Here is a 53,180-nt window from a genome sequence, read left to right as displayed (position 1 = left end):
TGTCGGCGATCGAGTAATCCCCGGCGATCCATTCCTGGCCATCAAGTTGATTGTTCACGACATTCAACAGCCGCTTTGCCTCGTTGAGATAACGCTCACGGGGGCGCGGATCTTCGATCTCTTTCCCGGCGAATTTGTGGAAAAAGCCAAGTTGCCCAAGCATGGGACCAATTCCACCCATCTGGAACATGAGCCATTGGGTAATGCGATGTCTGTCGCTTTGTGTCTGGCCCATGAATTTCCCTGACTTCTCGGCCAGATACAACAGGATCGCACCGCTTTCGAACAGGCCCAGGGGATGTCCATCAGGACCGTTCGGGTCAATGATTGCAGGGATTTTGTTGTTGGGGTTCAGCGACAGGAACTCGGAGCTTTTGACATCCGCATCCGCAAGCGTGACCAGATGCGCCTCGTAGGGCAGGCCGGTTTCCTCAAGCATGATCGAGGCTTTGACGCCATTAGGCGTCGGATAAGAATAGAGCTGAATGACCGAAGGGTCTTTGGCAGGCCATTTGTCTGTAATGGAATAAGACGCAAAATGTGTCATGGGGTCTCCTGAATAAGCCGATTGGGGAAAAATAGTCACGATTTCCCATAAAAACATACATTTTATAGTGCAATTAGCGCACAGTTGCCGTGCGTTTAGGCGCATGAAAATGACAACAGGGAAAGAGGGAAGTTATGTTCCAGGAGTTCAAGACATTCATTGCCAAAGGCAATGTCATGGATATGGCGGTGGGTATCATCATTGGAGCCGCATTTACCGCAATTGTTACGTCGCTTGTTGGCGATCTGATCAATCCATTGATTGGCCTGTTTACGGGTGGGGTTGATTTCACCAACAACTACTCCGTTCTGGCCGGTGATGTCGCCGAAGGGGCGAGCCTGGAAGCGGCGCGGGAAACCGGTGCTTCTGTTTTTGCATATGGTGCGTTCATCATGGCGATCATCAACTTTCTGATCATCGCCTGGGTGGTTTTCATGCTGGTCAAAATGGTGAACCGGGTCAAAGAGGCGGCAGAAGAGGAAGCACCGGCGGAAGAAGAAGCGCCAGCCGGACCAAGCGAGCTGGACATCCTGATGGAAATCCGCGACGCACTGAAAAAGTGACTCCTGCAGTTACGGCAGAAGAGGAGCCCACCAGATAGGTGGGATTCAATTAACGATCTGAAAGCAGAAGGAAACCCGAATTGGAGCAGACGATGGAAATGGCAAATCAAGCCATGGATATGGCAAACGGCTATGTGCCAATCTTGATGAGTGCGGGCAAGGCTCTGATTGTTCTGATATTGGGCTGGATTGCGGCAGGTATGATCGCTGGGGTTGTTCGCCGCCGTATCAACAAAACGCCCCATATTGATCCGACGCTGGGCAATTTTGCCGCCAGCATGATCAAATGGGCCATTCTGGCCATGGTAATTGTGGCTGTTCTGGGCATCTTCGGGATCGAAGCAACCAGTATCGTTGCCATTTTGGGCGCTGCTTCGCTGGCCATTGGCCTGGCGCTGCAGGGTACACTTAGTGATCTGGCAGCAGGCGTGATGTTGGTTGTCTTCCGGCCGTATAAGCTTGGCCAATATGTCGACATCGGCGGAACAGCCGGAACTGTCAAAGATCTGAATCTGTTCACGACCGAACTCGTGACCCCCGACAATGTGCAGATCATTGTACCCAATGGCCAGGCTTGGGGGTCAGTTATCACCAACTACTCGGCACACGAGACGCGTCGTGTAGATTTGGTGTTTGGTATCGACTATGGCGATAGCGCGGATGAGGCGATGAAAATCATTCTGGACCTCGCAATGGCTGATGGGCGCATCCACGGCGATCCCGAGCCCTGGGTGCGGGTCACAAATCTGGGGGACAGCTCGGTCGATCTGACGGCGCGCTTGTGGTGTGCCGCTGTCGATTATTGGGATGTCAAATTTGAAATGACCAAAGCAGTCAAAGAAGCGTTTGATGCAAAAGGCGTTTCGATTCCATACCCGCATTCGGTCGAGATCCAGAAACAGGGATGATGCTCCCGCCCGTCGCTCGGGCATTGAAATACCCTCCTCCGGTTAGGCCCGGCGCCGCGCTATTCGCGCGGCGTCGTTGTTTTTGGTGCCCCGTTCAACGCTGTGAACAGGTCACGCCGCTTCGAAAAGGCGGCGCTATGCCCAACGCTGCAAACGCCCTCGGGAGAGGGCGCTTCAGGGGCTGGAGGCTTTCGTCAGGATTTGATGACGACGTTGGGGGATACCACGTCAATCCCAAGCGCTTTGCCAACCGCATAATAGGTGAGTTGGCCGGCGTGAACGTTCAAGCCAGCCAGCAGGTGCGGATCATCCTGACAGGCCTGTTTCCATCCTTTATCCGCCAGTGCTAGCATGAACGGCATTGTGGCGTTGCCCAGTGCTATTGTTGATGTTCTTGCAACCGCGCCGGGCATGTTGGCCACGCAGTAATGCATGACGCCGTCAACTTCATAGATCGGGTCCGCATGGGTTGTGGCCTTTGAGGTTTCAAAACAGCCGCCCTGGTCGATGGCAACATCCACAAGAACCGCGCCGGGTTTCATGGTGGACAGCTGCGCGCGCGTCACCAGTTTCGGCGCTGCAGCACCCGGAATCAGCACAGCGCCAATCACCATGTCGGCTGTCTGGATCAACTCCGCGGTCGCACCTGCAGTTGAATACTGGTTCTTGAACTGACCGCCGAACACGTCGTCCAGATAACGCAGCCGGGGCAGAGACCGGTCCAGTACCGTCACATCCGCGCCCATACCTGCAGCGATCTTGGCGGCATGGGTACCGACGACGCCCCCACCGATAACCACAACTTTTGCTGGACCAACGCCGGGGACGCCACCCATCAGCACTCCGCGGCCGCCATTCGCCTTTTGCAGCGTCCAGGATCCGACCTGTGGTGCCAGACGGCCCGCAACCTCGGACATGGGTGCAAGCAGGGGCAGACCTCCATTTGCATCGGTCACTGTCTCATAGGCGATAGCCGTACAGCCCGATTCCAGCAGGTCATGGGTCTGATCCGGATCCGGGGCCAGATGCAGGTAGGTGAACAAAAGCTGCCCTTCACGCAGCATCTTGCGTTCGCCCGCCTGGGGTTCTTTGACTTTGACAATCATCTCTGCGGTGGCAAAAACTTCTTCTGCACTGTCCACGATGCGGGCACCTGCGGCGACGTAATCATCGTTGTCAAACCCGGCGCCAATGCCAGCTCCGTTTTCGATTATCACGTCATGGCCACGAGACACCGCCTCTTGTGCGGCGTTGGGCGTCATGCCGACACGGAATTCCTGCGGCTTGATTTCTTTGGGGCAACCGATTTTCATTAGGTCTCTCCGTTCCTAAACTGCCTAAATAATGGGCGGTTTCGGGTGCAATTTCTGTGAAACTCTGCCCGCATTCCGGCTTTTCTTCGGGAAAATCTTCGCTACAATGGGTAAAACCCGCAAAGGAATTGCGTGGATGAGCCTTGATACGACAGATAGAAAGATTTTGGCTGCCTTGCAGCGGAATGGTCGTATGTCGAATGCTGAATTGTCCGAGCAGGTGAATTTGTCGCCTTCGGCCTGCCATAGGCGGGTACAGAGGCTTGAGGCCGATGGCTATATCCGCAACTACGTTGCCTTGTTGGACGCGCGCAAGATGAATGTGCCAACAACGGTGTTTGTCGAGATCACCTTGCAGGGCCAGGCCGAGGAAGTACTGGAGGCCTTCGAAAAAGCTGTTGCGCGGATCCCGGATGTTTTGGAATGCCACCTGATGGCAGGAACTGCGGATTACATCCTGAAGGTCGTTGCCGAAAACACCGAGGATTTCGCCCGCATCCATCGCCAATATCTGTCTCGACTTCCAGGCGTGGCGCAGATGCAAAGTTCATTCGCGCTTCGGACTGTGTTCAAGACGACGGCGTTGCCGGTTTAACCTAGGCTGGGCCGGGATAGGTGAAAATCACCAGATGCGCCGCGTTAAAGGCGAAATGCATCAGAACCGGAACCCAAAGCCGTCCTGTCGCGTAATATCCCAGGCTACATGCCGCGCCAAGAAGGGCTGCAAAGACAACCAATGCAGGTCCACCTGCAAAATGTGCAAGCCCGAAAAGCAGGCTGGTCGCAGCAATCCCCGCAGCAGCCCCCAGGCGTTCGGAAAGTGCTGATTGCAGATAGCCACGGAAAAAGGCCTCTTCCGTGAGGCAGGTCAGAAACAGGTTGGAAAGTGCAAAGATCATCCACCAATGGGGAAGGGTGAACTCTGGCCGGATGGCACCGACTGAGAGGCCCAGTAGAAACAGGGCCGGCAATGCGACCAGCCCGACCGCCAGCGGCGATTTGCGTATATACGCTACTCCATCATTCATGCGTGGCCAGGCCAGAAGGACGGCGAACAGGATCAGAGGCTTGTCCAGGTTCAGGTACATCGTGAAATCGGTGCTGCCCGGACCGGCATGAACCCGGTCCAGTACCAGTAGGTTATGAAAGCCCGGAACCAGATGTGCGCCCATGGCCAGGCACCACAGGATCAAGGCGATATGTCCAACAAAGGAAAACGCACCGTTCAAACCGCGTAGCATCAACGCTCCGGTAAGACCTGCTGACGCAATAGCTGCGGCAAAGGGCGTGACCAGACCCAAGGTCAGAGCAATCAGGCCAAAACAGGTCAGCAGAACGAACCCCAAAGACCATTTCCCTGAAACAGCGCATATCTGCGCGGCGATCAGGATAAACCAGGGCCAAACAACCGGCAGAACAGATATGAAATGCGCCACGGCCCCTCTCTGAAATGACCTGTGCTTTGATGCCCTCAGAACACTCGGGCTGGCAAGTCATGTTAACAGGCTTCATACAAGCTGAAGTAGGGGTGGCTCTGGCGATTGAATGATCCAGCCGAGCGGAAATGCCAAGTTTCCGAATTCCTGGGGCAGTGATCTTGCTGACCCCGGCAGATAAGCTTAGAAAAAGGCTTTCATCTACCTCTGTGATGACATCAGGCGGTTACACGCGCCTGATAGGGTCCTGACCCGTTAATTGATAAGGAGCAGACCTTGACCGACGAATTTAACCATGCACCAAAAGACTGGCTCGAAGCCGAGTTGGAAGACGCGCTGGACGAAGATTTTGAGATCGAATTCAGCGAGCCCATGCTGTCGGTGGAAGTGCGGAAGATCTACAAGGATCAGCATCCCGACATGCTGGATCGCAAGGTCTATTTCCGTAACTTGCTGCGACTTCAGGCTGAACTGATCAAGGTGCAGGACTGGGTGCAACATACCGGTGCCAAGGTCTGTATCCTGTTTGAAGGCCGGGACAGTGCTGGCAAGGGTGGGGTGATTAAGCGGATTACGCAGCGCCTGAATCCGCGTGTTGCCCGGGTGGTTGCTCTGCCGGCGCCCAGTCGTCGTGAGCAGAGCCAGTGGTATTTCCAGCGTTACGTCCCGCATCTGCCCGCCGCCGGTGAAATCGTTCTGTTCGATCGGTCCTGGTATAACCGTGCCGGGGTCGAAAGGGTGATGGGGTTTGCCAGCAAAGATCAGGTTGATCAGTTCTTTCAGGACGTTCCCGAATTCGAACGGATGTTGGTTCGATCCGGGATCATCTTGCTGAAATACTGGTTCTCGATCACGGATGAGGAACAGCAGCTGCGATTCCTTATGCGGATTCACGATCCTATGAAACAGTGGAAACTGTCCCCCATGGATCTGGAATCCCGTATCCGCTGGGAGGCCTATACCAAAGCCAAAGAGGACATGCTGTTCCGTACCAACATCCGAGAGGCGCCCTGGTACATCGTCGAAGGCAACGACAAAAAGCGTGAGCGCCTGAACTGTATTGAGCATCTTCTGACCAAGATCCCCTATACGGATGTACCGCAGGAAAAAGTTGATCTCCCGGATCGCAAATATAATCCGGAATACGAACGGCGTGTTTTGCCGGACGAGCTGTACGTGCCCAAGATTTACTGATCACGAAAAACGCCCCCGGATTCCGGGGGCGTGGCTTTAGTTTTCGCTTGTCCGGCCTTCAGAACACAAAGTCGTCTCTGGCCAGGTCCGATAACAAGGTATCTTCTAGTGTCAGGGTGTGGCCGTTACCGGCATCGATGATGACGTCATTTCCGGATTGCGAAATGTGGTTCTTCATCAGATCGTTATACCCAACGATAGACTTGGCCTGCCGGAGGTTGACGATATCCTCGTCGGTGAAATCCGTCACAGTATCCGCGCCCTTGGTGAAGTAGAATTGATCCACTCCGGTGCCACCGGTCATGACATCTGCTCCATTGCCACCAAGCAATTTATCGTTGCCAGCGCCACCGATAAGAATGTCGTTGTCCTGCCCGCCTTTAAGCACATCGGTTCCGGCGCCGCCGTCCAGCTGGTCAATGCCATAGCCGCCTTTCAGAAGGTCTTTGCCATCACCCCCATTCAGGTCGTCATTATCAGCTCCGCCAACCAGAGTGTCATTTCCGCCTTCGCCGTTCAGGGTGTCGTCGCCGGAGCGGCCAAGCAGCTTATCTCGGCCGCCGCCACCAACCAGGGTATCATCACCGCCGCGCCCATCCAAAAGGCCAGACTGTCCGGATTTCAAAACGAACCAGTCATCCGCAGCAGTGCCGATCTTGCCAGCCCTGACGTCCAACTGCCCCGAGGGCGGTGGAGGTGTGGAACCACCGGAACCACCCGAACTGCTGGTATCAAGCTGCAAAGGCGCAGAGGTCCGTGCAAAGTTCTGGGTCACCATGATGGCGTTCCAGCCGTCATAGTTTCCGACCTCAATCCCAATTCCGATAACGGTCACGTTGGCGTCCAGAATATTCGCGCGATGGCCGGAACTGTTCATCAGGCTGTTGTGCAGATCCTGAACGTCATCCGACAGCCCCGGCGCACCGCGGACACTCTGCCATGCGATGTTTTCAGTCGCGCGCCAGCTTCCGGAGAATTCGAAGCCCGCATCTTCCATTCTGTCCGATGGTCGCGAACCTCCGGCGCCGGTATGGCTGAACTTATCGACGTTCAGCATCCACTCGCTGTGATCTTCCGCCGCTGCGTTCAGCCGAAGCTCAAGCTTGACCGGTTGTAAGCCCGCCTTTGCCCGCTCTGCATTGATCAATGCGAGCATCTGCCGCTCTAGATCGCTGGCCGTTGACATGATTCTGCCTCCAATAGATTGCGTTATTTTGGCGGGACATTAGTGGCGAGAACTTGGCGACGAGAAGACACAATCGTGCCGCTCGCGGTTGGTGGGCAGATCGCCACCGGAAGTTGAATCTGAGTTCGCGATTTATCGCGCATTGACGCGGGGTTGCGTCAGCCAGTCGCGAAAAAGCGCGCAACGTCACCCTGAAAACGACAAACCCCCGGGCGATGCCTCGGGGGTCGTCAAATAGTGTCATCCAAAACTGGACGAGGAAGGTGCTTAGAGCAAACCTTCGCGCTGTGCTTTCTTACGTGCCAGTTTACGGGCACGGCGGATCGCTTCAGCTTTCTCGCGCGCTTTTTTCTCGGACGGTTTCTCGAAATGTTGCTTAAGCTTCATTTCGCGGAACACGCCTTCGCGCTGCAGCTTTTTCTTCAGGGCACGAAGCGCCTGATCGACGTTATTGTCGCGAACACTAACCTGCATGTGGTTGTCACCACCTTTCTAGATAGAGTTGCAAGGAAATTGCAGGAATTGGCCGTATAGCAAAGCGCCTCTATCTTGTCTAGTACTGGTCCTGATAACCGGAGAACCGCCATGACCACCACCTATGAAGACGCCAAGCAGCAGCTTTTGGATGCGATGCTGACACATGTTCCCTTCGATGGCTGGTCGGAAACCAGCTTTCGCGCGGCGATTGAAGAATGTGGAATGGATGACGTTCTGGTGCGGGCGATTTGTCCGCGTGGTGCCGTTGACCTGGCGTTGGCATTTCATGCGCGCGGGGACGCAGTGATGGCAGATCGCCTTAAAACTGAGGATTTGGGCGATATCAAATTCCGTGACCGGATCGCTGCTGCCGTCCGCTTCCGGCTACAGGCCGTGCCGGATAAGGAACTCGTGCGCCGGGGTATGACCATGTTTTCGCTGCCAAGCCACGCGGCTGATGGCGCAAGGGCAGTATGGCAAACCTGTGATCTGATCTGGGACACGTTGGGAGACACGTCGGACGACGTGAACTGGTACACCAAGCGGGCGACATTGTCGGGAGTCTATTCCTCGACCCTGTTGTTCTGGTTGGGGGACGATTCGCCCGGGAATCAGAAAACGTGGGAGTTTCTGGACCGTCGTATCGACAATGTCATGCAGTTCGAAAAGCTTAAGGGGCAGGTGAGGGACAATCCTCTGTTCAGACCGTTTCTTGCTGTTCCGAATTGGTTGGCCGGGCAGGTTAAAGCTCCGGCTAAAACCCACGGCACGCTTCCCGGATTCTTGACACCGCGCAAGTAGTCCTCTTGCTACTGGGCCTTGACGTTTCAGCCTGCTAGGCATTGGCCAAAGGAGATCTACCCATGACTCAGATGATGCGCGCCGTTGAAATCACCGAACCCGGCGGTCCGGATGTTCTGCAACTGACAGAACGCCCGATGCCCCAAGCTTTGGCCGGTCAAGTGATCCTCAAAGTCGCCTATGCGGGGGTGAACCGCCCGGACGCTCTGCAGCGCGCCGGTGCCTATAATCCACCTCCGGGTGCCAATGATCTGCCGGGTCTTGAGGCCGCGGGTGAGGTCGTGGCCGTCGGGGCGGGGGTGGAAGACCTATCCGTTGGCGATCAGGTCTGTGCTTTGCTGCCGGGCGGCGGCTATGCCGAATATGTGGCCACACCTGCGGCGCATTGTTTGCCGGTGCCTGCGGGGATGGGCCTGAAAGAGGCCGCCTGCCTGCCCGAGACCTTTTTCACGGTCTGGTCCAATGTCTTTATGCGCGGCAGCCTGAAGGCCGGTGAGCGGTTTCTGGTGCATGGTGGTTCCAGTGGTATCGGCACAACGGCGATTCAGCTGGCGAACGCCTTTGGAGCGCGGGTTTTTGCCACTGCAGGCTCGGCTGAAAAATGTGAGGCCTGTGAAAAGCTGGGTGCCGAACAGGCGATCAACTACCGTGACGCGGATTTCGTAGCCGCGATGCGGGCCGAGGGCGGGGCGAACCTGATACTGGACATGGTGGGCGGCGACTATATCCTACGCAACGTCAAGGCGCTGGCCGAGGATGGGCGGCTGGTGCAGATAGCCTTCCTTCAGGGGCCCGTGGTCGAGCTGAATTTTGCGCTTATGATGGTCAAACGCCTGACCTTGACTGGCAGTACCCTGCGCCCGCAAAGCGATCTGGCCAAGGCAAAAATCGCTTCGGATCTGCACGAAGCGGTCTGGCCTTTGCTCGAGGCGGGAAAAGTTGCCCCTGTCATGGATAGTGAGTTTGATCTGCCTGATGCGGCGGCGGCCCATGCCCGGATGGAAAGCTCTGGCCATATTGGCAAGATTGTTCTGAAAGTTGCGGGATAAAGCTATGTTTCAGGCCACAGCACGCCGATAGAGATGCCAGGTGGCGTGGCCCAGTACCGGCATCACGACGATCAGGCCCAGCAACATCGGGATCGCTCCGATGACCAGCAGCGCGGCAACGATGAATCCCCAGCTCAGGATGACGCCCGGATTGTGACGCAACACCCGTACGGATGTCACCACGGCGACCGGAACGCCCACTTTGCGGTCCAGCAGCAACGGAAAGCTGACGACGCTGATTGCCAGGGCGACGAGGGCAAACAGAAACCCAACAGCGTTCCCGAACAAGATCATGGTCCATCCAGCGGCGGTGGTGAACACTTGGGTTAGAAAGGCACCCAGCGACGCGGGCAGGTCAGGGCCGAGTGTCTGAACATAGATGCTCTGCGCGACCATCAGCCAGACCAGAAACAGCATGACCATGTAAAACGCCAAAGCCAGAATTGCACCCAGGGAAGGGGACCGGAACACGCCAAACGCATCCAGCCATCCAGCCTCGTCACCATGTTCTCGTTTGCGGCTGATTTCGTACAGGCCAAGGGCGGCTACCGGACCCACAAGCGCAAAACCACCAACTAGCGGTGCCAGCAGTGGAACCAAGTTTGTGTTCAGCCCAATTCCGAACATCAGAAAACCTGCGATCGGATAGATGAGCACCACGAATATCGCATCGGCCCTTGTATCCAGAAAATCGCTGTATCCTGCCCTCAGGCAGGCCCAAAGATCATCCATCGTCAGCGTACGAACCACTGGCAGGTGCCGTGTATCCGCGCTGCCGATATGGCTGATGTTTTCAGCTAGGTGATCCCCGGTTGCACCTACGTTCCGTGCCGCCCAGGTGATCGGATTGCCAATCGTTTTGTCCATTGCCGTCCCCTCCTGCATTGCGATGTTGCGCAGCGGGGTCAATCCGGCGACTTGTTGCTTTTGGCCGGACCAGCCAGCAACGCCTTGGGCATAGTATAGCACAAATTTTCGCGTTTGGGTTGCGCCTCGCGTAATCGTGTCGATTGCCCTGCGTCACAGGCATGTTAGCTTGGCCTGAGGCTAGAGGAGGACAACATGCAGAAAACGGCACGAACCGTCGTCATCCATGAACACGGCGGCCCCGAGGTTCTGAAGATCGAAGATCGCCCACTTGGTGAACCCGGCCCCGGTGAGGTTCGTATTCGTCATCATGCCTGCGGGCTGAATTTCATTGATGTATATCAGCGCACTGGGCTGTATCCGCTGGATCTGCCTCAGGCTTTGGGCATGGAGGCCGCTGGCGTGATCGAAGCCGTCGGGGAAGGTGTAACGCATCTGGAACCCGGGCAGCGCGCGGCCTATGCTGCCTCTCCGCCCGGAGCCTATTGCGAGGCACGGGTCATGCCCGCCGCACAGGTGTGCCCGCTTCCGGATGGAATTTCTTTTGATGCGGCGGCCGCGATGATGCTCAAGGGGATGACAGTCGAATATCTGTTTCATCGCACCACACCGCTGAAACGCGGGGATACCGTGCTGTTTCATGCAGCTGCCGGGGGTGTTGGCTTGATTGCCTGCCAATGGGCCAAATCCGAGGGGATCACGTTGATCGGTACTGCCGGAACCGATGAAAAATGCAGTTTGGCGCAGTTCAACGGTGCCGCGCATTGCATCAATTACCGGACCGAGAACTTTGCCGAGCGCGTCGCGCAGATCACCAAAGGCAAAGGCGTAGACGCGGTGATGGATTCCATCGGGTCGGACACGTTTGACGGATCGCTCGACAGCCTGAAACCGCTTGGCATGATGATCTCGTTCGGCAATGCCTCGGGCCCGGTGCCTCTGATCGACATTGGCATTCTGGCCAAGAAAGGATCGCTCAAGATAACGCGGCCAACGCTCTTCACACATATTTCGGACCACGCGGTCTGTCAGGCCATGGCGCGGCGCCTGTTCAACAAGGTCGAAGGCGGCGAGGTCAAAATCCACATTGATCAGAGGTTCCCGCTGGATCAGGTGGCCGAGGCCCATCGCGCACTTGAGGCGCGCCATACCACAGGCAGCACTGTTCTTGAGCTGTAAATGAAAGGAACCCGGCGTTTGTGCCGGGTTCCGTCACTGTTTTCTTAGAACCGGTAGGTGGCGCGGGCCTGGATTGTGGTCGCGTCCACATCAATTCCGGTCGAATCGAAATCGTTGAATTCGTGATACAGGATTTCGCCTCCAACGCTGACATTGGGGGCGACAATCTGTTCATACCCAGCGCCGATGAACCAACCATCGTCACTGCCAAGATTGTCCGTACTCGCCTCGGCATAGCCCCCGATACCATATAGCAGCCCCACCGGAGTCACTTTGTATCCGGCGCGTGCTTTGAGGCGCCAAACGTCTTCGACCTCGACGCCGGGGGTCAGTTCAATGCTGGTCCAGTCATAGTCAAAGCCGCCACCGACAACCCAATCCCCCAGATCATAATCATATCCCAACACGATACCACCAATCGCGCCATCACCGTCGACGCCCGAAACATTGGTGTCGATATCGGCATAGCCGACCTGAAGGCCGCCGTAAAAGCCCGTCCAGTTGCCCGAGGATTGCGCCGAGGCGCCTCCGGCCGCAATAGAGGCGATAAAGGCCGCAATAAAAAATCTTCCTGTCATTCTGTTAACCTTTCTTTCGAATTGGTCTTCAGCAAACCTGTGCTGCTCATTTGTACGTGGTATTGCCAGGGCCCGGTCTGACGACCGGATCGCTGTTTTTTGGCTGTTTCCGTACCTGATTTCTGTGCCACTGCCTTGGAGCACTGGCCCGCGTTAATGGGGCTCGTTCCTGTTCGAACAATTAGGGCGAAAAATGACGGTTTCAAATGACAATCGGCGGCAGGGTGAACTGCCGCCGATCCGGTGTTTTTCTTGGGCGGATTATTGCGCCTGCAATTCCGAAGGGCTCTTGTCGGCGATATCTTTCCAGTTGGTGTCGGCGCGCTCGTTAAAGCCGGGGATGTCGCCTTCCCAGCGTTCCTGAATATCTGCGGACAGATTCAGGTACAGCTTGTTGTCGACGATTCTCCAGTAGTTCGGGTCGCCGTCAAACTTGAAGCCCATCGCGGTGCCGAATGCGCAATAGCCACCATAGGCGGGCAGGTAGGCTTCGGGGTTTTCTTCAAACGCGACTTTGTTTTCTTCCGAGGCAAAGCGGTACAAGGCTTCGTTGTGCAGCGCAGTGATGCGGTAATCGCCCTTGGTGGCTTCGCCAGCGGTGAAGTAAGCGACCGGGTCATAGCCCTGTAGCGCCAGACCGGTCGAACTTGCGTTCAGTTCGACGCCTGCAGCCAGGGTTGAGCTAGCGATGGCAACAGACAGCGCGACGCCGCCGATAAGGGATTTGATCTTGTTCATTGTTTTCACCTTTCGTGAATCGAGCTGCCGGGGGATTCCGTAATTGAGTCTGGGCAACTCTGATTGTTTTGTTCCGTGCGGTCGGTAATTGGCCGCCACGACCCCGAAGTGGGCAGCGTATTGATCACGTTCAAAACAACTAATGGTGATTGTGTGCTGGCAAACGGATCCTGTGCATTTCCGCTCAGGATCCTTGGGTGCGCGTATCAGTAAGGATTAGGGTTCTACCCGGAACCGGCGGGGTTCCAGCCAGCCGATGACCGGCTTGCGACTTGCGGCATATCCTGCAACCGAACGTTCCAGCCGATCCGCGAGAACGGGCAACCGGCTGACAGGAACCTTCGGGAACAGATGGTGTTCGCGGTGGTAGAACATCAGATAGGCCAGCCGCGCCAGCACCCCGCGCTGACTGCGCGCGGCAACGCCACTGTCATGCGTGCCCTGATGGGTTATCCAGACCGCAAACAGGGCGGCAAGGCATTGGGCTGTGCTCATCGCAGCCACGTGCAGCAGCAGGGTTTGCGATCCGCTCAGCACAGCAGCGGCGATCACGGCAAGCACCAGCCCCCAGTCGATCAGGATGCGACGACGGGCCTTGGTGTTGGCGACCCGCCAGGCCGCACGGTTGATGTCGAAGGGAAACCGGGGTCCGTATACCAAGACCTGCGCCAGGGTCATGTGCCCGCAATTCCCCTCGCAATCGCCCGGACCCATGGCGTGTTTGTGATGCAGCAGGTGGCATTGGCAGAAAGCGTGATTAGAACCCAACATAAACGCGCTGAGCACATGCATCACCAAGGAATCCTGCCGCCGCGACAGCCCGAGATTGCCATGGATCGCTTCGTGGTTCAGGCGCAGGGCGCACAGAAAGAACAGAAAGCTGGCCATAGCACCAAGTGGCCAGAGGGCAGTGCTGTAGAGCGTCAGAGACAGAAGCAGCCAGGGCAGCGGCAGCATCAGTTCCTTGATCTTGTCCCAGAGGTTCAGGGGAACCAGGTCGGCCCATTGGATGCCTTTCGGTGCGCGTTCGGTCGGGCGTTTAGGCTGGATCATGTCATGCTCCTTCTTACATCATATTCTGAGGTTTCTGTATTGAGAGAAATTTAAGGGTAAAATTTTTAGGGCGACTTGTCCCCTTGTCCCTTGGGCAGCAGCCGGGCGATGCGTCCGCCAAGTTTGACGATTGCCAGTTGAACGCGGCGAGGTAGACGGTTCACATCGACATACCAGTCGTCGAACATTTGCATGGTCTCTAGCGTCTCATCAATTCGCTGGCGCACTTTGGGCGAGGTGCCGTCATTCTGAGCCTCTTGGGCAACGATACGCAGCGCGGCCAATGTGGGCGCATATTCACGTTCGCGGCGGCCTTCGACCACAGCTTTGGTCAGGTCAAACATGTCCCGGATCGAATGAAAGTGATCGCGCCGGTCACCCAGGTTTCGGCTGGCTTTGATCAGCTTCCAGCCTTGCAGTTCCTTCAGCCCGGTCGAGACGTTCGAGCGGGCCAGCCCGAGCGTTTCACAGATTTCATCTGCAGTCATCGGTTCGGGCGAGATGTGCAATAGCGCGTGGATTTGCGCGACCGAGCGGTTCACACCCCACTTGGTACCCATTTCCCCCCAATGGAGGATAAAATCGCGCATGGATTCAGTAAGGTGCATGGTTGTATCCAGTAATTTCTGTAATGACAGAAATTACAGATAGAAATGATTCGATCAAGAACCAATTAACTCAGGCGGATATCAGGTCTTGGACCCGATCCTGGGTTCGGTGCCAGCTTTGATGCGCGAGATATTGGCGGCATGGCGCCAGTACACAAGCAATGTCAGGACGATTCCCAGAATAAACGTCGACCCGTCACTCAAAACCATGACCCAGGTTGTAGACAGGGACGCTGCTGCAAGGGCCCCAAGCGACGAAATCCGCCAGATGGCAGCGGCCACCAGCCAAGTTATGCAGCAGGCAATGCCCACGCCCCAGTCAAGCGCTAGCCAGAGGCCCAGAAAGGTCGCGACACCCTTGCCACCTTTGAAGCCCAACCAGACTGGAAAACAGTGGCCCAGAAACGCGGCCAATGCGGCGACCTGTACAGCGTCTTCTCCGGCCATGGCACGGGCGAGCAAGACGGCAGCGGCCCCTTTACCGGCGTCAAAGATCAGAGTCAGCGCGGCGGCGGCCTTGTTACCGGTGCGAAGTACATTGGTCGCCCCAATATTGCCCGACCCGATATCGCGCAGATTTCCCAGTCCCATCACCTTGGCGATGATCATGCCAAAGGGGATCGACCCCATCAGGTATCCAATCGCGGCCCAGAGGATCAGCTGGGTCATCGTACTGTCGATCAGGGGCATCAGGGTCTCCGGTATACTTCTTGGCCTGCCACAAAGGTTGCGGTGACCTTACCTTGCATCCTCTGGCCGTCAAATGGCGTATTCTGCGATTTGGATCTAAGCGTGAACCGGTCCAGCACAAAGGGCACATCCGGGTCGAACAGAACCAGGTCGGCCGGCGCGCCCTCAGACAAGCGACCGCTGTCCAGGCCCAGTCGTTTAGCTGGGTTCAGAGCCATCGCGCGGAACAGAGTCGGCAAGTCCAGTTGATCAGAATGGTACAGGCGCAAAGCCGCAGGCAGCAAAGTCTCCAGCGCCACCGCGCCCGAGGCCGCCTCTTCAAACGGGAGGCGTTTGCTTTCTTCGTCCTGTGGCGTGTGCATGGAACTGATTGTGTCGATCAGACCTGCCCGCACCGCTTCGATGACAGCCTGCCGGTCATCTTCCGACCGCAGCGGTGGTTTGACCTTGAAGAAGGTGCGATAGTCGGCCACGTCCAGCTCATTCAGCGTCAGATGGTGGATCGAGGTGCCAGCAGTGATGTCCAGCCCGTTCCGCTTGGCCCGTTCCAGCGCGGGCAGGGCGCGGGCGGTGGTAATCTGATCGGCGTGATAGGTCGCACCGGTCATTTCCAGCAACGCAATGTCGCGGTCCAGCCCCATACGCTCGGCCATTGGGGAAACGGCGGGCAATCCGCGCAAGGCGGCGAATTTGCCGCTGGTGGCGGCGGCGCCAGCGCTCAGCCCCGGTTCCTGAGGGTGGGCGATCACCAGCGCACCGCAGGATTTCGCATAGGTCAGCGCGCGGGTGAACACTTTGGTATCTGCAATGACATGATCACAGTCGGTAAAGGCGACGGCACCGGCATCCAGCAGAAATCCGATCTCGGTCATCTCGCGCCCTTCGCGCCCTTTGGTCAGGGCCGCCATGGGCAGCACGTTGACCGGGGCATCCGCCTGTGCGCGCCGGGTCGCAAATTCCAGCGTTTCCGGCGTGTCCACGGCGGGTAAGGTATCGGGGCGCGTCACGATCGTGGTCACACCCCCTGCCGCCGCCGCCAGGCCTGCGGATTTATAGCTTTCCTTGTGCCGCTCGCCCGGCTCGCAAACCTTGACGCCGAGATCGACGATGCCCGGTGCCAGGCAATGCCCGCCGCAGTCGATGACCTGCGCGTCAATCGACGGGGCCGCACCTTTGCCCTTGGCCACGATACGGCCATCAGCCACATGCACCCATCCTTGTGCGTCCGCGCCAGTTTCGGGGTCGATCAGGCGGGCGTTGGTGAAGATCAGATTGCTCATGCCATGGCCCTTTCAATAGCGGTTTTGGTAGCGGCGGGATCTGCCTGATACTTGATCAGGTGCTTGTCCCCGCCTTTTGTGACGATTTGAACAAAGCTACCCATGGTTTTGACAGCCTCGATCTGGTTCAGCGCCACTTTGCGAGGGCCAGGGCCGGTCAGAGTAGTGTCTGTCATTTCCCATGCGGCCGTCAGCTCGTCTGAGGCCAGATACCACGCACGAATGCCGATTGCAGCAAGGCCCGCTGGCGCGCCGGTCCACACAAAGGGATTACCGATCAGCCAAAGGATGATCATGGCCCCTGCCATAGCCGCGGCTGCCATCCACGTGTTGGTGCGGATATAGGCCCCTTTGTCGGGTGGGAAAGTCACAGGATCAGCCATAGGGCACCTCCGAAAACCAGAAGGATCAGCAGCACCAGAACCGCAGGGCCCATGCGACGCGGTCTGTCATTTTGCGGTGCGGATTGCGGCGCCGAATACGGTTTCGCGCTTTCCGTCTCAATTCGGCCACCTGCCCAGCTTGTTGCTTCTTCGGTGTAGAGGCCGATCAGGCGCAGCCTGCGGTCGGGGCGCAAAGCGGCTGCACGACCGTGAAATGCGGCGCTGCGGACCACCAGAACCCAGCCGTCAATCGCATCCAGCGCTGTGTGGTCCAGCTGATCTGCGGACACGTCGCAGCCCTCGGTCAGATAGCCATAGAGGCCAAGGTCTTCGAGGTCCGAGACGGGAAAGACGTCAACCTGTTCGGGATCCAGCCCCGCTACCCCTAGAATCTGATCGGCGGCTCCGGGTTCGCGCAGAAACTTGGCCTCTTCCGGGCGCATGTCGAGTGCGAACAGGCGGATAACGCCGTGTTCATGGGATGCGACGACCAGATCGCTCATGCGGCCTCGCGCAGATTGCGGGCCAGCAGTTCCATCGCAGCCATGCGGACGGCGACACCCATCTCAACCTGCTCCTGAATGACCGAGCGGTTGATATCATCGGCTAGCGTTCCGTCAATCTCGACCCCGCGGTTCATTGGGCCGGGATGCATTACGATGGCATCGGGTTTGGCCTGCGCCAGTTTGGCGGCATCCAGCCCGTAGCGATGATAGTATTCACGTTCCGAGGGGATGAACCCGCCATCCATCCGCTCTTTCTGAAGGCGCAGCATCATCACGACATCGACGTCTTGAAGGCCTTCGTTCATATCGTCATAGATCTCGGCTCCAAACTCGGCAAATTGGCTGGGGACCAGCGTTGGCGGGCCAATCAGGCGAATGCGGTTTTCCATCTTGCCGAGCAGGATCAAGTTCGACCGCGCCACGCGGGAATGGGCGACGTCGCCGCAGATCGCGATGTTCAACCGGTGCAGGCGACCCTTGGCGCGGCGAATGGTCAACGCATCCAGCAGCGCCTGTGTCGGGTGCTCATGCCGCCCGTCGCCTGCGTTCAGCACGGCGCAATTCACCTTCTGCGCCAACAGATCAACCGCGCCGGAATGCGGGTGGCGCACTACCAAAAGGTCAGGATGCATCGCGTTCAGCGTCATCGCCGTGTCGATCAGCGTCTCACCCTTTTTGATCGAGCTGGCCTGCATTGCCATATTCATCACATCCGCACCCAGCCGCTTGCCTGCCAGTTCGAAACTGGCCTGAGTACGGGTCGAGTTCTCAAAGAACATGTTGATTTGCGTCAGCCCCGCCAGCACATCCGAGTGCTTGTTCGGTTGCCGGTTCATCTCGACATAGGTCTCGGCCAGATCAAGAATGGCAGTAATATCGGATTGGGACAGGTGCTCGATGCCAAGAAGGTGACGATGGGCGAAACGCATGGGCGGACTCCTGTCTGACAATCGGCCCGCTTATAGAAAGCCGCGCCGCGCAAGGCAACCTTGGGATCAAGGCGTTAGGGCAGTTTCTCACACCCACCCTCGGGCAAGCACTGTTCGCCGGGTTTGCACCATTTGCCATAGCCGCAGTCGATCGCCTTAACCGGCACACATCCTTGGTGGTTCGAACATTTGAATCCAGGGCGGCATTGTGATCCGGTTTTCTCGCACAAGAACCAACCGGGCTGTGCGCATCCTCCGCCTGGCAGGCAGGATGATCCGGCCGCACAGGTCAAGCCGTCGTCACAGGTGATGGGGCTGCCGCTGGTGGCTGAATCCGGGTCGAATTCGGGGGTGTTTCGCTGGCATTCCCCGCGCGCGTTGCAAAAGCTGTCGCCGGGGCAGTCCAGACGCGTGGTGCATGCGTTGGCTCCTTTGGGTGCGCAGCGTAGACCGCCTGCCACGCAGCGCTCGAACGGCCCGCAGCTGCGGCCGCCGCCGCAATAGGTGCCGCCCAGCGGGATGCAATGATTGTCGAAACTGCATCTTTGCCCACCGGAACAGCACCGACTGCCACAGGCGAATTGCCCCGCGCGGCACTGATCGTTTCGATCAAACAGCTGCGCCGAAATAGGCCCGCTGACCAAGGCCAGAAGCGCCCAAATTGAGAGGAATCGAAACAGGATCAGCATGATTGCCCCAATGGTCGGTGCGACCGAGCGCGCAATCAAGGGCAATTCGCTTTCCCTCGGTCAAAAGGAGGTTAGATTGAGGTCTATGGAATCGGCTTTGGATTATCACACAGCGCGGGCTCTGCTGGATTGGCAGATTGAACTGGGCGCGACGGAAGCGATCGGGGATGCCACGGTGGACCGCTATGCGTTGCCCGACACCGCGCCCAAATCCAAAAAGCCCACAGCGGTACAAACGGCGCCGGAAAAGCCCAAGCCGGTCGATGCGTTGGCGATTGCCGATTCAGTCGCCAAGACAGCTGGTTCGCTGGACCAGTTGCGCGCTGCGATGGATGCGTTTGATCATTGCGAGTTGAAACGTGGCGCGCGCCAGTTGGTGTTTGCCGACGGGACGCCGGGTGCGCGGGTGATGATTATAGGCGAAGCTCCGGGCCGGGATGAAGATCGCGAGGGCAAGCCCTTTGTTGGCCGGGCCGGGCAGTTGCTGGACAGGATGTTGTCCGCGATTGAGCTGAACCGTGCCGAAAACGTCTATATCACCAATGTCCTGCCCTGGCGGCCCCCGCAGAACCGGGATCCCAAGCCCGAAGAGATCGGCATGATGAAGCCGTTTCTGGAGCGCCACGTCGCATTGGCCAAGCCCGAGGTTCTGGTCGTGATGGGCAATATCAGCTGTCAGGCGGTGCTGGGCAAACGCGGTATAACTCGGTTGCGCGGCCAGTGGGATCAGGCTTGGGGGCTGCCGGTCATCCCGATGTTTCACCCTGCTTACTTGCTGCGGCAACAGCCAATGAAACGGCAGGCCTGGGCAGATCTGTTGGAGTTGAAGGCCTGGCTGGAGGGCAAGTGATGCGCATCCTGGCCTTTTCCGACCTGCATATGGCGCGCAGCCGGGCGGTCGAATTGGTTGCCGCCAGCGCCGAGGCAGATCTGGTGATCGGTGCTGGTGATTTCTGCAATATGCGGCAAGGGCTGGATCAGGCGATGGAGATGCTTGCAGGCATTTCGGCCCCTCTGGTCCTAACCCCCGGCAATGCCGAAAGCGTCCAAGAGCTGACAGCGGCTGTGCCCGAAGGTGTCCACGTGCTGCACGGCACCGGGATGACTGTGGACGGGGTGCGCCTGTTTGGTCTGGGATATGGTGTGCCCGTGACGCCTTTTGGCGGTTGGTCCTGCGATCTGACCGAGGCCGAGGCCGCCGAGTTGCTGGATCGGTGCGACGCTGCCGATATTCTGATTACGCATTCTCCGCCCAAAGGGCATGGCGATGTCACGTCAATGGGCGGCGCCGTCGGTTCGGTCGCGGTGCGCGACGCGATCGAGCGGGTGCAGCCGCAGCTTTCTCTGCATGGCCATATCAATGACAGCTGGGGGTATCGCGGGGCAATCGGGCGCACCCAGGTGGCCAATCTGGGGCCCAGACCAAATTGGTTTGAGCTGCATTGATGATCGAAACTGTAACCCTTCTGGCGTTTATCCCGGCTGCGCTCGCTCTGAACCTCACACCCGGAGCTGATATGATGTTCTGCTTTGGGCAGGGCCTGCGCAAAGGCGCACGGCCCGCGCTTGCGGCCAGCGCCGGTATTTCTGCAGGGTCGATGGTGCATGTCCTGCTGGCTGGGCTTGGGTTTGGCGCGGCGGTATCGACGCTGCCCTGGCTGTTTGATGTGATCCGTTGGTTGGGGGTGGCCTATCTGCTTTATCTGGCCTGGCGTTCGATCCAAAACGGTGCTGTGCCGGCCGAGGCACCGGCACATAGCGGGAAACTTGCGTTTCGTGATGGGCTGCTGGTCAATCTCACCAATCCAAAGGTCATCCTGTTCGTGCTGGCCTTCATCCCGCAATTTGTGGACCCGACCTTGGGGCCAATCTTGCCGCAGTTCCTGACCCTTGGCCTTATCATCGCGGTGGGCGGCTTTGTGGTGAACGGGATGGTCGGCATGTTTGCCGGTGGCGCGGGCCGAGTCTTGGTCTCGAACCCGCGTGCCTCGCGTTTCATGGGCTGGGTGACCGGAGGGATTTTTACGGCGCTCGCCATTCGGCTTGCGATTATGGAAAGGGCCTGACGTCATATGTCACGCATCGACGAAAGCAAAAAATTCATTCCAGTTCGGATCGCCGTCCTCACTGTCTCGGATACGCGGACGCTGCCCGAGGACCGATCGGGACAGACTTTGGTGGATCGGATTCAGGCGGCGGGCCATTTGGTCGCGGACCGCAAGATCCTTCCGGATGAGCGCGCCCAGATTGTAGAACAGCTGCGCGTGTGGATCGCAGATCCTGAAATAGATGCCGTCATCTCGACCGGGGGTACCGGCCTGACAGGGCGCGACGTTACAGTCGAGGCGCATCGGGATGTCTACGAGAAGGAAATCGACGCGTTCGGCACGGTTTTTACAATCCTGTCGATGCAAAAGATCGGCACCTCTGCCGTCCAGTCGCGCGCCACAGGTGGCGTCGCCGGGGGCACCTATCTGTTTGCATTGCCCGGCAGCCCCGGTGCCTGCAAGGATGCCTGGGATGGAATATTGCTAAAACAGTTCGATTATCGTCACCGGCCCTGCAATTTCGTGGAAATTATGCCCAGATTGGACGAACATCTGCGACGGAAGTAAGCTGGTTACACGTTCAAATGTGTATTACCGCTTTGTGGCTTGGCATTTTTCGGGGCAAAGCTACCTTCTGAAATGCTAGCCTGATGCGAACGGGGTGATAGTAAATGCGCTTTCTGAGGCAGAGCCTTGCCGGAGTTTTCCTGACGTCCTTGACGTTGGCACTCTTGTTTGTGGCGGTTCAGATGATCGCGGGTGCAGTGCAGGATGTTCTGACGCGCGAGGATGCCGCTCCGCAGGCGCGGGAGCGCATTTTTGCGGTTACTGTCCGGAATGCCGAAGTGGAAACCGTAACGCCTTATCTTGAAGCATTTGGCGAGGTGCAAAGCCGCCGCCGCCTGGAACTGCGTGCAGCGCTTGGTGGCCGTGTGATTACCTTGTCCGAAGATTTCGAAGATGGCGGTGCTATCACTGCAGGAGAGGTTCTGGTCGAGCTTGATCCGGCGGATGCACAATCGGCGCTGGATCGCGCCAAGTCGGACCTGCTGGATGCCCAGTTTGAGGAACGCGATGCCGAACGGTCGCTGCTGCTGGCGCAGGATGAGCTGAACTCGGCCGAGGCGCAGGCCGAATTGCGGGGCCGTGCCCTGCAGCGCCAAAAAGACTTGAAAAGCCGGGGAGTGGGCGCGGCGGCATCCGTGGAAGAGGCGGAACTGGCCGAGGCATCGGCACAGCAATCTGTTCTGGCCCGGAGGATCGCGCTGGCACAGGCGGAATCGCGCGTCGATCAGGCAACGACTTTGCTGGCCCGCGCCCGTATCGCGCTTGCCGCTGCCGAACGTGATTTGGAAGACATGACCATCCACGCTCGGTTTGGGGGAACATTGACCGACGTGACTTTGGTTGAGGGTCGCCTCGTGTCAGCCAACGAAAAACTGGCCGAATTGGTTGATCCTAAAGCACTTGAGGTGGCCTTTCGCGTCTCGACCGCGCAATTCGTGCGCCTGCTGGATGCTGAAGGGGATCTGATCAATTCTCCGGTCACTGTATCGCTCGAGGTCACAGGAGCAGATCTTGCGGCACAGGGTCGCATAAGCCGCGATAGCGGCTCGGCCGGAGAAGGGCAAACTGGTCGCCTGCTTTATGCCTTGCTCGAGGATACTTCGGGATTCAAGCCCGGTGATTTCGTGACAGTCTCGGTTCAGGAACAGCCGCTTGAGAACGTGGTGCGCCTGCCGTCCTCGGTTCTGGATTCAGCAGGGACGGTTCTGATTCTGGGCAAGGATGACCGGCTTGAGGTTCTACCAGTGCAGTTGATCCGCCGTCAGGGTGATGAGGTGCTGCTGCGCGGGCGGGGGTTGGAAAGTCGCGAGGTTGTCATTGGTCGAACGCCTCTGCTTGGGGCCGGTGTCCGGGTCAGGCCGCTGCGGGATGAGGCCAACGCAGGGGGCCAGACGGATATGGTCGAGCTGTCCGAGGAACAGCGTGCCCAGCTGGTGGCGCAGGTCGAAGCCAGTGATGCATTGCCTCAAGATGTCAAAGCCCGCGTGCTGGGCCAACTGGGCGAAGCCAAGGTTCCCGCGTCGTTGGTGCGCAGCATCGAAAACCGAGCCGGAGGTTAGGCGCGATGATGCGCGAAATTCCCGGCGCGGCTGGGGGGATACTCAGCTATTTCACGCGCCACAGGACGGTCGCCAACCTGCTGCTGCTAGTTATGCTGGTGCTGGGCGCGGCGGCCATCCCGAATATGCGGGCGCAGTTCTTTCCCGATGTGATCCTTGAACGGGTGGATGTCAGCGTTAGCTGGGATGGAGCTGGTCCTGAAGATGTCGATAATGGCATCGTTCAGTTGTTGGAGCCGGCCCTTCTGGCCGTTGAAGGCGTGTCCAGCACCTCTTCGACTTCGCGCGAGGGCACAGCCCAGATCCGGATGGAGTTCGAGCCGAACTGGGATATGTCTCGCGCGGTCGAAGAGGTCAGAACAGCGGTCGACAGTGTCACCAACCTGCCAGACGACGCTGATGAGCCGACCATCCGACGCGGTGCCTGGCGCGATCGCGTCACGGATGTTGTCGTCACCGGCCCTGTCGATCCTGAACAGCTGGCCAAGTTCACCGATGAGCTGATCAACCGTTTGTTCGCTGTTGGCGTGACCCGCACCACGATCCGGGGCCTTGCCGCGCCGCGCATCGTGGTCGAGGTGCCCACCGCGCAGTTGATCGCCAATGACATCACCCTGTCCGAGATCGCATTGGCCATCGCAGCCGAGGTCAACGCCAATCCGGCGGGCGATGTGACAGGGGCCAATGCGCGCATTCGCACCGGCACCGAAAAGCGCAGCCCGGAAGAGATCGAAGGGATTACGCTGCGCAATTTCACCGATGGCTCAAAGCTGTTGATCGGTGACGTGGCGCAGATCCAGATTGAAGGTGTCACCAGAAATCGTAGCTATTTTGTTGGCAAGAATCCGGCAATGTCCGTTCGTGTGGATCGGTCAAATCTGGGGGACGCGATTGAAATTCAACACACGGTCGAAGATGTCGTCTCGCAGATGCAAGCCAGCCTGCCCGAGGGCGTAAAGGCCGAGCTGATCCGGACACGGGCGCAAGCGATCACCGACCGGCTGGATATTCTGGTCGATAACGGGCTGGTTGGGCTGGGTCTTGTGGTCTGCCTTCTGTTTCTGTTTCTGAATGCGCGGATTGCCTTTTGGGTTGCCGCGGGTATCCCGGTGGCAATGTCGGCGGCGATTGCGTTCATGTATATTGGCGGCCTGTCGATCAACATGGTGTCGTTGTTCGGCTTGATTATCACTCTGGGTATCGTCGTGGATGACGCCATCGTTGTGGGTGAACATGCCGATTTTCGCGCGCGACGGCTGGGTGAGCCACCAATGGTGGCCGCCGAACGCGCCGCACGTCGCATGGCGATGCCGGTCTTTGCTGCGACGCTGACCACGGTTATTGCCTTTTTTGGCCTGACTGCGATTGGTGGACGTTTCGGAGAGTTAATCCGCGATATCCCCTTCACGGTGATAGCGGTATTGATCGCCTCGCTGATCGAATGCTTTCTGATCCTGCCCAACCATATGGCCCACGCGATTGCGCACTCTGCCAAGGAACATTGGTATGATCTGCCGAACCGTGTGGTGAACAAGGGGTTTCGCTGGGTGCGCGATACGCTGTTCCGACCGCTGATCGCCTGGGTAATCTGGGCACGCTATGTGGTGGTGTCGGCGATGATCGTCATTCTGGCCAGCCAGATTTCCCTGTTCATCCGCGGGGACGTGAACTGGCGGTTTTTCAATGCGCCCGAGCGTGGATCGGTTACAGGCAATTTTATCATGGCCGAGGGCGCAGGCCGCGCGGATACGTTGGCCATGATGCACCAACTACAGGCCTCGGTAGAGGCGCTTGGCCAACGCTATGAAGAGCGGCACGGGCGCAACCCCATTGATTACGTGCTGGCCGAGATCGGGGGATCCGCGGGCCGTGCACTTTCGGCAGCGGATGGCAAGGACACGGATTTGCTGGGCGGGATTTCGATTGAGTTGATAGATGCCGACCTGCGCCCCTATTCGAGCTTCGAGTTTGTCGGAGAGTTGCAGGAAATGGCGCCAAGCCATCCCAAACTTGAGCTGCTCAGCTTCAGGGGCTGGCGGTCTGGTCCGGGAGGAGATGCGATTGACGTGCAGCTCTACGGCGCCGATGTGAACACGCTTAAAACGGCTTCCGAGGACTTGCAGGTCGCGCTTTCGAAATACCCTGAGGTTTCAGCGCTGGAAGACAATCTGGCCTATGACAAGGAAGAGTACATTTTGGATCTGACCGCGCAGGGACAGGCGCTGGGCTTTCGGATCGAAACATTGGGCCGGGTGCTGCGGGACCGTCTGAACGGGATCGAGGCCGCGACCTTCCCGGATGGCCCGCGCAGTGCCGAGATCCGGGTTGAATTGCCTGAAGGAGAACTGACCGCCGATTTCCTGGAACGCACACTGATGCGCACGCCCGATGGAGTCTATGTCCCGTTGGCCGATATCGTTTCGGTTCAGCGTAAATCCGGATTCTCGACCGTGCGGCGGGAAAACGGGCTGCGGGTGATTTCGGTCTATGGCGATATCTCCGAGGATGATCCAACACGCGCGGCCGAGATCGCCCGTGCGATGAGCGAGGAAATTCTGCCCAATATCGCAGCCACACGTCAGGTCGAGTGGACCATGGCAGGTCTGAGCGAGCAGGAAGAAGAGTTTCTGTCCGAAGCCCGTACCGGTCTGATCCTGTGCCTGACGGGCATCTATCTGGTGCTGGCCTGGGTCTTTGCCAGTTGGACCCGACCATTGGTGGTGATGGCGATCATTCCGTTTGGTTTGGTCGGAACCATTTGGGGCCATTATATCTGGGAGGTCCCGCTCAGCATGTTCACGGTTGTTGGCCTGCTTGGGATGACCGGAATCATCATCAACGACTCGATTGTTCTGGTGACGACGATTGACGAGTATCAGCAGACTCGTGGGCTGATGCCCTCCATCGTCGAGGGGACATCGGACAGATTGCGGCCAGTAATGCTGACGACGCTGACCACGGTTCTGGGCCTGACCCCACTGTTGTACGAAGGATCGCAGCAGGCACAGTTCCTCAAACCGACCGTGATCACGCTGGTCTATGGGTTGGCGTTTGGGATGGTGCTGGTATTGCTGCTCGTTCCTGCCCTGCTGGGGATCCTGAACGATCTGTCGCGGCCAATGACGGCCATGCGTCGCGCAATTCGGGCGCCGGATCGTGTGGTGCAGGGGGCGCTTGTTGTCACCGGGTTTGCCTTGATGCTCTGGTTTGCGTTGACGATGATCTGGCCTGCGGTGACCGGGTCTCCACCGGGCCTTGTTTCGGGGCTTTATGCCGGGCCAGAGGGCCCCTCAATCCTGCGGATGGGGTTTGGAGCTTTTACTGCCGGCGCCACGGTGATTCTGGTGGTGAGCATTGTTTTGTCGGGCCTGTTGTACGCCCGTCTCAAAGGACGCACTGCCTAGCCCTGACGCAGGGCGGTTTCCAACAGGTTTGAGACTCGGTCGCTCATGGGCAGTGCGCCTTGTCGGATCAAGTCCAGTGGGAACCAGCGTGCATCCATTGCGTCATCCCCCGCAACCGGTAGCCCGGTCTGATACTGGCAGGCCACGCCAACCAACAGGTAATGAGACAGAACCGCGCCATGAGCGTCGCGGCGCAACAGGTCCAGATTGTCCAGATACCGCAACGGCTCGGCAATCACCGAGGTTTCTTCGCGCAGTTCCCGCTGTGCTGCCTGCAGGACGGTTTCGCCCCATTCCACATGGCCGCCGGGAAAGCCCCATAGCCCCTTATCCGGTTGCTTGCTGCGCTGAACCAGAAGGACGTGCCCGTCATGAATGACGACCGCAAGCGCACCGATTTTCGGAGTTTGCATCATGGGGTCAGCCAGCGCTGCACCCCAGAATGTCCACCGCGTGATTGGCACCCAGAACAGTGATCCGGATCTTTGAGCGATCCAGCGCAAACGGACCGCCCGAGGCGTTGATCACCTCGGATGTGGCGACCAGAGTACCGCCCTGCCGTTTGGCGTCGGTTTGCGAGGCCCACAGCTCGGGGTTGCCGGGTTCGATCACGGCGATCTCGCGGCCACCTGCGGATGGCATGGTGACGCGCGCCTCGATCTGCATTCCGTCAGACGTCGGGGTCAGGTGGCACCGCGCGTTGGCGACCCGGGCTTCTTTGGCGGAATAGGGACGCTTGGCCAGTGCCGCCGCGATCGTCGGGTTGCGCTCTGCTTCGGCGTTCAGGGTATGATCGAAGCCCAAACGTTCCGGGATGCAGACGTCTTTGCAGACCCCCAGATCCACCGTGCCTTTCAGCCGCACGGGTTTGGCCGGGTTCTTCGGCGAAATCTCGACCGGCAGGACCATTTGATTTTCGTATCCAATCGACTGCAGGCCATTCTGGTCAAAGACATCCGGCGCGGGCCATGTGATCGACACGCTGCCGACATTGGTTGATCTTTTCCAGTCGAACTGTGGCGGAATGCCCGCATCGCCCGGCGCCCGCCAATAGGTCTTCCAGCCGTCCTGCAGGGTCACCCGCAGCGCCCCAAGATAGGCTCCATTTGCTGTGCGCCCGCCGTCCAGGATATCCAATTCGGCCACCGAGCCGACCACTTGTGCAGATGCCGGTCCAATCGCGCCAACGGTCACGGCAAGGGCGGCTGCCAGAAATGTCTTGTGAATGTTCATACCCTATAAATGCGTGGTCTCGAGGCGAATTCCAAGTCACGTTCGGGTCACTCGAATGAAATCTAGCGAAATCGCCGCTCGTCCCTTGCCAATACCGGGACTGCGGGGGCATTGTTGATAGGAGCTCAGCAAGAGATGTCGTCTTATGGATCTGACCGGTAAACTGTTGATTGCGATGCCTGGGATGGGCGATCCGCGTTTCGATCATTCGGTTGTCTATATTTGCAGCCATGGCGACGATGGCGCGATGGGTCTGATCATCAACAAACCTTCGGATTTACGCATAAAGACGCTGCTGGGTCAGTTGAACATCGCTTGCCGTATCCCGATCGTGGGTGAGCGTCTGGTGCATTTCGGCGGCCCGGTCGAGATGTCGCGCGGATTCGTCCTGCACAGCGCCGATTATGACGCGAACCTCCATTCCCTGCAGATTTCGGACGATTTCAGCATGACTGCAACGTTGGACGTGCTTGAAGACCTGGCCTCGGGGCAAGGGCCGCTGAATTCTATGCTGACGCTAGGGTATTCAGGCTGGGGACCCGGGCAGCTTGAGGATGAGATCGCGATGAACGGATGGCTCACAACCGAGGCGGATTCGAAGCTGGTGTTCGATGTCCCCGATGATCAGAAATGGGAGGCGGCGCTGGCAACGCTGGGCGTCGATCCTCTGACTCTGTCGGCCAGTGCAGGGCGCGCCTGATCAACTGTCACGCGGTGCTGCAGCCCGGCGCAACCGGTCGTTGATAGCGGCGCCCAATCCGTGGTCCGGAATAGGGGACACGGCAATCGGGCGTCCGGTGCTGTTGAGCTTGTGCAAAGCGGCAAAAAGATTGGCCGCTGCCTCGGTCAGGTTACCATCAGCGGACAGGTTCAGGTCGCATTCGACCGGTCCAAATCCCAAGAGAATCTCGTCACCGTGTGTAGTCTGCGCGTTCAACCGGACCGCCACGTCCGGGGCGTAATGCGACAGCATCTGTCCGGGTGCTGTTAGCGTGTCGCCCGATTGGTGTAGATGCAATGCCGTACCGAGAGCTGCCTCGATCTGGTCCAAAGCCACCCCTCCGGGGCGTAGCAAAGCGGATTCTCCAGCGAGGCCGACAATGGTGGATTCCAGCCCGACACCGCAGGGACCGTCATCCAGAATGGCAGCGATGCGCCCGTCCAGACCGGCGCGGACATGCGCGGCTGTTGTCGGGCTGATCTGTCCCGAAGGGTTGGCCGAGGGCGCAGCGACCGGCCCGTCGAACATCTCGAGAATAGCCCGGGCAGAAGGATGCGCAGGCACCCGAACCGCCAATGTATCCAGCCCGGCAGTGACAAGCGACGATACACCGTGCCCTTCCCGCAGCGGCAGAACCAGAGTCAGCGGGCCGGGCCAGAACACCTGTGCCAACGCCTCGGCCTGATCTGACCATTCAACAAACCTGCGCGCGGACTCTACCGATGCGACATGCGCAATCAGAGGGTTGAAACTGGGTCGGCCCTTGGCGGCATAGATGCTGGCGACAGCCTCTCCGTTGCGGGCATCCCCACCCAGCCCATAGACCGTTTCAGTCGGGAAAGCGACCAGCTGTCCCTGCCTCAGAAGATCCGCAGCCTGAGCAATTCCCGCCGGGTCGGCTGACAGTTCGAGTGTACCGTTAGAGATCATTGTGAGTGACGCCGCGTTTTGATTGCTTGTAGCATAAGGATGGGTACGTAATCGTTCAAACCCAGATGAATAACGGCGAGTCAGCGGATTTCCAACCCCGGCGTCGCGGACCGTTCAAGACAGCCCCGAGGTAATATTATGCCCTATCGCGCACCAGTTGCAGATTACGAATTTCTGTTCCGCCATGCGGTTGATTTTGATCGTATTGCAGTGACCGACAAGTTCGCGGAAGCAAGCGAAGACGTCGTCAGCGCCATCCTGACCGAGGCTGGAAAACTCTGCGAAGAGGTCATGGCGCCGCTTCAGCGGAACGGAGACCTAGAGCCCGCGCGTCTGGAAAACGGCGTGTTGCGTACCTCGCCAGGATTTAGCGACGGTTGGAACGCTATTGCCGAGGGGGGCTGGATCGGCATGAGCGCCGATCCCGAGTATGGTGGTATGGGGCTGCCGATGACCTTGACCACTGCCGTCAACGAGATGATGTCTGCGGCCTGCCTGTCACTGCAACTGGCGCCGCTGATGACGCAGGGCCAGATCGAAGCACTGGAGCACCACGCAAGTGATGAGCTGAAGAACCTGTACCTGCCCAAAATGATCGCTGGTGAATGGTCGGGCACGATGAACCTGACCGAGCCGCAGGCGGGATCGGATGTGGGTGCGCTGACGTCGAAGGCAGAACCGAATGGAGATGGCACCTATTCGGTGTCTGGTCAGAAGATCTTCATTTCCTGGGGTGACAACGATTTTGCTGAAAACGTGTGCCATCTGGTGTTGGCACGCCTGCCCGATGCAGTTCCCGGAACCAAGGGAATATCGCTTTTTCTGGTGCCCAAGTTCCTGCCGGACGAGAATGGCAATCCAGGTGAGGCAAATGACCTGAAAGTGGTTTCGCTCGAGCACAAGATGGGTCTGCATGGTTCGCCAACTTGCGTGATGCAGTATGATGGCGCCAAAGGTTGGCTTGTGGGTAAGGAACATGGCGGAATGGCTGCGATGTTCACCATGATGAACAACGCGCGACTGGGCGTCGGCGGACAGGGTATCGGTGCCGCCGAAGGCGCCTATCAGCAGGCGCTGGAATATGCGCTTGAGCGGAAACAAGGCAAGACACCTTCGGGCACAATCCTCGATCACGCCGATGTACGCCGGATGCTAATGAGTATGCGTGCGGATACTTTTGCTGCGCGTGCGATCATGCTTGCAAACGCAGCCGCGATCGATATGGCCAATGCAACAGGCGACGCGGACTGGGTTTCGCGCGCGGCCTTGTTGACGCCGATAAACAAGGCCTTCGGTACCGAAACCGGTATGCGGGTTTCGGAAGAAGGCGTGCAGGTCCATGGCGGTATGGGCTTTATCGAGGAGACCGGCGCGGCACAGTTCTATCGCGACGTCCGTGTGACCGCGATTTACGAGGGCACCAACGGCATTCAGGCCATGGACCTTGTCGCACGCAAGATGATGGATGGCGGCGAAGCGGCGTCCCGTTTGCTGGACGAAATCGAGGATCACGCCGAACGCGCGCGTGGGTCAATGCCGGAACTGGCGGGTCCTGTCTGGGAGGCCACGGAAAGCCTGCGTGAAACGACCGAGTGGCTGATATCGCAGCCCGACATGAACACGCGATTTGCCGGCGCCGTGCCCTATCTGAAGGCATTCGCCCGCGTTCTGGGCGGTCACTATCACCTCAAGGCGGCCCTGGCCGAGCCAAACGGCACCCGTTTCAAGCTGGCACGCTTTTATATCAATGCGCTGTTGCCTGAGTTTTCGGGGCTTTTGGTTCAGGCGCAGAACGGTGCGGATGACGTCTTTGCTCTCAGCGCCGAGGAAATGGTAGCTGCCTGATGGACGGTGATACACATTTGACGATCCGCAATCCTTGGCCCGAGGCTCCGGCCCTGGGCGAAGCCGTTGAAATTGCCGAAGGCGTGCTTTGGATGCGGTTGCCGCTTCCTATGGCGCTGGATCACGTCAATATCTATGCGCTGGATGATGGCGACGGATGGACGTTGATCGACACTGGCATGTCCTCGAACAAGACGCGCCGTATTTGGGCGGACCTGATGGCGGGACCGCTGGGGGGCAAACCCGTGACGCGCGTGGTGGTGACCCATCACCATCCCGATCACGTTGGCAATGCTGGTTGGTTTCAATCTGAACACGGGGCCGAGCTGGTCACGTCGCGTACTGCATGGCTGTTTGCACGGATGCTGACGCTGGATGTGCAGGAAAACTGGCCGCAGGAAACGCTGGATTACTACCGAAGCGCCGGGATGGATGCCGATTTCCTTGCCAAAAGGATGACAGAACGGCCCTTCAATTTCTGCGACACGGTCTATCCGATGCCGCTGGGCTTTACCCGGATCAAGCAGGGCAGCGTCATTCGTATGGGCGGGCGCGACTGGGATGTTCATATGGGCAATGGCCACGCTCCCGAACATGCAACTTTTTGGAGCCGTGACGATAATCTGGTGATCACGGGCGACCAGGTTCTCAGCTCGATCAGCCCCAATCTGGGCGTCTATGTTACCGAGCCCATGGCGGATCCAGTGGCGGAGTGGATGGAAGCCTGCGAGCGCCTGCAGGACCTGGCGCGCCCGGATCATATGGCGCTGGGCGGGCACAAACTGCCCTTTACCGGCCTGCCGGTCAGGATGAGGCAGTTGATCGACAACCACCACAGCGCGCTGGACCGTCTGCAGAATTATCTGGACCAGCCCAAAACCGCTGCTGAGTGCTTTGTGCCCTTGTTCAAACGCCAGATCGGTGAAGGAGAGTATGGGCTTGCTCTGGTCGAAGCAGTTGCACATCTGAACCATCTCTACCACATTGGTGCTGTTACCCGAACGCGGCGCGCGGACGGGGCGTGGGAGTTTCAGCGCAAAGGGTAGAAGGCATGGACAAGATCGAAACCTCAGCCGAGGCAGCGGAATCAGCAGCATTGCCCCGATGTTACGAGGTGCATGCCAACCCGGATGCGAAATCCGGCGCCAAGGACCTGCCCGGCCAGTTGCAAAAGCCCGTAGCCACCAAAAGCTCGGCGCAATGGGCCTATGAACGGTTGATCCTGTATATCCAGAATTTCGAGAATACGCTGGATGCGGATCATGAGGTCGCCATGGGATTTACTGGCGGTGATGCCGGGGTAATGCGGATCGAAGGAATGGGCTATTTCGACCCTGATATCATCACTTTTTACGGCGCAGATGGGTCCGGGGCGCGAACCCAACTCGTGCAGCATGTCAGCCAGTTGAATGTAATGCTGCGAGCGCTGCCCAAATCGGTCGAGGATAAGCCCGCCAATCGCATCGGATTCCGGCTGGCGGCTGATCTCGAAGAAAACTGATAGCCTGACTTGCAATTCACGTCTGCGCAGCCTTGAATGAATCAATCATTTGGGGGGCGCAACGTGGCCACTTTCTCTGCCGTTACAAAAGCATACAAGGGCGCGTGGGCACGCCGCCGGGTCTTTGTGCCGATCTATGTCGCCGTGCGCCTGTTGCTGATTGCGCTGATTGCGCCGGGCGTGGCGATTGCGGTGAACCTAGCAGTTTCGCTCTCCAGCCAGACCGCCCTGACGGATCAGGATATTGCCGCGTTCATCCTGTCTCCGCTGGGGTTTGCGGTCGCAATCGCAATGCTCAGCCTGTTCCTGCTGGCCGAGGTCTTTGTCTTCTCGGTCATGGCCGGGTCGCTGAGGATGGGCGAAAGCGATCCGTGGCGCGCGGGGAGCGCGGCGATCAAGTTGATCCTGTCGCGCCTGCCTGCGCTGTTTGGATTTGCTGCACGCCTGGTTCTGCGGATCATCCTGTTGATCCTGCCTTTCGCCGCTATCGCTGCTCTGATCGCCTGGTGGACGCTGACCGAGTATGACATCAACTATTACCTGACCTTCCATCCGCCGTCTTTCTGGATCGCCGTTGCGCTGATCGGAGCTGTGGTGCTGGTCATGGCATGGGTGCTGATCCGCAAGCTGTCCGCATGGGCGCTGGGACTGCATCTGGTTCTGTTCGAAAACCTGCCACCGGCTGATGCTTTCCAGGTCAGCGCGGATCGGATGGAGGGCAAGCGCGGGCGGCTCAAGATCGCACTGGTGTTCTGGCTGGGGCTGAGGGCAGTTCTTGCCGCGCTGATCGCTTGGGGCGCGGGATCATTATTCGCGTTGGTGCCCCTGCAGGGGGCAGAGCATCTGCGGCTGGCGCTAGTTTACAGCCTTCTGGTCGCCGGGCTCTGGTCGTTGGCCGGGCTGGTTTTGGCAGCCACCGCGCTGGGAGCACTGGCGGTTTTGCTGGACGGTTTTTTCGAGATCCGGACTTCTGAACCACCACATCCCGCACCAGGCAATCTGCGCATTGGTCTGCTGAGTGCTGTTGGCATTGCGGCGGTGGCGGTATCGGTCGGGCTCTGGTTCGGTCAATCCCTGCTGGAACGCGTTCAGGCCCCTGACAGGGCCGAGGTGATCGGCCACCGTGGTGCCGCTGCGTTACGGCCGGAAAACACCATGGCCTCGGTTCTGAAGGCGATTGAGGACGGGGCGGACTGGGTTGAAATCGACGTGCAGGAAACGGCGGATGATGAGATAATCGTCGCCCATGATAGCGATTTCATGAAGCTGGCCGGGGTGAACCTGAAGGTCTGGGATGCCACGATGGAAGACGTGGCCGAGATCGATATCGGCAGTTGGTATGGCCCGGAATATGCCGATGAACGCACGCCAACACTGCGCGACGTACTGGCTGCGGCCAAAGACAGGGCCAAGGTGATCATCGAGTTGAAATATTACGGTCATGACGTCGATCTGGAAAACCGCGTTGCGGCCTTGGTCGAGGAATTCGACATGCAGGATGACATCGCTACCATGTCGCTGAAATACCCTGCCGTGCAAAAGATGAAGGCTCTTCGTCCCGATTGGCGCGCGGGGGTTTTGGCGGCAACCGCTGTTGGCGATCTGTCGGGTCTCGAAGGGGATTTTGTGGCTGTCAACGCCGCCATGGCCACGCCGGGGCTGGTACGTTCGGTGCAGGCCGCGGGCAAGGATATCTATGTCTGGACGGTGAATGACCCGTTGCAAATGTCGGCCATGGCCTCAATGGGGGTGGATGGGCTGATCACGGACCGACCGGCAATGGCCAAAGAAGTCTTGCGTATCCGCGCTGAAATGGGGCCGGCAGAACGTCTGATGCTGTGGCTGGCAACGGTGCTCGGCATGGCCGTTGATACCGATGCGATGCGCGATGAAAGCCCGTAATCTGGCCGTTTCTCTGGCGCTGATCGCGGCGCCAGTCGGGGCGCAGGACTTTATGCGCAGTCTTGAGATGCCCGCCCATCGCGCGCTGATCGCACAGCGGGGCGCTGCGGAATTGACGCCATTTGAAACGGATGGCTGCTCGGGCGGGTTGTCAGCCAGTTGGCGCTTTGTGGCCGACACGTTTCCCAGCTTTCAGGCCCTGTTCGAGGCGCATCCCCCATGGGAGAGTTGCTGTGTCAGCCATGACCGGGCCTATCACCACGCGGGCGGAGGCCTGCGCCCCGAAGACAGTTATGACGCGCGCCTGTCAGCCGATGACAGCCTGAGAGCCTGCGTGCGGCAACACGGGGATGAGAACGCCGAAATTTACGCCGAACGCTATGACATGACTTCGGATCAGATACGATCCGCCCATGCCATAACCGCCGAGGCCATGTATGGCGCGGTGCGATTGGGCGGGGCGCCCTGTTCGGGCCTGCCCTGGCGGTGGGGGTTCGGATATCGCGGGTGTTCGGTCTTTAATTCCGTGTCACCTGCGCCCGAATGACGTGGTGACAGGCCCGGGATTTTCGATTATCCAACGTATCAAACACGCGAATTAGGATTCTGAAAATCATGGCTGAACATAAGCACGGCGAAATGGACATCACCGTTCAAACCAAAACCTTCAACGGTTTCGTAAAAGCGACCACATGGTGCGTGGTGGCGATTGCTTTCCTTTGCCTGTTTCTGGCGGTTTTCGCCGCTTAATCCCGGGCGAGGCTGACCGCCGTGATCAGATTTGTGATTGCCTGCCTGCTGGCAGCAACAGTGGCTGGCTGTGCCGGTTCGCAACGTCCGCAGGCCGATCAGACCGAAGTTGTGGCCCGTTCCTATCGTGATCCGGGACCATCAACACTGACGCTCTATACCATGATCAGCACCCGGACCGGTTCGGGGGCGCATACCTCGCTGATGATAAGCGGCAGCGAGAGGGTGATCTTTGACCCCGCAGGCTCGTTTCGCGCCGATGTAGTGCCGATCCGAAACGATGTTCTGTATGGCATCACGCCGAATGTCGAACGCGCTTATCGCAGCAGCCACGCGCGCGAAACGCATTATGCGCGTATCCAGACGATTCAGGTGACACCACAGCAGGCCGAAATTGCCCTGCAACTGGCCAAGCAGATGGGCCCTGTATCCGAAGCGTTTTGCGCCAACTCAACCTCGCAGCTATTGCAGCAGGTGCCGGGTTTCGAGCAGATCAATACGACCTTCTACCCGGTCAAGCTGTCCGATCAGTTCGGTGAACTCCCCGGCGTCGTGACCACCGAATACCGCGAGAATGACGATGCTGACCTGCAGGCCGGTTTGGCCTCGAACAATGCGCGCCTGAACCAGTTGGAAGCGGCCTCAACCCAATAGGTACAGCAAGCCATAGAGCGTGCCCGCCCCGGCAAAGATGGCAATGACCACGTTTTTTGTGATGACACCAACCGCCAAAGCAACCGCTGCGGCGGCCATGCGCGGCACGTCGGGCTGACCACCCGTCGCCGTTGGCCAGACCACCAGCGGCGCAATCAGGGCCGGGACGATGGCAACGGCGGTATAGCGCAGGTGGCGTAACAACCAGGGTGGCATCGGGCGGTCTCCGACGATGCCGATAAAGGTAAAGCGTAGGGCAAAGCTGCCAATCGCCAAGCCAACGATAATGCTCCACATGGTCACCGGATCAATCTGTGTCATGGCCTTTTCCGCTCTAACATCAATTCGGCCTGCGCCCCAGTGATCATCCCGGCGGTCCCGGCGATCAGCAGGCCCAGGTTGAACGGCACGCCTACGGTCAACAGAGCAACGGTTATGGCGACTAAGGCGGCGATGACATGGGCAAGCGTCCTCATCATCGGCCCGATCATTGCCAGGAATGTGATCGGAAGTGCAAAATCCAGCGCCCAGCTTTCTGGAATCTGTGCGCCCAAAACTGCGCCCAGATAAGTTGCCAAAATCCAAAGCGGCGTAATCGGTGTGACCGAGCCAAAGAAATAGGCCATGCGCTGCGGCACGGTCATATCGGGCTCTTTTTCGAACTGTACAATGGAGCAGGCATAGGACTGATCGACCGTCAGATAGGCGGCACAGGCCCGTTGCCACAGGGGGGCCGCACCAAGATAAGGTGTCAGTGAGGCCGAATACATTGCCACGCGTAGGTTAACCGCCAGGGCCGATGCCAGAACGATCAGGCTGGGTGTGTTGTCCTGCAACAGCTGCAGGGCGGTGAACTGGGCCGCCCCGGCAAAGACAGCCGCCGAAAAGGCGATTGTCTGGACAATATCCAGCCCAGCCTCGGTCGCAAATACGCCGAAAAGGGTGCCGAACGGAATTGCCACAAAGATAAACGGCGCTCCATCACGAAAACCCTTCCAGAAGTATGACTTGGATGTGGTGTAAGCCATGGCAAATTCCTATGGTATCGCCAACAGCAGTAGCGATCTTGGGAAAGGGTTGCAATTGGCCACGAAACCGGATGCCACCGACTACATCATCGCCCCTGATCCTGGCGCGGTCCGCCTGACCCGTGCGGTCGAAGGCATCGACCAGAATGGCGCGGTCAGCCGGATCTCGGTTGTCGAGGAACGCCCCCTGACGATTTTCCTCAACGCACAGGAAATCGTGACTGCAATGACAATCGGCGATTACCCTGAATATCTGGCGCTGGGGTTCCTGCGCAATCAGGGGATGCTGATGGCCGATGATGACATTACCGGCGTGGATTACGATGACGATCTGGAAACCGTGGTGGTGCGCACCGCGCGCGAAACCTCATATGAGGACAAGCTGAAGAAAAAGACCCGAACCAGCGGCTGCGCGGTCGGCACTGTGTTTGGTGACATGATGGAAGGGCTGGAGGACGTGCGCCTGCCGCAGGTTCAGGTCCGCACCTCATGGCTGTATGATCTGGCAGCCAAAATCAACCGAACCCCTTCATTGTATCTTGAGGCTGGTGCAATTCACGGCACGGTCCTGTGTCGGGAAAACCGGCCGTTGGTCTATATGGAGGACGTGGGCCGCCACAACGCGGTCGACAAGATTGCAGGCTGGATGCTGTCCGAAAGTGTAGAGGCCGAAGATAAGATCCTCTACACCACAGGTCGTTTGACCTCGGAAATGGTGATCAAGACCGCGATGATGGGCATCCCGGTGCTGGCGTCACGGTCAGGCTTCACCGCTTGGGGTGTCGAAATCGCGCGTGAGGTTGGCCTGACCCTGATCGGCCGCATGCGGGGGCAGCGGTTCGTGTGTCTTGCGGGCGAGGACCGGTTGGTGCGCGACGTCGACCCGTCGACAGTGGCGGTCGAAGATAGAAAGCATAGACGGAAGAGTGCGGAATGATTTTGGAAGTCTTTGGTTTATCTATTTTATTCGTCGCGACATTGGGCTTGCTGCCAATGATGGTCTATGTGTTCTGGCTCCTTGAGCGGTCGAAACGCGCGATCATTGAGGGTATGGCGCAATTGGACGTCAACCTGCGTAACCGTCTGGGGTGGGCGCCAGAGGAATACATCAGCATTTGGAACATCGCTGCCCCCTTTCGGCTTGGTTGGCAGGCATGGGGGGAGTTGTCTCAAAAACAAGCACTCGTGCTTCAGCGGGTTTTGATGCACGGTCTGCCAGAGTTTGCCGGGATACCAGATGAGGTCAGAAAGGCGGTGCGCACGTATCGGTGCTGTTTTGGTCTTATCTTTGCTGTTGGGGCCGTCTTAGTGTTTTTGCCAGCCCACTATAGCCTGAGTCACAAGGCGGCCGAATTGACGGGGTGGCCTGCAATTATTTGGTTTACAGCATTCGGATTGGCCGTCTGTCCATTGCTTTTCCTGCCCACCCAGAAATTCAGGAAATGGCCCGCGCTTGAGGAGATCAAATGACCCGCCCCCTCGGCATCATCCTCGCAGGAGGCCTTGCCACTCGGATGGGTGGTGGCGACAAAGGCTTGCTGACAGTCGGTGGGCAGAGCCTGCTGTCTCATGTCATTGACCGGTTTGGCCCGCAGGTGGTCGGTCTGGCGCTGAATGCCAATGGTGATCCCGAACGGTTCGCCGACCTCAACCTGCCGGTTCTTCCCGACACGATTGAAGGTTTCGCCGGGCCTCTGGCGGGTGTGCTGGCGGGGCTCGATTGGGCAGCAGAACAGGGGGCCGACAGTATCGTCACCGCCGCTGCCGACACGCCGTTTTTTCCGCGCGATCTTGCGGCGCGCCTAATGGATGCTGCTCAAGGGCAAACCCATCCGCTGGTGCTGGCGACTACGCTTCGAACCGGGGATGAAGCACTGAAATCCGGCGGCGGCAAACGGGTCAACCGGCATCCGACATTTGGCCTCTGGCCTGTCGCGTTGCGAGATGATTTGCGGGACGCCTTGAATGACGGGCTGCGCAAGGTTGTGCTGTGGACCGATAAACATGATGGGCGTGAGGCGTTGTTTCCGGCTGAGCCGTTTGACCCCTTCTTCAATGTCAACACGCCCGACGATCTGGCGCGTGCGCAAAAGCTGCTGGAGCAGGCATGAAGGTCTATGGCGTCACCGGCTGGAAAAACGCGGGCAAGACCGGCCTGATGGAGCGTTTGGTGGCCGAGATCACCGCGCGTGGCTTTTCGGTTTCGACCGTCAAACATGCCCATCACTCCGCCGATGTCGACCAGCCCGGCACGGACAGTTTCCGCCATCGAGAAGCCGGTGCGTCCGAGGTGCTGTTGGCGTCCGGCAAGCGCATTGCGATGATGCAGGAACTGCGCGGCGCACCCGAGCCGCCTCTCTCTGATCTGCTGGCACGCTTGGCTCCGGTTGATCTTGTGCTGATCGAGGGGTTCAAACGCGAAGCCCACCCCAAGGTCGAGGCGTATCGGGTGGCCGCTGGAAATCCGTTGATTGCGGCCGAGAACGAAACTGTGCGCGCGGTTGCCAGTGACACAGAGCTGAACTTCGACCGTCCGGTTTTTGATCTGGACGACACCGCAGCCATCGCAGGGTTCATTCTGCAAGAGGTAGGATTATGAGCAAACCGGACATTGCCCCACCGCCCTTGCGCAACGATTGTTTTGCCTTGCCTGCGGGCGTGAGCTGGACGCCGGTTGACAAAGCGTTGGCCCTGCTGCGCGACCGCCTTTCGGTCGTGATGGGGGCTGAAACCGTTCCGTTGGCACAAGCCGCAGGTCGGATTTTGGCCGCCGATGTATATGCCCAACGTTCGAACCCGCCGCAGGCAAATACGGCGGTAGATGGCTATGGCTTTGCCGGTCCGGTTCCGGATGGGCCGCATGTGATGCCGCTGCAAGACGGGCGTGCTGCGGCTGGTGTTCCCTTTGATGGTCAGCTTGCGCCCGGCCACGCCATACGGATTCTGACTGGTGCGGCCCTGCCCGATGGGGTGGACACCGTTATTCTGGAAGAGGACGTGACATTTCAGGACGGGCATATCGCCTTTCGCGGCCCCCTGAAACAGGGTGCCAATACCCGCAATGCGGGCGAAGATGTGGTTGGAGGTGATCTGGCTTTGCCCGCTGGACGCCGGTTGACACCTGCCGATCTGGCCCTTCTCTCCGCGACGGGTGCTGGTGATCTGCTGGTTCGCAAAACTCTGCGGGTAGCCGTCCTGTCAACGGGGGATGAGCTAGTCGAGGCCGGCGAGGTTGCTGAGCCAGGGCAAATCTACGATGCCAATCGCCCAATGTTGCTGGCTCTGATCCAGCGGATGGGATTCCAGCCACTGGATATGGGCCGCGTTGCCGATGATCGTGAAACCCTGCGCGAGCGGCTGAACGAAGCTGCGAAAGAGGCGGATGTTGTTCTGACTAGCGGCGGCGCGTCGGCAGGGGACGAAGACCATGTCTCCGCGCTGTTGCGGCAGGCCGGAGCGATGCAGGAATGGCGTATTGCCCTGAAACCGGGGCGACCTCTGGCTTTGGGGATTTGGGACGGAGTGCCGGTTTTCGGACTGCCCGGCAATCCAGTAGCGGCATTGGTCTGCACCCTAATCTTTGCCCGCCCGGCGCTGGGCCTGATGGCTGGCGAGGGCTGGCGGGACCCGCAGGGGTTCGATCTGCCAGCCGCCTTTGATAAGCGCAAGAAACCCGGGCGGCGGGAATATCTGCGGGCCCGCATCCGAGACGGAAAAGCCGAAGTTTTCACTTCGGAAGGGTCCGGGCGGATCAGCGGGCTAAGCTGGGCCGAAGGGCTGGTCGAGATCGAAGACGGAGCGCGCCACATCCAACCGGGTGATCTTGTCCGATTCATCCCCTATGGAAGTTTCGGAATCTAGTCGAAGGTTCCGGCCACACGCCCCAGCAACATGAAGGCCCGCGCGGTTCTTGTATCACCCAAAGCGGTCAGCTCTGCATCGCTGGCACGGGGTTCAAACTCGATGATCATGTGATCGAACCTGCGTAGAAAGTGATGGGCGGCGTCCCGGAAAATGGGATCCTGCTTCATCCGGGCCGAAGTCAGCGCCAGCGAGGAGCGGTCGCGAATGCCGCCCAAGGCCGCGACAGCCCGTCCGCGCCCACCCTGCGCAAATTGCCGCCAGATCTCGGGGCGGGCCATGTCAGGGCGCAGGTCATCCATATAGATGCCCTCTTGGCTGAGCAGGGTCAGCACGTCCTGAGAGGCCTGTACAAGCTTGGCTGTCTTGCGGTCCTTGAGCGCCAGCCGTAGGGCATCAAAGCCTTCGGTATCTTCCTGTGTTTCCGGAAAATTCAGCGCACGGATAAAGATGTCGGTGCCAAGCGGGGGCACGATATCCCCAGCTTGTGTACCCAGTTCCAGCGAAGTCTGATCGCCGTTCCCCACGGCTGTCGGTTGCTGTGCGGGTTCCCTGCGCTTGGTTGAAAACGTGGCCAGCGCGCTTTCGGCTTTCTTGGCCGTTTCCGCGATCTGATCCAGCTTTTTGGATACGGCTGGCTCATAGGTGCTGGAAGATCGCTGTTGCTGAGCGATATATGCGTTTCGGATGGCGTCAATCGAGGTTTGTAGTCGTGCGCTTTCCTCGCGCATGATCCGGCTGGCGCGCATGGCCATTGCCGCGACCCAGATCATCGCTACCGGCATGAAGACCGCCAGCAAGGTCACGACAAAGCCTCCGCCGTCGACCTCGTCGGGCAGCACCAGAAAAACAACCGAGACGATCAGCCAGATCACGCTGAGGGCGACGGCTGCAATTTCGATCTCGGTTATCGAAGGCTTGGTTGGCCTATCATATATGCCCAGTGAGGTTGGCCGATTGGCTTCCTGCTCTGGCGTGGGCTCGGACATTGGGAACGCTCCGGGGCTCAGGCGTAAGTGATACTCAGGACTTCATAAGAACGTACACCGCCAGGTGTGCGTACTTCGACACTGTCGCCTTCGTCCTTTCCAATCAGGGCGCGGGCAATAGGGGATTTGATGTTCAGCAGGCCGGCTTCGATATTGGCCTCATATTCCCCTACAATCTGCCAGGTCTTTTCCTCGTCAGTGTCTTCGTCAACAAGCGTGACCTTGGCGCCAAATTTGATAGCACCGGACAGTTTGGCAGGGTCGATCACATCGGTCAGTGAAAGGATGCCTTCCAACTCTTTGATGCGGCCTTCGATAAAACCCTGCTTTTCCCGGGCCGAATGATATTCGGCGTTTTCTTTCAGGTCACCCAGTTCCCTGGCCGAGGCGATGGCTTCGATAATAGCTGGCCGCTCGACGGATTTTAGGTTCTTGAGTTCGGCCTGAAGCGCAGCATTGCCCGCAGGCGTCATGGGAATTTTTTCCATATTCTTGTCGTCCACGCTGAAATTGTAACGCCCCGCCGCATGGAACCAGCGTCGGGGCGATTTGATGGGTTGGCAAATACCTGACCCAAATGATGCGTGAAATGCAAGAGGTCAAAGAAGACAGCAAGCTGGATTTGCGACTTAACGCCGTTGGATTGTGCGCCGTGGGCACCTGTTACGCTGTCCAAACAGCTGACCGCGCTGCCATTTCCAGGTGGTTGAGGCCATCCAGAGTGTTTCAAGCATATTGCACCACCTCAAACTCGATGCCGTTCTCATCATCGAAATAGAACCGCCTGCCGGGCTCGTAATCTGCATGCGACTTGGGGGTGAAACCTGCTTTGACCACCTTGTCTTCGGTTGCGTCGATGTCTTCGACCAGAACGCCGACATGATTCAGGCCCCCGATGATGTCATAGCTGCTTTCACCCGAGGGTTTGGGATCGCTGGGTGCATAAAGCGCCAGGTAGGTATGTGCGCTACCGACATGCACGGTATAGCCACCCGCGATTGCAGGGCCTTCCCAGCGGGTTTTCCAACCGAAGACGTCCTGCATCCATTTTGCCGAAGCCTGCGGGTCGCGGACGGTGAAATTGGTGTGTTCAAGTGTCGCCATCATGGGATCTCCTATTCAATTTGAGGCTTGTCCCGAATCACCGTAATTTCTAAACCTAACTTTAGGTCAAGGAATTTTTTGAGGGCGAGATGGCGATTTCAGAGGGGCTAGCAATAGGCGCTTTGGCCCAGCGCACCGGGCTGGCGGTTTCAGCGATCCGATATTACGAGGCGCAGGGTCTGATTGCCCCATGGCGCAATGCGGGTGGGCAGCGGCGATATCAGCGCGCCGACATTAGACGGTTGAGTTTTGTGATGATAGCGCAGCAATTCGGACTAACCCTGCCCGAAATCCGAGAAGTCCTGTCCGGCTTGCCCGGAAATCGTACACCAACGCCGCAGGATTGGAAAAACATCAGCAAGGATCTGCGGTCGCATCTGGATCAGCGAATCGATACGTTGATGCGCCTGCGTGACAATCTGGACGGATGCATTGGCTGTGGGTGCCTTAGTTTGCCCAAATGTGCTCTTTACAATCCTGATGACCGTGCCAAATCCAAGGGAAGTGGCCCCAGATACCTGATGGGTGACACTCCGGACACGTGATCTGCCGCATAGCGGCATAGTTACGCCGTGTTTCGATTGACCTGTGGCTTTCCCAGCATGTAATCAGCCGTGAAACAAAATTGCGCCGACCGTGCGTTAGATGCGCCAATTCGGAAAGTTAGCGAAGGAGCCCGCAATGGCCGAGATTGAACGCGAAGCGATGGAATATGACGTGGTGATCGTGGGCGCCGGCCCCGCGGGACTGTCGGCGGCCATCCGTCTGAAACAGCTGGATGCCGATTTGAACGTCGTCGTTCTGGAAAAGGGCTCGGAGGTGGGTGCGCATATCTTGTCAGGTGCGGTGCTGGACCCGTGCGGCCTGGATGCGCTGATACCGGACTGGAAGGAAAAAGGTGCGCCGCTGAACACGCCGGTCACCGAAGATAACTTCTATATGCTGGGTGAGGCCGGAAAAATCCGCATTCCGAACTTCCCGATGCCGCCGCTGATGAACAACCACGGCAACTATATCGTGTCGATGGGCAATGTCTGCCGCTGGATGGCTGAACAGGCCGAAGAGCTGGGCGTGGAAATCTTCCCCGGCATGGCCTGTTCCGAGCTGGTCTATGGCGACAATGGTGAAGTCAAAGGCGTTGTTGCCGGTGTCTTCGGCCTTGAGGCCGATGGCTCCTACGGCCCGAACACCGAGCCGGGCATGGAGCTGCACGGCAAATATGTCTTCTTGTCCGAAGGTGTGCGCGGGTCGCTGTCCAAGGAAGTGATCGCGAAATACGATCTGCAAGCCGGAAAAGAAGTCCAGAAATACGGCGTCGGCATGAAAGAGATCTGGGAGATCGACCCGGTCAAGCACAAGGAAGGCACCGTCACCCATACGATGGGCTGGCCCCTGGGCAGCAACGCGGGCGGCGGATCGTTCATCTATCACCTGGAAAACAATCAGGTCTATGTCGGGTTTGTGGTTCACCTGAATTACAAGAACCCGCACCTGTACCCCTATATGGAATTCCAGCGCTTTAAGCATCATCCGATGGTGGCCGAGCTGCTGAAAGGCGGCAAGCGCGTGGCTTATGGCGCTCGTGCGATTACTGAGGGTGGATATCAATCGATGCCCAAGCTGGTCGCGCCAGGCGTGGCGCTGCTGGGCTGTTCGGCGGGCATGGTCAATGTGCCGCGCATCAAGGGCAACCACAACGCGATGCTGTCCGGCAAAGCTGCGGCCGAGGCGGCATTTGATGCCATCAAAGCCGAGCGTTCGGGCGATGAATTGACTGTCTATGAAGCAGATGTTCGCGAAGGTGCCATCGGAAAAGACCTCAAGAAAGTGCGCAACGTCAAACCGATGTGGTCAAAGTGGGGTCTGATGCCCTCGCTGGCGCTGGGCGGTTTGGACATGTGGACAAACACTCTGGGCTTTTCGCTGTTTGGCACTCTGGGCCACGGCAAGAACGACGCGGAATCGACTGAAGAAGCCAGTAAACATAAACCGATCGACTATCCAAAGCCGGATGGCACGCTGTCCTTCGACCGCCTGACCAACGTCTCGTTCGCGATGACGAACCACGAGGAAAGTCAGCCTTGCCATCTAAAACTCTCGGACCCGGCGATTCCGGTCAGTGTCAATCTGCCCGAATTCGACGAACCTGCGCAGCGCTATTGCCCGGCGGGGGTGTATGAGATGGTCGAGGATGAAAATGGTCCGCGATTCGTGATCAACTTTCAGAATTGCGTTCACTGCAAGACCTGCGACATCAAAGATCCCAGCCAGAATATCACCTGGACCACGCCGCAGGGAGGGGATGGTCCGAACTATCCCAATATGTAAGCGAAAAATGGGCAATGGCGGCGTCGTGAAGGCTCTGCCATTGCCTCTTTCTGGTCAAAGCCCTAGCTTATTGCGCAACCGACAATCGCAAGGCAGGAATTTGGTGACTTTTCTCATTCGTCGCACAGCGTTGGCTGTGCTGTTTACCACGTCATTCGCCATTCCGGCTTATGCCGACACTGGGTTCGGTGCGTATCTTGCCGGGCGTCAGGCGATTTTTCAGGACGACTATACGGCGGCTGAGAAATACTTTGCGCAAGCATTGCGCGCAGATCCTCAAAACGACCGGTTGCTGGAGAATGTCGTCGTTGCGCGCTTGTCGCTGGGCGAGGTTAAGCGCGCTTTGCCGATTGCCCAAACCATCGAAGAGTTGGGCCTGCCCAACCAGCCCGCGAAAATGGCGATTGCCGCTAATCTGGTGGCTGAAGGCAAGCTGGATGAACTGCTGGCCCGCGACCCTGAAACGCAAGGCGTCGGGCCGCTGGTTGACGGGTTAATATTGGGCTGGGCCCATATGGGCCAGGGCGCGATGACCAGCGCGCTGGAGCAGTTTGACCAAGTTGCAGCGCAGGAAGGTCTGCGCGAGTTCGCGCTTTACCACAAAGCTTTGGCACTGGCCTCGGTCGGAGACTTTGAAGGCGCCGAGGCAGTCTTTGCGGCCGATAACGGTGTTGTGGCGCGATTTACCCGCCGCGCAGCGCTGGCACGGACCGAGGTTCTGTCGCAGCTGGACCGCAATGAGGATGCGCTGCAGTTTCTGGATGACGTGTTCGAGTCCGGCTCTGATCCCTCGATTGAAGGGTACGAATCGCGTCTGAGCGCTGGCGAAACGCTGCCCTTTACTCATGTCCGCACATCGCAGGACGGTATCGCAGAAGTGTTCTTTTCCGTGGGAGCCGCGCTCAGCAGTGAGGCGGCTGAGAATTACGTCCTGCTTTATGCGCAGGTCGCAGCCTTTCTGCGCCCGGATCACGTGGACGCAATCTTGTTGAGTGCCGAACTTTTGGACGAGTTGGAGCAATACGATCTTGCCGTCGAGGCCTATCGCAAAGTGCCCGCGAGCAGCAGTGACTATCACGCTGCTGAACTGGGCCGGGCCGAGGTGCTTGTCACGGCAGGCAAAACCGATGCGGCGGAAGAAGTCTTGCAGACCCTTGCGACGCAGAGACCGGATCTGCCAAGTGTTCACGTGGCGCTGGCTGATTTGCAAAGACGTGAAGAAAACTATGCTGCGGCTGTCGAAACCTATAGCACAGCGATTGAATTGATTGATGCTGATGGTGGCGGCAACTGGTTCCTGCACTACGCCCGTGGTATCTCGTACGAGCGACTAAAGCAGTGGGACAATGCTGAGGCCGATTTCCGCCGTGCGCTAGAACTTAACCCCGACCAACCGCAGGTCCTGAATTATCTGGGTTATTCGCTTGTAGAACGGCGCGAAAATCTGGATGAAGCGCTTGGCATGATCGAACGCGCCGTCGCCGCGCGCCCTGGTAGCGGCTATATCGTCGACAGCTTGGGATGGGTTCTGTTTCGATTGGGCCGCTATGAAGAGGCGGTCGAGCATATGGAGCGTGCCGTCGAGCTGATGCCGGTAGACCCAGTGGTGAATGATCACCTGGGTGACGTTTACTGGGCCGTGGGCCGCGCACGCGAAGCCGAGTTCCAGTGGAAGCGGGCATTGTCTTTCATTGACCTCGAAGACGCCGATGGTGAGGCCGACCCCGAGCGTATTCGTCGCAAGATCGAGGTCGGGCTGGACGAGGTTCTGATCGAAGAAGGTGCCGCGCCGCTGAAAGTCGCCAATGAAGGCTAAGGCTTTCGCGCCCGCCAAGATCAACCTTACCTTGCACGTCACCGGCCAGCGCGTGGACGGCTATCACCTGTTGGATTCGCTCGTGGTGTTTGCCGATCTGGGCGATACGCTGCATTTCACCGCAGGTGAGGCGCTGTCGATCTCTGTCACCGGCGAACATGCGGCGGGTGTGCCAAGCGATAGTCGCAATCTGGTGTGGAAAGCCGCCGAGGCTGCAGGCTGGACTGGGCATATTGACCTGAACAAAGTGCTGCCGCATGGGGGCGGGATCGGTGGCGGTTCTTCCGATGCCGCCGCAACTTTGCGGATGATAGAAGATGAGGGTGGAGCTATCCCGCCGGGAACTGCGCTGCGCCTAGGGGCGGATGTTCCTGTTTGCACGGCGGCCAGTCCCAGCCGTATGCGCGGCATCGGAGAACGTTTGGACCCAGTCACGCTCCCGCATCTACCGGCCTTGTTGGTCAACCCGGGCGTAGAGGTTCCAACCCCTGCTATTTTCGCGGCTTTGCAATGCAGAGAAAACCCGCCTATGGCAGAGGAAATACCCGTATTTGAGGCTCCTCAGGATTGCGCCGAATGGTTGGGAAAACAGCGAAACGACCTGGAAAGCCCGGCCACTTCTCTGGCTCCCGACGTCGCGCAGGTGCTGGACGCACTAAAGGATACAAAAAAGACGCTGTTGTCGCGCATGTCAGGGTCAGGATCGACCTGTTTCGCGCTGTATCCGACCATGAAAGCTGCCCATTTCGCCGCCTATGAGATTGGCGCAGCCCATCCCGACTGGTGGTGCCGTGCGGTTCAGCTTAACTAAGGCGCGCGACAACGAAGTCTGCCAAATCGCTCAGCAGGGTGCGGATCTCATGGTCGGGCAGGATGCCTAGCGACGCCTTAGCCTTGTTGGCCCAGCCAAGCGCATCTTTTCGCGTCGCCGCAAGCGTGCCGTATTTACCCATGAGACCAAGAGCGGTTTCGAGGTCACCGCTCTCTTGACGGCCCCGGCCTATGGTGCGCTGCCAGAAGGCGCGTTCTTCGGGGGTGGCCTGCGCCACCGCCTTGATCACTGGCAGCGTCAGCTTACGCTCGCGGAAGTCGTCGCCGACATTCTTGCCGGTCGCTTTGCTGTCGCCCTGATAATCCAGCAGGTCATCAGCGATCTGGAAGGCAATCCCCAGCGCATCGCCATAATCGAAGAGCGCCTTGACCTGGGCTTCTGACGCTTGGGCGATGACCCCGCCCACCTCGGTTGCGGCTGAGAACAAGGCTGCGGTCTTGCCGCGCACAACCTGAAGATAGATGGCCTCATCCGTGCCCAGATCGGTTGCAGCAGTCATCTGTAGCACTTCGCCCTCGGCGATTGTGGCAGACGCATTGGCAAGGATGTCCAGAACCCTAAGAGACCCGGTCTCGACCATAAGCTGGAAGCTGCGTGAGAACAGGTAATCCCCAACCAGAACGCTGGATTTGTTGTCCCAAAGCAGATTCGCTGTTGGCCGTCCGCGCCTTTGTGCGCTTTCGTCGACAACATCGTCATGCAACAGGGTCGCGGTGTGGATGAACTCAACCGTTGCCGCCAGACGCAAATGATGGTCCCCGGCATAGTCGAACAGCCGCGCCGCGGCCAGTGTCAGCATCGGACGCAGGCGCTTGCCACCAGCTTCGACCAAATGTGCGGTGACTTCGGGAATGCGGGGCGCGTGTTCTGAGGCCATGCGCGTGCGTATCAGGTCATTGACCGCGTCCATTTCACCCGAAAGAATCTCGGCCAGCCGCTCATGCGGTTTTGAGACTGTGCTGATGTTCATCACACTCCTGATACAAGGCTCGACTTCCGCCTCACCTTGCCCTTACATCCATCCCCATGAAAGAACTTTTGCGCAGCACTGATCCGACGATCCTGGCCTTTGCATCCGCCCTACTTCAGGGCGAGGATATAGACTGCTTTCAGATGGACGTAAATATGAGCATCCTAGAAGGCGGCATCGGTATTTTCCCGCGTCGCCTTATGGTGCGGGCAGATGATTTGATCCGCGCTGAACGGGTGATGCGCGACAATGAGATCCCGCTGGGCCGATGACGCAATTCACTGACCCAGAGCTAAGTTTGAACGACTTTCTGAATGGTCGCGTTCGGCTTTGGCAGCCCCTGTCCGGCTATCGCGCCGGGGTCGATCCTGTGTTGCTGGCGGCAGCGGTACCGGCCAAGGCTGGGCAATCCGTGCTTGAGCTGGGATGCGGCGCTGGTGCCGCCATCTTGTGCCTGATGGCGCGCGTGCCGGGATTGAACGCCACGGGTGTTGAGCTGCAATCGCCCTATGCCGATCTGGCCACCCGCAACGCGGATCAGAATGCGCAGGCGCTGACAGTGGTGCAGGCCGATCTGAGCAAACTGCCCGCTGAACTGAAACAACAGCAGTTCGATCATGTGATTGCGAATCCGCCCTATTACTTGGCCGGTGCCCACAGCCCTGCGGCGGACTCAGGTCGCGGAATTGCCTTGGGCGAGGATACACCGTTGCGCGATTGGTTCGATTGTGCGGCAAAGCGCCTTGCACCGCGGGGCTATCTGCACATGATCCAAAAGGCCGATCGGTTGCCCGACATGCTGTCAGCCTGTGCGGGGCGGCTTGGCTCAGTCGAGGTTCTGCCTCTGGCCGCGCGAGCAGGTCGGAAGGCTGAACTGGTGGTCCTTAGGGCCAGAAAAGGCGGTCGGGCTTCGTTTCAACTGCATGCCCCGCTGATTTTGCACAAGGGTGTGCGCCACGAAAAAGACGGCGAAAGCTATACCTCTCAGATATCGTCCGTTTTGCGCGACGGTGCTGCGCTGAACGGGTTTTCGGATCAATAGGCGCCAACCAGCCGAATTTGTCAGATTTATTATAGAATCTGTGCGTCTGCAGCGTGACAGGCTGGAAACGATGTGCTCAACTTCCTACGTTATTCAGAGACACCAATGAAGGAGTATCGCCATGAGCGTGAGCGCACATCTGACGGAACTGAAGAAGAAGCACGAAACTCTCGGTCTCGAAGTAGAACAAGCCCAGCGCGCGCCAGGCATCGACGATCTCCATATCGCTCAACTCAAGAAACAGAAGCTAAGGCTTAAGGAAGAGATAGAGCGACTTTCCAGTTAACTTTTAAGGCTGGCGCGCGCGGCGATGGCCGCGCCGCCGGTGACCAGGACGGCTGCGATTGCCAGGCCCCAGGATGGGGCTGCGATCCCGGCAACCACCAAAACGACGGTAGACAACAGGGGCGCTGCATAAGACGCGGTGCCAAGAATCTGAATGTCGCCTTGTTTGACCCCGATATCCCAGACATAGAACGCCAGACCAACAGGCCCCAGCCCAAGTGCCGCGATCGAGGCCCAGCCAAAGGCCGTGTCCGGCCAAACGGTTTCTTCGATGGCTAGATGCAGACCACCCGAGGCGATGGCGGTAAAGATGCAGAACACAGCGACAGAGCTTGTGGGCGTATCCCCAAGACGACGGGACATAACGGAATAGCCCGACCAGGTCAGAGCACACAGCAGCGCCAGCCCGTAACCGGGTAGGTGGCTGGCCTGAAATCCTGCGCCACCACCCCCGGCGATGATCACAGCGGCCCCAGCAAAGCCCAGGCAGGCTCCGATCAGGTGCCCTGCACGCAGATGCTCGCCCGGTAGCAAGCCTGAGAACAGCACAATCAGCAGCGGCCAGAGATAGGCGATCAGCCCGGCCTCGGCCGCAGGGGCCATGCGCAGAGCCGAGAAATAGAGCGCGTGATAGCCAAACAACCCGATGGTGCCGAACAGATAGGTGGTCCAACGCACGGTCCGCAGCTGCCCCAGCCCGCCATTGGCCCAGGTCCAGATCAGCCCCAGCGTCCCCCCGATCGAGAAACAGATCGTATTCAGCAAAAGCGCAGGAACGGGGGCTGAGCCGACGGTGAACAGGGCCAGAAGGGACCAGAGTAAAACGGCGACAAAACCGATAGTAGTGGCGCGGTTTCGGGTCATGCGGCTGACAGGTCCTCGACTGGAATGATGTCGAACTCATCGGATATATGTGCGGTCTTTTCAATCTCGGCCAGAAACCAATCCCGAAACGCCGCAATCTGAGGGCGGTTCTCGGCCCCCGAGAGGCACAGGAAGCGAAAGCGCCCCTTTGTTTCGATGGCGGTCTTGAAAGGTGCGACCAGCGTGCCTTCGGTCAGATCTTTCAGGATCATGGCCCGGCGGCCAAGCGCGACGCCAACGCCCGCAACAGCCGCGTCAATTGCGTGATCGGCGTTCGAAAACTCGGCACCATGGGTCGGGGTATGTGCGATGCCCACGGCCCTGAACCAGGCGGGCCAATCACTGGGTGGGGTCAGAAAGCGGATCGAGGCGTCATGGATCAACGGTGCATCCCGCAGGCTTTCCGGCGTGGTGAACTGGCGGGCGAGCTCGGGCGTCATGACCGGCGTCAGCCATTCCCGGCGCACTGGCACGGAATACAGCCCCTTATCCGCACCTTCGCCAAATCGGATGGCCACATCCACATCATCCCGTTCAAGGTCGATGATGCGTAACGTGGCCGAGAATTTCAGATCTATTTCGGGATGTGCGCGGGCAAATTCGTACAGGCGGGGCGCCAGCCATTTGGCCGTCAGGGCAGGGCCCGCTGTGACGGTCAGGCTAGTGTCGTCACCCTGTCTGCTCACGGCGCGCCATGCGGCTTGTAACGTGGCAAATCCATCCGCGGCGCCCGGGGCCAGGGTGCGCCCAGCCTCTGTCAGCTCCACCGCGCGGTTCAGGCGGTGAAACAGAGGGCGGCCCAAATGCTCCTCAAGGGATTTGATCTGAAAGGACAGGGCCGCAGGCGTTACATGCAGCTCTGCCGCGGCTTTGGCAAAAGACATGTGCCGGGCGGCGGCATCAAAGGCACGCAAAGCGGTCAAGGGCGGCAGGTAGTCGCTCATAGTATAGAAATTCTTAACTGAATGTTCAAAAAAGCTCGTTTGCGGCTTTGTCAACTAGAGTTCATATTGCTCATAAGTCAAGGAAAACTGTTTTGAACTGAGAGGCTGCCATGATTGAGATGACAACAAATCCAGCTGCACAATCGGCGATTCTGCGCGCGCATGAGGCGCGGGGCAAAGCGGTTCTGAATGTGTTGAAGTGGATTTTCGGTTCCCGCTGATCGCAGCGCGCGCGGTCTTACGGGATAAAAGAAGGGCCGGTTCTGCTTAGAACCGGCCCGCTTGCATTTTGGCAGCCAACTTAGGCGAAGAACTGAGCACCATTGGCCGAGATGGTCGATCCGTTGATGAATTGCGAGTCTTCAGAGGCCAGGAAAGCAACGCAGCGTGCGATCTCTTCCGGTTCGCCCAGTCGGCCCGCCGGAATCTGGCTGATAATGGAATCACGAACCTTCTCGGGGACAGCCATGACCATTTCGGTTGCGATATAGCCAGGGCAGATAGCGTTGGCGGTGATGCCCGCGCGCGCGCCTTCCTGCGCCAGCGACTTCACGATTCCCAGATCGCCCGCCTTGGTGGCGGCATAGTTCACCTGAGCGAACTGACCCTTTTGACCGTTGATCGAGCTGATGACGATGACACGGCCAAACTTGCGCTCACGCATGCCAGGCCAAACCGGGTGAACGGTGTTGAATACGCCGGTCAGGTTGGTGTCGATCACCTGATGCCACTGCTCGGGTGTCATTTTGTGGAATGGGGCGTCCTTGGTGATGCCGGCATTGGCAACAACGATGTCGATCGGGCCAATCTCGGCTTCGACCTTTTCGATGCCCGCTTTGGATTCGTCATAATCCGCAACGTTCCATTTGTAGGTGGCGATTCCGGTCTCGTCGGTGAAATTCGCGGCGGCTTCGTCGTTCCCCGCGTAGGTGGCTGCAACATTGTACCCTTCGGCCTTAAGCGCCTTGGAAATTGCTGCGCCAATGCCGCGGGAACCGCCGGTGACGAGTGCTGTTCGTGCCATTTAGG

At 58.6% G+C, this 53,180-nt stretch carries 61 protein-coding genes (1 of these 61 only partly in view); 33 read left to right on the top strand and 28 right to left on the bottom strand.

What is annotated here, in order from left to right:
- A protein-coding gene (locus AC2FH2_RS06515; RefSeq protein ID WP_142635316.1) for a glutathione S-transferase family protein crosses the window boundary here: on the bottom strand, positions 1–547 show its 5' portion. 152 nt of this gene lie to the left of the window's left edge; the window shows 547 of its 699 coding nt (coding positions 1–547); its start codon is at positions 545–547; the stop codon falls past the left edge of the window.
- A 134-nt stretch (positions 548–681) separates the two neighbouring features.
- On the opposite strand from AC2FH2_RS06515, the gene mscL reads away from it, so the two are divergent.
- A complete protein-coding gene (mscL, locus tag AC2FH2_RS06510) occupies positions 682–1,110 on the top strand; it encodes a large conductance mechanosensitive channel protein MscL (protein ID WP_142635318.1) in 429 nt (142 codons plus the stop codon).
- Positions 1,111–1,208: 98 nt separating this feature from the next.
- The gene (locus AC2FH2_RS06505; protein WP_281995264.1) at positions 1,209–2,018 is read left to right on the top strand and encodes a mechanosensitive ion channel family protein; all 810 of its coding nucleotides are present in this window, start codon (positions 1,209–1,211) and stop codon (positions 2,016–2,018) included.
- 194 nt (positions 2,019–2,212) lie between these two features.
- Here the strand turns inward: AC2FH2_RS06505 and ald are convergent, their stop codons facing one another.
- Entirely contained in the window at positions 2,213–3,331 is a 1,119-nt protein-coding gene (ald, locus tag AC2FH2_RS06500; protein ID WP_271948547.1) for an alanine dehydrogenase, read from the bottom strand.
- Between the two features lie 136 nt (positions 3,332–3,467).
- Here ald and AC2FH2_RS06495 point away from each other — a divergent pair, with 136 nt between their 5' ends.
- Positions 3,468–3,926, top strand: a complete 459-nt coding sequence (locus tag AC2FH2_RS06495; protein ID WP_142635322.1) for an Lrp/AsnC family transcriptional regulator — start codon at positions 3,468–3,470, stop codon at positions 3,924–3,926.
- Between the two features lies 1 nt (position 3,927).
- Here AC2FH2_RS06495 and AC2FH2_RS06490 read toward each other — a convergent pair whose 3' ends face one another.
- Positions 3,928–4,767, bottom strand: a complete 840-nt coding sequence (locus AC2FH2_RS06490; protein ID WP_496712298.1) for a CPBP family intramembrane glutamic endopeptidase — start codon at positions 4,765–4,767, stop codon at positions 3,928–3,930.
- A gap of 276 nt (positions 4,768–5,043) precedes the next feature.
- Here AC2FH2_RS06490 and ppk2 point away from each other — a divergent pair, with 276 nt between their 5' ends.
- Entirely contained in the window at positions 5,044–5,961 is a 918-nt protein-coding gene (gene ppk2 / locus AC2FH2_RS06485; protein ID WP_496689073.1) for a polyphosphate kinase 2, read from the top strand.
- 58 nt (positions 5,962–6,019) lie between these two features.
- Here ppk2 and AC2FH2_RS06480 read toward each other — a convergent pair whose 3' ends face one another.
- Positions 6,020–7,147: a CAP domain-containing protein gene (locus AC2FH2_RS06480; RefSeq protein ID WP_496823172.1), complete on the bottom strand. Its 1,128-nt coding sequence runs from the start codon at positions 7,145–7,147 to the stop codon at positions 6,020–6,022.
- 267 nt (positions 7,148–7,414) lie between these two features.
- Entirely contained in the window at positions 7,415–7,621 is a 207-nt protein-coding gene (gene rpsU, locus AC2FH2_RS06475) for a 30S ribosomal protein S21 (RefSeq protein ID WP_005614280.1), read from the bottom strand.
- A gap of 111 nt (positions 7,622–7,732) precedes the next feature.
- Between rpsU and AC2FH2_RS06470 the strand changes: the two genes are divergently transcribed.
- Both AC2FH2_RS06470 and AC2FH2_RS06465 read left to right on the top strand, forming a co-directional pair.
- Entirely contained in the window at positions 7,733–8,425 is a 693-nt protein-coding gene (locus AC2FH2_RS06470; protein WP_496712291.1) for a COQ9 family protein, read from the top strand.
- Positions 8,426–8,487: 62 nt separating this feature from the next.
- Positions 8,488–9,474: an NAD(P)H-quinone oxidoreductase gene (locus AC2FH2_RS06465; RefSeq protein WP_496823171.1), complete on the top strand. Its 987-nt coding sequence runs from the start codon at positions 8,488–8,490 to the stop codon at positions 9,472–9,474.
- Positions 9,475–9,483: 9 nt separating this feature from the next.
- Here the strand turns inward: AC2FH2_RS06465 and AC2FH2_RS06460 are convergent, their stop codons facing one another.
- Positions 9,484–10,341: a DUF2189 domain-containing protein gene (locus tag AC2FH2_RS06460; RefSeq protein ID WP_496823170.1), complete on the bottom strand. Its 858-nt coding sequence runs from the start codon at positions 10,339–10,341 to the stop codon at positions 9,484–9,486.
- Positions 10,342–10,536: 195 nt separating this feature from the next.
- On the opposite strand from AC2FH2_RS06460, the gene AC2FH2_RS06455 reads away from it, so the two are divergent.
- Entirely contained in the window at positions 10,537–11,520 is a 984-nt protein-coding gene (locus AC2FH2_RS06455; protein WP_281972591.1) for a quinone oxidoreductase family protein, read from the top strand.
- A 44-nt stretch (positions 11,521–11,564) separates the two neighbouring features.
- Here the strand turns inward: AC2FH2_RS06455 and AC2FH2_RS06450 are convergent, their stop codons facing one another.
- From AC2FH2_RS06450 to AC2FH2_RS06405, 10 genes are all read right to left on the bottom strand, one after another.
- Entirely contained in the window at positions 11,565–12,098 is a 534-nt protein-coding gene (locus tag AC2FH2_RS06450) for an outer membrane protein (RefSeq protein WP_271948532.1), read from the bottom strand.
- A gap of 261 nt (positions 12,099–12,359) precedes the next feature.
- Entirely contained in the window at positions 12,360–12,836 is a 477-nt protein-coding gene (locus AC2FH2_RS06445; protein WP_271948672.1) for a YHS domain-containing (seleno)protein, read from the bottom strand.
- 216 nt (positions 12,837–13,052) lie between these two features.
- Positions 13,053–13,889 (bottom strand): fatty acid desaturase, encoded by an 837-nt coding sequence (locus tag AC2FH2_RS06440; protein WP_496823169.1) that lies wholly within the window; start codon positions 13,887–13,889, stop codon positions 13,053–13,055.
- A 65-nt stretch (positions 13,890–13,954) separates the two neighbouring features.
- The gene (locus tag AC2FH2_RS06435) at positions 13,955–14,497 is read right to left on the bottom strand and encodes a GbsR/MarR family transcriptional regulator (RefSeq protein ID WP_496676669.1); all 543 of its coding nucleotides are present in this window, start codon (positions 14,495–14,497) and stop codon (positions 13,955–13,957) included.
- 81 nt (positions 14,498–14,578) lie between these two features.
- The gene (plsY, locus tag AC2FH2_RS06430) at positions 14,579–15,187 is read right to left on the bottom strand and encodes a glycerol-3-phosphate 1-O-acyltransferase PlsY (protein WP_142635346.1); all 609 of its coding nucleotides are present in this window, start codon (positions 15,185–15,187) and stop codon (positions 14,579–14,581) included.
- Positions 15,187–16,467, bottom strand: a complete 1,281-nt coding sequence (pyrC, locus tag AC2FH2_RS06425; RefSeq protein WP_281995258.1) for a dihydroorotase — start codon at positions 16,465–16,467, stop codon at positions 15,187–15,189. The genes plsY and pyrC overlap by 1 nt, the downstream gene beginning before the upstream one ends.
- Positions 16,464–16,850: a hypothetical protein gene (locus AC2FH2_RS06420; RefSeq protein WP_496823168.1), complete on the bottom strand. Its 387-nt coding sequence runs from the start codon at positions 16,848–16,850 to the stop codon at positions 16,464–16,466. The genes pyrC and AC2FH2_RS06420 overlap by 4 nt, the downstream gene beginning before the upstream one ends.
- A complete protein-coding gene (locus tag AC2FH2_RS06415) occupies positions 16,835–17,353 on the bottom strand; it encodes a hypothetical protein (protein WP_496823167.1) in 519 nt (172 codons plus the stop codon). Before AC2FH2_RS06415 ends, AC2FH2_RS06420 begins: the two co-directional genes overlap by 16 nt.
- On the bottom strand, positions 17,350–18,285 hold the full coding sequence (locus AC2FH2_RS06410; protein WP_496689054.1) for an aspartate carbamoyltransferase catalytic subunit: 936 nt from the start codon (positions 18,283–18,285) through the stop codon (positions 17,350–17,352). The genes AC2FH2_RS06415 and AC2FH2_RS06410 overlap by 4 nt, the downstream gene beginning before the upstream one ends.
- Positions 18,286–18,359: 74 nt before the next feature.
- A complete protein-coding gene (locus tag AC2FH2_RS06405; protein WP_496701803.1) occupies positions 18,360–19,019 on the bottom strand; it encodes a scavenger receptor class F, member 2 in 660 nt (219 codons plus the stop codon).
- A 40-nt stretch (positions 19,020–19,059) separates the two neighbouring features.
- Here AC2FH2_RS06405 and AC2FH2_RS06400 point away from each other — a divergent pair, with 40 nt between their 5' ends.
- The 6 genes from AC2FH2_RS06400 to AC2FH2_RS06375 all read left to right on the top strand — a co-directional run bounded on the left by AC2FH2_RS06400 (position 19,060) and on the right by AC2FH2_RS06375 (position 26,552).
- Positions 19,060–19,824 (top strand): uracil-DNA glycosylase, encoded by a 765-nt coding sequence (locus AC2FH2_RS06400; protein ID WP_496823197.1) that lies wholly within the window; start codon positions 19,060–19,062, stop codon positions 19,822–19,824.
- The gene (locus AC2FH2_RS06395) at positions 19,824–20,420 is read left to right on the top strand and encodes a metallophosphoesterase family protein (protein WP_496823166.1); all 597 of its coding nucleotides are present in this window, start codon (positions 19,824–19,826) and stop codon (positions 20,418–20,420) included. Before AC2FH2_RS06400 ends, AC2FH2_RS06395 begins: the two co-directional genes overlap by 1 nt.
- A complete protein-coding gene (locus tag AC2FH2_RS06390; protein WP_281995253.1) occupies positions 20,420–21,040 on the top strand; it encodes a LysE family translocator in 621 nt (206 codons plus the stop codon). The genes AC2FH2_RS06395 and AC2FH2_RS06390 overlap by 1 nt, the downstream gene beginning before the upstream one ends.
- A gap of 6 nt (positions 21,041–21,046) precedes the next feature.
- Positions 21,047–21,589 (top strand): molybdenum cofactor biosynthesis protein B, encoded by a 543-nt coding sequence (gene moaB / locus AC2FH2_RS06385; RefSeq protein WP_496689050.1) that lies wholly within the window; start codon positions 21,047–21,049, stop codon positions 21,587–21,589.
- Between the two features lie 104 nt (positions 21,590–21,693).
- Positions 21,694–23,148: an efflux RND transporter periplasmic adaptor subunit gene (locus tag AC2FH2_RS06380; RefSeq protein WP_496823165.1), complete on the top strand. Its 1,455-nt coding sequence runs from the start codon at positions 21,694–21,696 to the stop codon at positions 23,146–23,148.
- Positions 23,149–23,153: 5 nt separating this feature from the next.
- A complete protein-coding gene (locus AC2FH2_RS06375; RefSeq protein WP_496689048.1) occupies positions 23,154–26,552 on the top strand; it encodes an efflux RND transporter permease subunit in 3,399 nt (1,132 codons plus the stop codon).
- On the opposite strand, the gene AC2FH2_RS06370 is transcribed toward AC2FH2_RS06375, so the two are convergent.
- Together AC2FH2_RS06370 and AC2FH2_RS06365 are read right to left on the bottom strand one after the other, a co-directional pair.
- The gene (locus AC2FH2_RS06370; protein ID WP_496689045.1) at positions 26,549–26,965 is read right to left on the bottom strand and encodes an NUDIX hydrolase; all 417 of its coding nucleotides are present in this window, start codon (positions 26,963–26,965) and stop codon (positions 26,549–26,551) included. The two genes, AC2FH2_RS06375 and AC2FH2_RS06370, sit on opposite strands and share 4 nt — an antisense overlap.
- Before the next feature lie 7 nt (positions 26,966–26,972).
- Positions 26,973–27,785, bottom strand: a complete 813-nt coding sequence (locus AC2FH2_RS06365; RefSeq protein ID WP_281972581.1) for a protein-disulfide reductase DsbD domain-containing protein — start codon at positions 27,783–27,785, stop codon at positions 26,973–26,975.
- A gap of 145 nt (positions 27,786–27,930) precedes the next feature.
- On the opposite strand from AC2FH2_RS06365, the gene AC2FH2_RS06360 reads away from it, so the two are divergent.
- Positions 27,931–28,485 (top strand): YqgE/AlgH family protein, encoded by a 555-nt coding sequence (locus AC2FH2_RS06360; protein WP_142635367.1) that lies wholly within the window; start codon positions 27,931–27,933, stop codon positions 28,483–28,485.
- On the opposite strand, the gene AC2FH2_RS06355 is transcribed toward AC2FH2_RS06360, so the two are convergent.
- Positions 28,486–29,436 (bottom strand): L-threonylcarbamoyladenylate synthase, encoded by a 951-nt coding sequence (locus AC2FH2_RS06355; protein ID WP_496823164.1) that lies wholly within the window; start codon positions 29,434–29,436, stop codon positions 28,486–28,488.
- Between the two features lie 138 nt (positions 29,437–29,574).
- Here AC2FH2_RS06355 and AC2FH2_RS06350 point away from each other — a divergent pair, with 138 nt between their 5' ends.
- The 7 genes from AC2FH2_RS06350 (at position 29,575) to AC2FH2_RS06320 (ending at position 36,088) form a co-directional block, all read left to right on the top strand.
- Complete coding sequence (locus AC2FH2_RS06350; RefSeq protein ID WP_496823163.1) at positions 29,575–31,281, top strand: acyl-CoA dehydrogenase family protein; 1,707 nt, start codon at positions 29,575–29,577, stop codon at positions 31,279–31,281.
- On the top strand, positions 31,281–32,327 hold the full coding sequence (locus tag AC2FH2_RS06345; protein WP_496823162.1) for an MBL fold metallo-hydrolase: 1,047 nt from the start codon (positions 31,281–31,283) through the stop codon (positions 32,325–32,327). Before AC2FH2_RS06350 ends, AC2FH2_RS06345 begins: the two co-directional genes overlap by 1 nt.
- A gap of 5 nt (positions 32,328–32,332) precedes the next feature.
- Entirely contained in the window at positions 32,333–32,782 is a 450-nt protein-coding gene (locus tag AC2FH2_RS06340; RefSeq protein WP_142635374.1) for a DUF6173 family protein, read from the top strand.
- A 36-nt stretch (positions 32,783–32,818) separates the two neighbouring features.
- A complete protein-coding gene (locus AC2FH2_RS06335) occupies positions 32,819–34,684 on the top strand; it encodes a glycerophosphodiester phosphodiesterase family protein (RefSeq protein ID WP_496823161.1) in 1,866 nt (621 codons plus the stop codon).
- The gene (locus AC2FH2_RS06330; protein WP_281995245.1) at positions 34,671–35,231 is read left to right on the top strand and encodes a hypothetical protein; all 561 of its coding nucleotides are present in this window, start codon (positions 34,671–34,673) and stop codon (positions 35,229–35,231) included. The genes AC2FH2_RS06335 and AC2FH2_RS06330 overlap by 14 nt, the downstream gene beginning before the upstream one ends.
- A gap of 68 nt (positions 35,232–35,299) precedes the next feature.
- Positions 35,300–35,434: an aa3-type cytochrome c oxidase subunit IV gene (locus AC2FH2_RS06325; RefSeq protein WP_142635378.1), complete on the top strand. Its 135-nt coding sequence runs from the start codon at positions 35,300–35,302 to the stop codon at positions 35,432–35,434.
- A 21-nt stretch (positions 35,435–35,455) separates the two neighbouring features.
- A complete protein-coding gene (locus tag AC2FH2_RS06320; protein ID WP_271948503.1) occupies positions 35,456–36,088 on the top strand; it encodes a hypothetical protein in 633 nt (210 codons plus the stop codon).
- Here the strand turns inward: AC2FH2_RS06320 and AC2FH2_RS06315 are convergent.
- Entirely contained in the window at positions 36,077–36,409 is a 333-nt protein-coding gene (locus AC2FH2_RS06315) for an AzlD domain-containing protein (protein WP_496700955.1), read from the bottom strand. The genes AC2FH2_RS06320 and AC2FH2_RS06315 overlap by 12 nt on opposite strands.
- Entirely contained in the window at positions 36,406–37,116 is a 711-nt protein-coding gene (locus AC2FH2_RS06310; RefSeq protein ID WP_496823160.1) for an AzlC family ABC transporter permease, read from the bottom strand. Before AC2FH2_RS06310 ends, AC2FH2_RS06315 begins: the two co-directional genes overlap by 4 nt.
- Between AC2FH2_RS06310 and AC2FH2_RS06305 the strand changes: the two genes are divergently transcribed.
- The 5 genes from AC2FH2_RS06305 to AC2FH2_RS06285 are packed head-to-tail and all read left to right on the top strand — an operon-like array spanning position 37,115 to position 40,977.
- Positions 37,115–38,053, top strand: a complete 939-nt coding sequence (locus AC2FH2_RS06305; RefSeq protein ID WP_496823159.1) for a formate dehydrogenase accessory sulfurtransferase FdhD — start codon at positions 37,115–37,117, stop codon at positions 38,051–38,053. The two genes, AC2FH2_RS06310 and AC2FH2_RS06305, sit on opposite strands and share 2 nt — an antisense overlap.
- On the top strand, positions 38,050–38,586 hold the full coding sequence (locus AC2FH2_RS06300) for a hypothetical protein (protein WP_496823158.1): 537 nt from the start codon (positions 38,050–38,052) through the stop codon (positions 38,584–38,586). The genes AC2FH2_RS06305 and AC2FH2_RS06300 overlap by 4 nt, the downstream gene beginning before the upstream one ends.
- Positions 38,583–39,227, top strand: a complete 645-nt coding sequence (gene mobA / locus AC2FH2_RS06295; RefSeq protein ID WP_142635388.1) for a molybdenum cofactor guanylyltransferase MobA — start codon at positions 38,583–38,585, stop codon at positions 39,225–39,227. The genes AC2FH2_RS06300 and mobA overlap by 4 nt, the downstream gene beginning before the upstream one ends.
- Positions 39,224–39,715 carry a molybdopterin-guanine dinucleotide biosynthesis protein B gene (mobB, locus tag AC2FH2_RS06290; RefSeq protein WP_496823157.1) on the top strand — a complete coding sequence of 164 codons (492 nt, stop codon included), beginning with the start codon at positions 39,224–39,226 and terminating at the stop codon, positions 39,713–39,715. Before mobA ends, mobB begins: the two co-directional genes overlap by 4 nt.
- The gene (locus AC2FH2_RS06285; RefSeq protein ID WP_496823156.1) at positions 39,712–40,977 is read left to right on the top strand and encodes a molybdenum cofactor synthesis domain-containing protein; all 1,266 of its coding nucleotides are present in this window, start codon (positions 39,712–39,714) and stop codon (positions 40,975–40,977) included. Before mobB ends, AC2FH2_RS06285 begins: the two co-directional genes overlap by 4 nt.
- On the opposite strand, the gene AC2FH2_RS06280 is transcribed toward AC2FH2_RS06285, so the two are convergent.
- The 3 genes from AC2FH2_RS06280 to AC2FH2_RS06270 all read right to left on the bottom strand — a co-directional run bounded on the left by AC2FH2_RS06280 (position 40,974) and on the right by AC2FH2_RS06270 (position 43,073).
- Positions 40,974–41,966 carry a hypothetical protein gene (locus tag AC2FH2_RS06280; protein WP_142635394.1) on the bottom strand — a complete coding sequence of 331 codons (993 nt, stop codon included), beginning with the start codon at positions 41,964–41,966 and terminating at the stop codon, positions 40,974–40,976. The two genes, AC2FH2_RS06285 and AC2FH2_RS06280, sit on opposite strands and share 4 nt — an antisense overlap.
- Positions 41,967–41,983: 17 nt before the next feature.
- Positions 41,984–42,454, bottom strand: coding sequence for a transcription elongation factor GreA (gene greA, locus AC2FH2_RS06275; RefSeq protein WP_142635396.1), 471 nt, complete (start codon positions 42,452–42,454; stop codon positions 41,984–41,986).
- A gap of 238 nt (positions 42,455–42,692) precedes the next feature.
- The gene (locus AC2FH2_RS06270) at positions 42,693–43,073 is read right to left on the bottom strand and encodes a VOC family protein (RefSeq protein WP_142635398.1); all 381 of its coding nucleotides are present in this window, start codon (positions 43,071–43,073) and stop codon (positions 42,693–42,695) included.
- A gap of 86 nt (positions 43,074–43,159) precedes the next feature.
- Here AC2FH2_RS06270 and soxR point away from each other — a divergent pair, with 86 nt between their 5' ends.
- The 4 genes from soxR (at position 43,160) to AC2FH2_RS06250 (ending at position 48,025) form a co-directional block, all read left to right on the top strand.
- A complete protein-coding gene (gene soxR / locus AC2FH2_RS06265) occupies positions 43,160–43,615 on the top strand; it encodes a redox-sensitive transcriptional activator SoxR (RefSeq protein ID WP_142635400.1) in 456 nt (151 codons plus the stop codon).
- Between the two features lie 136 nt (positions 43,616–43,751).
- Positions 43,752–45,398, top strand: coding sequence for an electron transfer flavoprotein-ubiquinone oxidoreductase (locus AC2FH2_RS06260; protein WP_496823155.1), 1,647 nt, complete (start codon positions 43,752–43,754; stop codon positions 45,396–45,398).
- A 7-nt stretch (positions 45,399–45,405) separates the two neighbouring features.
- Complete coding sequence (locus tag AC2FH2_RS06255; protein WP_496696595.1) at positions 45,406–47,214, top strand: tetratricopeptide repeat protein; 1,809 nt, start codon at positions 45,406–45,408, stop codon at positions 47,212–47,214.
- Complete coding sequence (locus AC2FH2_RS06250) at positions 47,204–48,025, top strand: 4-(cytidine 5'-diphospho)-2-C-methyl-D-erythritol kinase (RefSeq protein WP_496823154.1); 822 nt, start codon at positions 47,204–47,206, stop codon at positions 48,023–48,025. The genes AC2FH2_RS06255 and AC2FH2_RS06250 overlap by 11 nt, the downstream gene beginning before the upstream one ends.
- On the opposite strand, the gene AC2FH2_RS06245 is transcribed toward AC2FH2_RS06250, so the two are convergent.
- Positions 48,018–49,016: a polyprenyl synthetase family protein gene (locus tag AC2FH2_RS06245; RefSeq protein WP_142635408.1), complete on the bottom strand. Its 999-nt coding sequence runs from the start codon at positions 49,014–49,016 to the stop codon at positions 48,018–48,020. The two genes, AC2FH2_RS06250 and AC2FH2_RS06245, sit on opposite strands and share 8 nt — an antisense overlap.
- 56 nt (positions 49,017–49,072) lie before the next feature.
- Here AC2FH2_RS06245 and AC2FH2_RS06240 point away from each other — a divergent pair, with 56 nt between their 5' ends.
- The 3 genes from AC2FH2_RS06240 to AC2FH2_RS06230 all read left to right on the top strand — a co-directional run bounded on the left by AC2FH2_RS06240 (position 49,073) and on the right by AC2FH2_RS06230 (position 50,344).
- The gene (locus AC2FH2_RS06240) at positions 49,073–49,288 is read left to right on the top strand and encodes a putative signal transducing protein (RefSeq protein WP_496676622.1); all 216 of its coding nucleotides are present in this window, start codon (positions 49,073–49,075) and stop codon (positions 49,286–49,288) included.
- Positions 49,285–50,058 (top strand): tRNA1(Val) (adenine(37)-N6)-methyltransferase, encoded by a 774-nt coding sequence (locus AC2FH2_RS06235; protein ID WP_496751748.1) that lies wholly within the window; start codon positions 49,285–49,287, stop codon positions 50,056–50,058. The genes AC2FH2_RS06240 and AC2FH2_RS06235 overlap by 4 nt, the downstream gene beginning before the upstream one ends.
- 121 nt (positions 50,059–50,179) lie before the next feature.
- Positions 50,180–50,344 (top strand): YdcH family protein, encoded by a 165-nt coding sequence (locus AC2FH2_RS06230; protein WP_142635414.1) that lies wholly within the window; start codon positions 50,180–50,182, stop codon positions 50,342–50,344.
- Here the strand turns inward: AC2FH2_RS06230 and yddG are convergent.
- From yddG to phbB, 3 genes are all read right to left on the bottom strand, one after another.
- Positions 50,341–51,207: an aromatic amino acid exporter YddG gene (gene yddG / locus AC2FH2_RS06225; protein WP_496712178.1), complete on the bottom strand. Its 867-nt coding sequence runs from the start codon at positions 51,205–51,207 to the stop codon at positions 50,341–50,343. The two genes, AC2FH2_RS06230 and yddG, sit on opposite strands and share 4 nt — an antisense overlap.
- Positions 51,204–52,151: a transcriptional regulator GcvA gene (locus AC2FH2_RS06220; protein ID WP_142635418.1), complete on the bottom strand. Its 948-nt coding sequence runs from the start codon at positions 52,149–52,151 to the stop codon at positions 51,204–51,206. Before AC2FH2_RS06220 ends, yddG begins: the two co-directional genes overlap by 4 nt.
- Positions 52,152–52,452: 301 nt before the next feature.
- A complete protein-coding gene (phbB, locus tag AC2FH2_RS06215) occupies positions 52,453–53,175 on the bottom strand; it encodes an acetoacetyl-CoA reductase (protein WP_271948478.1) in 723 nt (240 codons plus the stop codon).
- Between the last annotated feature and the right edge of the window lie 5 nt (positions 53,176–53,180).

This window comes from Ruegeria sp. YTSA105 (assembly GCF_059610225.1).
Note: the sequence above shows the minus strand (reverse complement) of the source record. Positions and strands in the feature narration are given on the sequence as shown.

What these genes read in the sequence shown, in the direction of transcription:
- AC2FH2_RS06395 (WP_496823166.1), top strand. Translation starts at nt 19,824, where the DNA reads ATGCGCATCCTGGCCTTTTCCGACCTGCATATGGCGCGCAGCCGGGCG.
- moaB (WP_496689050.1), top strand. Translation starts at nt 21,047, where the DNA reads ATGTCACGCATCGACGAAAGCAAAAAATTCATTCCAGTTCGGATCGCC.
- phbB (WP_271948478.1), bottom strand. Translation starts at nt 53,175, where the DNA reads ATGGCACGAACAGCACTCGTCACCGGCGGTTCCCGCGGCATTGGCGCA.
- AC2FH2_RS06375 (WP_496689048.1), top strand. Translation starts at nt 23,154, where the DNA reads ATGATGCGCGAAATTCCCGGCGCGGCTGGGGGGATACTCAGCTATTTC.
- AC2FH2_RS06240 (WP_496676622.1), top strand. Translation starts at nt 49,073, where the DNA reads ATGAAAGAACTTTTGCGCAGCACTGATCCGACGATCCTGGCCTTTGCA.
- AC2FH2_RS06370 (WP_496689045.1), bottom strand. Translation starts at nt 26,965, where the DNA reads ATGCAAACTCCGAAAATCGGTGCGCTTGCGGTCGTCATTCATGACGGG.
- mobB (WP_496823157.1), top strand. Translation starts at nt 39,224, where the DNA reads ATGAAGGTCTATGGCGTCACCGGCTGGAAAAACGCGGGCAAGACCGGC.
- AC2FH2_RS06410 (WP_496689054.1), bottom strand. Translation starts at nt 18,285, where the DNA reads ATGCGTTTCGCCCATCGTCACCTTCTTGGCATCGAGCACCTGTCCCAA.
- AC2FH2_RS06445 (WP_271948672.1), bottom strand. Translation starts at nt 12,836, where the DNA reads ATGAACAAGATCAAATCCCTTATCGGCGGCGTCGCGCTGTCTGTTGCC.
- AC2FH2_RS06380 (WP_496823165.1), top strand. Translation starts at nt 21,694, where the DNA reads ATGCGCTTTCTGAGGCAGAGCCTTGCCGGAGTTTTCCTGACGTCCTTG.
- AC2FH2_RS06300 (WP_496823158.1), top strand. Translation starts at nt 38,050, where the DNA reads ATGATTTTGGAAGTCTTTGGTTTATCTATTTTATTCGTCGCGACATTG.
- mobA (WP_142635388.1), top strand. Translation starts at nt 38,583, where the DNA reads ATGACCCGCCCCCTCGGCATCATCCTCGCAGGAGGCCTTGCCACTCGG.
- AC2FH2_RS06335 (WP_496823161.1), top strand. Translation starts at nt 32,819, where the DNA reads ATGAATCAATCATTTGGGGGGCGCAACGTGGCCACTTTCTCTGCCGTT.
- AC2FH2_RS06460 (WP_496823170.1), bottom strand. Translation starts at nt 10,341, where the DNA reads ATGGACAAAACGATTGGCAATCCGATCACCTGGGCGGCACGGAACGTA.
- pyrC (WP_281995258.1), bottom strand. Translation starts at nt 16,467, where the DNA reads ATGAGCAATCTGATCTTCACCAACGCCCGCCTGATCGACCCCGAAACT.
- AC2FH2_RS06415 (WP_496823167.1), bottom strand. Translation starts at nt 17,353, where the DNA reads ATGAGCGATCTGGTCGTCGCATCCCATGAACACGGCGTTATCCGCCTG.
- AC2FH2_RS06350 (WP_496823163.1), top strand. Translation starts at nt 29,575, where the DNA reads ATGCCCTATCGCGCACCAGTTGCAGATTACGAATTTCTGTTCCGCCAT.
- AC2FH2_RS06220 (WP_142635418.1), bottom strand. Translation starts at nt 52,151, where the DNA reads ATGAGCGACTACCTGCCGCCCTTGACCGCTTTGCGTGCCTTTGATGCC.
- AC2FH2_RS06455 (WP_281972591.1), top strand. Translation starts at nt 10,537, where the DNA reads ATGCAGAAAACGGCACGAACCGTCGTCATCCATGAACACGGCGGCCCC.
- AC2FH2_RS06310 (WP_496823160.1), bottom strand. Translation starts at nt 37,116, where the DNA reads ATGGCTTACACCACATCCAAGTCATACTTCTGGAAGGGTTTTCGTGAT.
- AC2FH2_RS06255 (WP_496696595.1), top strand. Translation starts at nt 45,406, where the DNA reads ATGGGCAATGGCGGCGTCGTGAAGGCTCTGCCATTGCCTCTTTCTGGT.
- AC2FH2_RS06315 (WP_496700955.1), bottom strand. Translation starts at nt 36,409, where the DNA reads ATGACACAGATTGATCCGGTGACCATGTGGAGCATTATCGTTGGCTTG.
- AC2FH2_RS06305 (WP_496823159.1), top strand. Translation starts at nt 37,115, where the DNA reads ATGGCAAATTCCTATGGTATCGCCAACAGCAGTAGCGATCTTGGGAAA.
- rpsU (WP_005614280.1), bottom strand. Translation starts at nt 7,621, where the DNA reads ATGCAGGTTAGTGTTCGCGACAATAACGTCGATCAGGCGCTTCGTGCC.
- mscL (WP_142635318.1), top strand. Translation starts at nt 682, where the DNA reads ATGTTCCAGGAGTTCAAGACATTCATTGCCAAAGGCAATGTCATGGAT.
- AC2FH2_RS06280 (WP_142635394.1), bottom strand. Translation starts at nt 41,966, where the DNA reads ATGTCCGAGCCCACGCCAGAGCAGGAAGCCAATCGGCCAACCTCACTG.
- AC2FH2_RS06450 (WP_271948532.1), bottom strand. Translation starts at nt 12,098, where the DNA reads ATGACAGGAAGATTTTTTATTGCGGCCTTTATCGCCTCTATTGCGGCC.
- AC2FH2_RS06340 (WP_142635374.1), top strand. Translation starts at nt 32,333, where the DNA reads ATGGACAAGATCGAAACCTCAGCCGAGGCAGCGGAATCAGCAGCATTG.
- AC2FH2_RS06260 (WP_496823155.1), top strand. Translation starts at nt 43,752, where the DNA reads ATGGCCGAGATTGAACGCGAAGCGATGGAATATGACGTGGTGATCGTG.
- AC2FH2_RS06440 (WP_496823169.1), bottom strand. Translation starts at nt 13,889, where the DNA reads ATGATCCAGCCTAAACGCCCGACCGAACGCGCACCGAAAGGCATCCAA.
- AC2FH2_RS06390 (WP_281995253.1), top strand. Translation starts at nt 20,420, where the DNA reads ATGATCGAAACTGTAACCCTTCTGGCGTTTATCCCGGCTGCGCTCGCT.
- AC2FH2_RS06400 (WP_496823197.1), top strand. Translation starts at nt 19,060, where the DNA reads ATGGAATCGGCTTTGGATTATCACACAGCGCGGGCTCTGCTGGATTGG.
- AC2FH2_RS06250 (WP_496823154.1), top strand. Translation starts at nt 47,204, where the DNA reads ATGAAGGCTAAGGCTTTCGCGCCCGCCAAGATCAACCTTACCTTGCAC.
- AC2FH2_RS06330 (WP_281995245.1), top strand. Translation starts at nt 34,671, where the DNA reads ATGAAAGCCCGTAATCTGGCCGTTTCTCTGGCGCTGATCGCGGCGCCA.
- AC2FH2_RS06355 (WP_496823164.1), bottom strand. Translation starts at nt 29,436, where the DNA reads ATGATCTCTAACGGTACACTCGAACTGTCAGCCGACCCGGCGGGAATT.
- AC2FH2_RS06230 (WP_142635414.1), top strand. Translation starts at nt 50,180, where the DNA reads ATGAGCGTGAGCGCACATCTGACGGAACTGAAGAAGAAGCACGAAACT.
- AC2FH2_RS06245 (WP_142635408.1), bottom strand. Translation starts at nt 49,016, where the DNA reads ATGAACATCAGCACAGTCTCAAAACCGCATGAGCGGCTGGCCGAGATT.
- AC2FH2_RS06470 (WP_496712291.1), top strand. Translation starts at nt 7,733, where the DNA reads ATGACCACCACCTATGAAGACGCCAAGCAGCAGCTTTTGGATGCGATG.
- AC2FH2_RS06360 (WP_142635367.1), top strand. Translation starts at nt 27,931, where the DNA reads ATGGATCTGACCGGTAAACTGTTGATTGCGATGCCTGGGATGGGCGAT.
- AC2FH2_RS06365 (WP_281972581.1), bottom strand. Translation starts at nt 27,785, where the DNA reads ATGAACATTCACAAGACATTTCTGGCAGCCGCCCTTGCCGTGACCGTT.
- AC2FH2_RS06480 (WP_496823172.1), bottom strand. Translation starts at nt 7,147, where the DNA reads ATGTCAACGGCCAGCGATCTAGAGCGGCAGATGCTCGCATTGATCAAT.
- soxR (WP_142635400.1), top strand. Translation starts at nt 43,160, where the DNA reads ATGGCGATTTCAGAGGGGCTAGCAATAGGCGCTTTGGCCCAGCGCACC.
- AC2FH2_RS06435 (WP_496676669.1), bottom strand. Translation starts at nt 14,497, where the DNA reads ATGCACCTTACTGAATCCATGCGCGATTTTATCCTCCATTGGGGGGAA.
- yddG (WP_496712178.1), bottom strand. Translation starts at nt 51,207, where the DNA reads ATGACCCGAAACCGCGCCACTACTATCGGTTTTGTCGCCGTTTTACTC.
- plsY (WP_142635346.1), bottom strand. Translation starts at nt 15,187, where the DNA reads ATGCCCCTGATCGACAGTACGATGACCCAGCTGATCCTCTGGGCCGCG.
- AC2FH2_RS06325 (WP_142635378.1), top strand. Translation starts at nt 35,300, where the DNA reads ATGGCTGAACATAAGCACGGCGAAATGGACATCACCGTTCAAACCAAA.
- AC2FH2_RS06270 (WP_142635398.1), bottom strand. Translation starts at nt 43,073, where the DNA reads ATGATGGCGACACTTGAACACACCAATTTCACCGTCCGCGACCCGCAG.
- AC2FH2_RS06420 (WP_496823168.1), bottom strand. Translation starts at nt 16,850, where the DNA reads ATGGCTGATCCTGTGACTTTCCCACCCGACAAAGGGGCCTATATCCGC.
- AC2FH2_RS06285 (WP_496823156.1), top strand. Translation starts at nt 39,712, where the DNA reads ATGAGCAAACCGGACATTGCCCCACCGCCCTTGCGCAACGATTGTTTT.
- AC2FH2_RS06495 (WP_142635322.1), top strand. Translation starts at nt 3,468, where the DNA reads ATGAGCCTTGATACGACAGATAGAAAGATTTTGGCTGCCTTGCAGCGG.
- AC2FH2_RS06345 (WP_496823162.1), top strand. Translation starts at nt 31,281, where the DNA reads ATGGACGGTGATACACATTTGACGATCCGCAATCCTTGGCCCGAGGCT.
- ald (WP_271948547.1), bottom strand. Translation starts at nt 3,331, where the DNA reads ATGAAAATCGGTTGCCCCAAAGAAATCAAGCCGCAGGAATTCCGTGTC.
- AC2FH2_RS06235 (WP_496751748.1), top strand. Translation starts at nt 49,285, where the DNA reads ATGACGCAATTCACTGACCCAGAGCTAAGTTTGAACGACTTTCTGAAT.
- AC2FH2_RS06505 (WP_281995264.1), top strand. Translation starts at nt 1,209, where the DNA reads ATGGCAAATCAAGCCATGGATATGGCAAACGGCTATGTGCCAATCTTG.
- greA (WP_142635396.1), bottom strand. Translation starts at nt 42,454, where the DNA reads ATGGAAAAAATTCCCATGACGCCTGCGGGCAATGCTGCGCTTCAGGCC.
- AC2FH2_RS06465 (WP_496823171.1), top strand. Translation starts at nt 8,488, where the DNA reads ATGACTCAGATGATGCGCGCCGTTGAAATCACCGAACCCGGCGGTCCG.